We start from the raw sequence: 56768 nt of genomic DNA on the forward strand, positions 1-56768 counted from the left end.
AGGCCGCGAGCTGTTTGGAGCCGTCGCGATCGCCGAACATTTGTCCCAGCATGTCGCGGCCGAATTGACGGGCGTCGCCCGATTGCGCTGCGGCCGGATTGGCGAAGGCAGCCATGCCATGGCCGCTCGTCATCGCGGCGAAGAGTTCGGCCATGCCTTGGGGGTCTTGGGCCTTGGCCTGCAAGCGTTCCGACATGGCTGGCAAAATCGCGCCGACGGCCGCCTGCGCCTGCTCATCGGAAAGACCGTACATGCGCGCCAGCGTCTTGACGCCATCACCACCCTGCGAAGCCTGCACGATTTCGAAGAGATTAAACATGCTCGTTCCTTCCCTTAACGCCACGCCAAACACCACACTATCAACTCTTCTATCCCAATTCGTGCACCCGGGCGAGACGGCGCGTGACATAGAAAGCGACAAAGATCGCGATCAGGCTGAACAGGCCGGCACCCGCCACCATGCCCATCATGGCGCCTTCCGGCCCCCAGAGCTTGGCGCCGAGAGTGACGAAGGGAATCGTCCCCAGGGTCGCGCGGCCCCAATTGAAGGCCATCGACAACATCGGGTAACCAAGATTGTTAAAAGCCGCGTTGGCGACAAACATGCAGCCGAGGAACACCCAGGCGACCGCGCCGAAACGGCAATAGAACATGATCAGTTCTGCTGTCGTGGACGTGGCATCAAACAATTTGACGATCAGCGGTGCTCCCAGTGCCAGGAGGAACCAGACGGCGAGACTGTAGCCGCTCGACAGGGTGAAACAATCAAGCAGGGTGCGTCTGATCCGGTCATACAGGCGCGCGCCATAGTTTTGCCCGATGATCGGCCCGACAGCGCCCGAGAGCGCAAACAGCGGGCCGAAGGCCACGCCGATGATGCGATCGACGATCGTATAAGCGGCAACGACATCCTGGCCAAAGGTGGCGAACACGCTCAGCGCATAGGACGTCGAGACGGGCGCAGCCAACGTCGTCAGGATCGCGGGAACGGCGATCCGCAACAGGATTTTAAGATCGGGCAGCAAGGCCTGGCGCTGCGGCCGACCAACCATGCGATGCACGTGCATGCAGCCCCAAGCGCCAACGGCGAGGAAGCACAAACGCGACAGAACGGTGACGATGGCAGCGCCATTGACCCCAAGTCCCAAGGCGAAAATGAAGATCGGATCGAGAACCGCGGTGGCGATGCCGCCGCCAAGCGTCACATACATGGCGCGACGCGCATCGCCGCGCGCGCGCAGCAAGGCCGAAAAGGCCATGCCAACCGCCATCAGCGGCAGTGACGGCAAGGAGATCAACAAAAAAGTCGACGAGACTTCGAGGACGTGATCCCTGGCGCCGAGAAGATGCAGCAAGTCGCGACGGAACGGCATCAGCGCCAGCGTCAAGATAGTCGAGATCACGGCCACATGGATCATCGACGAAGCGGCGAGACGGGCCGCACGCGGCTTGTCGCGGGAGCCGATCGCTTGCGCCACCAGGGCGCCGACCGCGATCGAAAAGCCGATGCTGATCGAAATCAGGAAGAATGAAACCTGCGTCGCATAGCCGACCGCCGCCGTCAGCGCATGATCACCGAGCCAGGACACGTAGAGAAGCGACAGCAGATCGACGAGAAAGATCGCCATCAGGCCGATCGCGCCCGTCGACGCCATGACGATCACATGGCGCATGATCGAGCCCTGCGTGAAGGCGGCGCGACTGCCGAGAGAGGGAACGGGGGACATCTGGAATCGATCCGAAAAAGGGGCTGAACTCGAACCGAGGGCCGGCATCACGAAATCATGCGCCGGCTGGTCAGTTTCTGGCAGGAAACCAACCACTCATAGCATTTGATCGCGAAATTGCGAGAAGCCCGGCTCTCTTGTCCGCCAATCATGGCATTTGAGCGACGGGTGGGCCGGAAATCCCCCCGAACGCGACGCGCTGCCCCGGATTCAGGTGTCAGCCGAGATGATATCCAAGAAGTTTGCGGCACATCCGCTCGAACATCTGCTGTTCGTCGGGATCGAGCGGCGAGACGAAACGGCTCTGCACCCTCTGCACCGACGGTGCTGCCAGCGCCATCGCCCGCTCTCCGTCGGGCGTAATCGCCAGGATATTCTGCCGGCGATCTTCGCGCGACGGCGTGCGGCTGACCCAGCCCTTGCCCTCAAGCCGATCGATCACGCCACCGATGGTGGCGCGATCGTAGCCGATCTGTGCCGCAAGATCGGCCTGCCCCAATCCAATCTGGCCACGCTCTTGACGCTGCGCGATGGCAACGAGCGCAGCGAACTGCACCGGCGTCAGATCAGAGCCCACCTCCTCGGCAAATAGCCGCACCGCCACCTGCTGCAGGCGGCGGATGTAGTGGCCGGGCATGGAGTCCATGTCCAGCTCGGCGGCCTGTTCGACGTCGGCGCGCGCCGCGCTCATGCGAGGCATTTCTCGACCGACCAGCCATAGAGCCATTCGAGCGCGTCGTAATAATGTTCCTGGCTGCGGCCCTGCCAAAGCTGGTTGCGCACCAGGCGTTCGACACCGCTGGCATGGAACAACCGCCCCATCTCGCGGGCCGAATAGACGACGCGCGCGGTGCGCGGAATGCGCTTTTCTTCGTAGAGCCGGAAGGCTTTCTCGAGATCGCCCTTCTGCACGCGCAACGCCTCACGCAAGGTGACCGCGTCTTCCAGCGCCATGCAGGCGCCCTGCGCCATATATTGCAGCATCGGATGGGCGGCATCGCCGAGCAGCGTGGCGCGGCCCTCGCCCCATTTTGCCACCGGATCGCGATCGGCGATCGACCAGCGCCGCCACGATGTCGGCTTGTCGATGAGCTGACGCGGCCGATCGGCGATGTGCTGGAAGTAGGATTGCACTTCCTCGCGCGAGCCTTCACGCACGCCCCATTCTTCCTTCTCGCGGCTGTGGAAGGTGACGACGATGTTGTACTGCTCGCCGCCGCGCATCGGATAATGCACCAGATGGCAATTGGGGCCGACCCAGATGGTGGCGGCGTTCCAGCGCAGATCAGCGGGAAATTCATCGCGCGGCGTCACGGCGCGATAGACCACATGGCCCGGCACGCGGTGGCCATCGCCAACGAGCTTCTCGCGCACGACCGACTTGACGCCATCGCAGCCGATCAGAGCGATGCCGCGATATTCCTTGCCGTTGGCATCGCGCACGCGCGCGCCTTTGCTGTCGATATCGATGCTTTCGATACGCGAATTGGTGTGGAAGTGGACGTTCGGCTTGGTCTGCACTTCCTCATAGACCGACAGATGAATATCGGCGCGGTGGATCACCGCGTAAGGATTCTTGAAGCGGTTGCGGAATTCTTCGCGCGCCGAAATCTTGCCGACGACGCTCTCGTCGACCGCGTCCATCATGATCAGATCGTCGGTATAGACGGCACGGGCGCGGGCGCGCGGGCCGCAGCCAAGCGCATCCATGGCCGCGAAGGCATTGGGGCCGAGCTGGATGCCGGCGCCGATTTCGCCGATCTCAGGAGCTTGTTCGATCAGTTCGACGTCGAACCCGGCCTGATTGAGCGCCAGGGCGCAGCCCATGCCGCCAATGCCACCACCAATGACCAGCACCGTATTGTCGTGAGAAGCAGCCATCACTCGTCCTCCCGGGAACCTGCGTCCTATAGATTGTATCTATACATATAGTATGTATGCAGTCAATCGACGGGTTCCTTGAATCCGCTATAAGCCCGGCAGGGCAGCCACAGCCCCCCAAACGACGGAGAACGCATGCGTATCGCGATGATTGGGGCCGGATATGTTGGGCTGGTTTCGGGCGCCTGTTTCGCGGATTTCGGCCATACCGTCGTGTGCGTCGACAAGGATGCGGGCCGCATCGCCGCGCTCGAAGGCGGCGAAATGCCGATTTTCGAGCCGGGGCTGGCGGAGCTGGTGGCCAGCAATGTGCAGCAGCATCGCCTGTCGTTCACAACCAGCCTCGGCCCCGCCGTCGCCGCCGCAGACGTGGTTTTCATTGCCGTCGGCACATCGTCACCGCAAGGCGATGGCCAGTCCGACAATGGCTCTGCCGATCTCGCCGACGTCTATGCCGCCGCGGCCGAGATCGCCGATGCGATCAGCGGCTTCACCGTCATCGCCACCTATTCCACCGTGCCGGTCGGCACGGGCGACGAAGTCGCGCGGATCATCCGTGAGCGGCGTCCAGAGGCGGACTTCTCTGTCGCCTCCAATCCGAAATTTCTGCACAAGGGCACGGCCATCGCGGATTTCAACCAGCCGGGCCAGATCATCATCGGCACCGACGATCTCAAGGCACGCGACGCCCTCACCGAAATCTACCGTCCCCTCCATCTCGACCAGCCGCCCCTGATGTTCATGGATCGGCGGACGGCGGAACTGACCAAATATGCGGCGAACGCTTTCCTCGCCACCAAGATCGCCTTCATCAACGAGATCGCCGACCTGTGCGAAAAGACTGGCGCCAATGTGCAGGATGTGGCGCGCGCCATCAGCCTCGACAACCGTGTCGGTTCGGACGTCCTGCACGCGGGCCCCGGCTATGGCGGTTCATCTCTTTCCAAGGATGCGATGGCGCTGATCCGCACGGGCCATGCGTTCGGCACGCCGGTGCGGATCGTCGAAACAGTCGCCGCCGCCAACGCAGCGCGCAAGCAACGCATGGCGGAGAAAATCCTCGATGCCTGCGGCGGATCGGTCCTCGGCAGGACACTGGCTGTACTCGGCCTCGCCTTCAAACCCAATACGGATGACATGCGCGAGGCTCCGGCACTGACGATCCTGCCAGCCTTGCAGCAACGTGGCGCCGCCATTCGCGCTTATGATCCCGCAGCGATGACCCAGGCACGGCCACTGCTGCCGGGTGTCACCTTTTGCGAAGACGCCTATGAATGCGCTAAAGGCGCCGACGCGCTGGTCATTCTCACCGAATGGGATGCCTTCCGCGCTCTTGATCTAACGCGCCTGCGCGGGCTCTTGGCCAAACCCATCATGGTCGACCTACGCAACGTCTATCGTCCCGAGGACATGCGCAAACATGGGTTCGACTACACCAGCATCGGGCGCGCCTAAACAAGCGGCGGATGGATCACGTCAAAACAGCATGCCGTAGCCGCCATCTTCCGGCGGGGGGTTCTCGTGCTTCGCCGGCATCTGCACCTCCGGCGAATCATTGGCGACTTTGTTGACTGCCGATGACACCTCGAACACTTCAAGGACATCGGCACCGGCGGGACGCATCAAGCGCGCCGCATCGTCGATATCGGCCCCGTCATTGTCGAGCCAGGCGTCGAAATCCTCACGCTCGAGAATCACCGGCATGCGATCATGAATCGGCGCCATCACTTCATTGGCGGCTGTGGTGACGATGCAGGCGGTTTCCATTTCCTCGCCGTTCGGCCCGATCCAATTTTCCCACAGGCCAGCCAGCGCCATCGGCGCGCCGTCGCGGCGGCGTATCAGGTAGGGAACAAGCACCTTGCTCCGCCCCTTGGCTTTCGAGCCACGCTGCCATTCGTAGAAAGCATCAGCGACGAAGATGCAGCGCCGGCGGCGGATGGCGTTGCGAAAACTGGGTTTGTCGAAAATCGTCTCCGAGCGGGCGTTGATGACCAGCGGAAAGTCCTTCGGGTCCTTCACGAAGCCCGGCAGGAACCCCCAACGCAGAAGCGTGAATTGGCGCGCTTTGCCGCCCGGACCGTCGGCAACGCGGACGACCGGCACGGGCTGGGTGGGCGCAATATTATAGCGCGGCGGAAAATTCGGCTGTTCGACATAGCGGAAGAAGGCGCGAATGCTGTCCGGCGACTGGGTGACTGCGAAACGACCGCACATCGTCAAAAATCCAGATCGTTAAAAAGCAAAGGTCGAGCTCGATTTCAGATGATTTGGCAATATCTTATTATCATTCGGCATCTATTTTACCTCAACTCTAGTCAGCGCGACCGAATTGGTGCGAACGGGTGAACATGTCTAAAGGGTCGGGTCCAGCCAGTAGCGTATCCTCCACCATGGAGGAGAAGGCCCTGTCGCTCGTCAACCCCGCTTCCGGTCTCGCCAACGATTACCTCAACCTTTTCAACGAGGTTCTGATGTTGATCGAGCAATTGCCGGTGATGCCGGAATTGTTCGAGGACCTTATGAACTGGAAGCCGGTCACCTATCAGGAATATTTCGCCCGCTCGATCCTGCCAGGCAGCCAGTCCGCCCTGGCCGACTACAATCGACTCAGCCCGAACTTCCGCAGCCGGTTCGAAACCGTGGTCGAGGATCTCGATCGGCTCGCCACCGGGACCGTGGCGTCGATTCGACGCCATATCAAGACCAAGGGAACCAACGATCCTCAGAGTCTGGCGGCCATTTGCGAGAAAGCGACGGCAGCCCTACGCGAAAGGCTCGGCCGCGCCGTTGCCCTCGTCAATCACGGTTCGACCGACCGTGTCGAGGATGCGCAGGCGCGGGCTGACCGGCTGCTGGCGGTGCGCATCAAGGCGCTTGCCGATGTTCAGGATTTCTGGGCGAAACCGCGCTTTCCCGCCTCCGAATAGCGCTACCCTTCGTAAGCCGAGCGAGAGGCGAAAAGTCGCCCCGTTTTTCGCTTAAATCCCACTCTTCCTTTTGGAAACGATCATATTTCAGCCCAGGGTCAAGCTGTTGGCGACAGGGCCGTAATATCTGTCGCGCAGTTCCGAGCCGATCAGGCTGGCGCCGGTGACAATCGCCAATGCAATGGCCACCGCGATGATCCCATATTCGATCGCGGTCGTTCCTCGGTTGTCCCGCAAGAACCTCAGTAACAACGGCATAGGCACGTCCTCCGACGGATCCCATATAGCCATATTTGTTAACGGCCTGATTAACGCCGTTGTCTCAATCTGGTTCAAAAAATTTAACTTGTTGGGCTCCGGCCCCTGCCGCTCCCCTTTTCCCTTCCAATCGCCGTGAAATCAGCCGAATGACCGCCTGGCGGGCTGCCGTTGCATCGCCTCGCGCGCCCGCCTATGAAGGCTTCCGGCCCGGGGGGCCGCTTCGCAACCGACCGTTCACAAACGAGCTTCATGGCGCGCGACACGTCCGACACTACAGCGATCGAATCGCGCCACGAACTCGTTGCCTGGTTCGAACAGGGCATCAAGCAAAATGGCGAACTGCTCGTGGGAACCGAGCACGAGAAATTCCCCTTTTATATTACGGACAATTCGCCCGTTCCCTACGATGGTGGCCACGGCATCCGGGCGCTCCTGGAGGGCATGCAAGCCGAAGGCGGCTGGGAGCCGATTTTTGACGGCGAGGCGCTGATCGGCCTGTTCGACGACCATGGCGGCGCCATTTCGCTGGAACCCGGTGGCCAATTCGAACTGTCCGGCGCGCCGCTCGCCAACGCGCATGAGACAGCCGCCGAACTCAACGGCCATCTGGCGCTTGCCAATAAAGTGGCGGAGCAGCTTGGCATCGGCTTTCTTGGCCTCGGCATGAGCCCGCTCTGGTCGCTCGCCGAAACGCCGAAAATGCCGAAGAGCCGCTACAAGATCATGACCGGCTATATGCCGAAAGTCGGCACCCGCGGTCTCGACATGATGTATCGCACCTGCACGGTGCAGACCAATCTCGACTTCACCTCCGAAGCCGACATGGTCAAGAAACTGCGTGTCTCATTGGCCTTGCAGCCGCTGACGACAGCCCTGTTCGCCAATTCGCCGTTCACCGAAGGCAAGATCAACGGTCGCCTCTCCGAACGATCCGAGATCTGGCGCGACACCGACAATCAACGCGCCGGCATGCTGCCTTTCGTCTTCGAGGAAGGCTTCGGTTTCGAACGCTATGTCGATTACGCGCTGCAAGTGCCGATGTATTTCGTCAAGCGCGGCGACAGCTATCATGATGTCGCCGGTGCTGACTTCCGCGATCTGCTGGAAGGTAAGCTTGAGGCCCTGCCGGGCGAGCGCGCGACCGTGTCGGATTGGGCCAACCATCTGTCGACCATCTTTCCGGAAGTGCGGCTGAAACGGTTCTTGGAAATGCGCGGCGCCGACATGGGCTCGGCCGAACATGTGGTGGCGATGTCCGCCTTTTATTTCGGTCTCCTCTACGACACCACCGCTCTCGATGGCGCGTGGGAGATCGTCCGACGTTGGACCGCGGCCGAACGGCAAAGGCTGCGTGACGATGTTCCGCAGATCGGCTTGAATGCCCAGATCGCTGGACGCAGCCTGCGCGATATCGGCCGCGATGTCCTGGCCCTCGCCCGCGCCGGCCTACGGCAGCGTGCCAGGCGCAACGCCCAGGGCCATGACGAAAGCCATTTGCTCGATCTGCTCGACCATCGCGTCGAAACCGGCCGCACCGCAGCGCAAGATCTCATCCACCAGTTCAACGGACCGTGGAAACATTCCGTCCTGCCGATTTTCGCCGAAGCGCGGCTTTAGGCCTGCCTTTCCACGACCCTTTCGAGATACCGACAATTTGAAGCATTTGCCCAAGGCGGTGTTGAGCCTGGCGGGCAAAACCTGCTCATATCGACGCGATTAACGCCGCTTAACCAGACCTGTTAGGCGATCGCCCGCCAGCCTCCCCTAGGCTGACTGCAGAACCGGAACCCCGGACGAGGCAGTCAAATGGCGAATGAAGCACACAATCTGAAATCGGAATGGCCGACACTGGCATGTGTCGATGCGCGAGCGGATGGCGGCCAACGCGAAGTGACCTTGCTGCGGCAAGGCATCGTCATTCGCCGGCGCCGCAATGGCGTGCGGATGAAAATCCGCGTGCCGGCGCGCGCCTATCGCGGCGTCGTCTTCAAGGCGACCGGCGAAGCCACGGACAAGCAGCGCTATGTGGTGAGCCTCAGCCATGTTGACGCCGACCTGCGCATTCTGCTCGCCGACACCAGCGACGAACGCGAGGCCTTCGCGCATCTGCAATATTGGGGCGAGTATTTCGCCTTGCCGCTTTATGTGGAACGGGCCGGCGGCCAGATGGATTGCATCCGTCGGCGGCTCGGCGATGTCGATTGCGCCATGCCGCAAGATCACGCACGCAAGGGCACGACGCTGATGGCCCGGCGCGGCCGCTTCCAACGCCGGCGCAAACCCGGTTCACCGGCGCGAATGAATCTGGTGCATCGCGGCGCGCGTGAGATCATCGCCCGCCATTGAGTTTGTGTTACGCGGAAGCGTTCAAGGCAACAATCGCGGCAGCAGCATGCCGTCAGCAGCAAGGCCTACGAAGAACAAAAGGCCGGCGTCGCGGTTGGAGCGGAACAGCATCAGCGCCACTTGCGTATCGGCGCGTTCGATCCGCGTGACCTGCCAGGCGAGATGTGCGGCAAAGGCTAGCCACCCCAGCCAAGCCAGAATGCCGCCATGAACGCCTGCGATGGAGCCGGCTGCACAGACGAGCGCCAGCAGATAACAGATCGCAACGCCGAGGCGGACGTTCTGGGCAAACAGCCGTGCGGTTGATTTGACCCCCACAATGGCATCGTCGCGCGCATCCTGCAGTGCATAGATCGTATCGTAGCCGACGGTCCAGAAAATAGCGCAGAGGTAGATCAGCACGGCTTGCCAAGAGAGCGTACCGAAGGCCGCCGCCCAGCCCATCAGACCGCCCCAAGCAAAAGCCAGCCCAAGCACCACCTGTGGCCAGGACGTGATGCGCTTCATGAACGGATAGATCGCGACGATGATGAGCGAAGCGAGCCCCGTGACAATCGCGAAGCGGTTGAACGACAACAGGACGGCCGCACCGATGAGACACAGCCCGACAAGAAAAACAGCGGCTGCCGCCGGCGTCGCACGGCCAGACGGCAAAGGCCGCCCACACGTGCGTTCAACGCCGGCATCGATCTTGCGATCGACGATGTCGTTATACGTGCAGCCGGCACCACGCATCGAGATGGCGCCGATCAGGAACAGCAGCACGTGCCACCAGTTCGGCCCATGGCCCTGCTGAATACCGGCGAGCGCAACCGACCACCAACACGGCAGCAAGATCAGCCACCAGCCAATTGGCCGATCGATGCGGGCGAGCTGAATGAAAGGAACCGTCCGCTCCGGCGCCCATCTCAGGACAAGGCTGCCGGAAACAGAATCAGGCAGCCCCCGCGAAGCATTCGCTGAGGGTTCGTTCGGCAAGACCTAGAGCGGCCCGCTCGGCAGTTTCGGTGCTGCCGGAGCCCCCGGAGCCCCGCCACCTTCACGCGCCTGCTGCTGCATCTTGCGTGCCATGGCGGCGGCCTTGCAGGCCTGCGCCGCGAGATTGGCGGACTTGCCCTTGCCGTCCTTGACCTGGCCCATCACGTCGTCAGGGATACTGCACCAGCTCTGGTTCTTGGTCATATATTCGAACATCTGGTTTTCGATCGCGACGAGATTGCGCAGACGCGGGCACGCGGCGATGGGATCGAGCTTGCCCTTGCCCTGCTTGCTCAGATTGTTGAGCGCGCCGATCTGGGCCTGGCGCCGTTCTTGAAATTTGGCGATGTCATCGTTGCACGATTGGGCAAACGCTGGCGCGGCAGCCGTCATCAGCCCTGCGGCGACGAGCGTCGCGAGGACCGGGTTCCAACCGGCACGTGGTGTCGGGATCATGGCCATCATCTGTTACCTTCGTTGCGCATTCAGCCCGGCAGCAACCTGCCCAAACCTCTGCTTGAATTGGCCGCGCCAAATAGCGAGTCAGCCACCCAATTGGTCGGCTTTTTAACAATCCTGCCTTACTCACGGCAAGAGCCATAGAATTCGGCGATTTAGCCTTCAAAATGGGACGGATTCGTGGAAAACGCCCCAATGAGCCCTTATGGGCCGCAATCCGTCCCCGCGCCTGATATCATCAACGGCAGAATCCTGGAATCTTCCCGCCGATGCCCCGCTACGATTTTGCCGCCACACGCCTTTTTGTCTCTCATCCGCTTTCGGCCGGGGCCATCCTCGACCTTGAGCGTGACCAATCGAACTATATTCTCAACGTTCTACGGCTGCGCGAAAGCGACACAATCTTCATCTTCAACGGTCGTGATGGCGAATGGATGGCGCGCATCGCCCCAGGTTCCCGCAAGGTCGCGCGGCTGGAAGCGATCGAGCCGGTGCGGCTGCAGCAGGCCGCGTGCGATCTGCACTATCTCTTCGCGCCGATAAAACATGCCCGTCTCGATTATATGGCGCAGAAAGCCGTCGAAATGGGCGCCAGCAGGCTGCAACCGGTGCTGACGCGACGCACGCAGGTGCAGCGCGTCAATCTTGATCGTCTGCGCGCCAATGCCATCGAGGCGGCGGAACAATGCGGCATCATGACGATCGCCGAGGTTGCCGAACCAGTGGACTTGGAGCGCGTGCTGCGAGATTGGCCAGCTTCTCGCCGGCTCATCTTCTGCGATGAGGATGCTGATGTTGTCGAGCCGGTGCTGGCGCTGCGGCAAGCGGTTGGTGACGCGCGCGCCCCTGCCCTCGCCGTCTTGATCGGCCCGGAAGGCGGCTTCGATCCGGCTGAACGCAAAGCCATCAGCGCGGTGCCCGGAGTGATCGGCATCTCGCTTGGACCTCGCATCTTGCGCGCCGATACGGCTGCAGTCGCCGCGCTCGCCGTGGTGCAGGCCGCCATCGGCGATTGGCGCGGCTGATCAGCACAAGACTTTTTAGCTTGTAAGATTTTTAGGAAGCTTGTGGAACACGGCGATAATCCCAACGCGATCTTGATCTTGCCATGATCTTCGTATCAATCGATGAGCCTACGGTCGATCCAATCGATCCCCTGCCCGCGTATCTGGGCATATTGTCTTCGCTCCCGACGACATTGAGCATTCACGGCGGCACAGTTTGACGGATCTTCGATCTATTCAGCTCCCAGCACTTTCTCGCCTGTCGCAGACGGGCGCACGGCGCCTGTTGGTGACGACGCCAAGATTTGCCGCGTTTGGATTTGCAGCGCTTGGATTTATGACGCCAGGATTTATGACCCCTGGATTTGCCGCTGATACTCACGCCGTCCGGCTGGCCCAGGCCAATCGTTGCGCCATCTACGGCTCCGGCTTTGTCGCCACCACCGATGGCGGCTGTGCTCGAATCGGCGGTCGCGTGCGCGTGCAGCGTCGCGTCGATCAGCGCACGCCGATCGCGGCACCGCCTGCTCCGATGGCCGCCCCTATGGGCATGCCGATGACGAATGGATTTCAGTTTTCGGGCGGCCAACGCGATGGCCCGAGTCGTGCGCACCTGCGGCTGCCCAGCGAAACCAACAATGTTTTCGCGCCCGGCTTCAGGTAGTCAATCTTCCGAATAAACCGGCTGTCGCAGTTTGACGAAATCGTCAAACCTCACAAAGACGCGTCAAGACAAAGATCCAAATTGCGTTTCTATCGAAACGCAATTTGCTCTGGCCTCGACTCAATTGGCAGCAACACTCTGTTGCACGGGGCCCGGCACAACCTGCGGGACCACCGGCACGAGCGGGCCCGGCCTGTTCCACCAGCCACCACCAAGCGCCTGGAACAACGCGATCGTATCGGTGATGCGTTGGCCTTCCGCCTGAACCCGCGCCAGCGCCGTCTGCAGGTAAGCCTGCTGTGCGTTGAGCAGGAGCGGCAGACTGATCTGCCCCGCCTCAACCTGCTTCCGCACCAGATCGTTGTTCTGTGCGGCCGCGCGTTCGGCCGCGGTCGCAGCACTCAGCGCACGCGCATCGCTCTGCAGCGCCCGCAGCGTATCGGCCACGTTCTGGAAAGCGATCAGGACAGTCGAGCGATATAGCGCCGCCGCCTGCAAGGTCGCTTCTTCAGCGCCCTTCTGTTTGGCGGCCAAAGCGCCGGCATCGAAAATCGTCTGCGCCATATTGCCCGCGATATTCCAGATGCCCATGCCCGGCGAGAACAATTGCGACATCGACGCGGCGCTTGAACCAACCCCGGCGCTTAAGGTGATCTGCGGCAACCGGTTGGCCACTGCCGTGCCGATTTGGGCGTTGGCGGCACGCAGGTTTTCCTCGGCGACACGGATGTCGGGGCGGTTGCGCACCAGATCAGCCGGCAGGGTGAGCGGGATTTTGCGCGGCAGCTGGAACGACTTCAGCGTGAAGATTCCCTTCACCCCGTCACCGGGCATTTGCCCGGTCAAGACCGCCAACAGATTGCGTTGTTGCGCCAGGGCGCGCTCCAGTGGCGGCAGCAGCAGCCGCGCTTGCGCCACCGCCGTCTCTTGCGCTGCTACGTCGGTCAGCGCGATCTGGCCGGCATCATGCTGACGGCGCAGAATGCCGAGCAATTGGTCCTGGCCTTTGATCAGGCGCGTGGTGGTGGCGATCTGGCCGCGCAGCGACGCCTCCAGCACGGCGGCGGAGGCGATATTGGCGGTCAGGCTGAGGAAGGCGGCCTCGCGCTGGAAGGCAGCCGCGTCGGCCTGCGCCTGCGCCGATTCGATCTGTCGACGCTGACCGCCCCAGATGTCGGGGGCAAAGGCCACCGTCACCTGGCCGGTGTGCAGAGAATAGATATAGCCGCCGCTGTCGGTCGGCGCCGACAGGGCGTTGGAGGTCCTTTGGCGGGTCGGCATGAAATCGGCGCCGATCACCGGAAACAGCGCAGCGCGCTGCACGGCGACATTGGTCTGAGCCAAGCGAAGCGCCGCCTCGGCGGCCTCGAGATCAGGATTGTTCGCGATGCCAGCTTCAATCAGCCGGTTCAATTCTGGCGAGCCGAAATGACGCCACCATTGCGCCGAGACATCGGCGCCCCAGACGAGGCCGGCGGCAGGGCCAGCACGACCTTCACGGGCCGGGCGTTCATCGGGCAAATAGCGGCCGACCTCGGGGGACGGCGGCGCCATGAAATCAGGCCCAACGGTGCAGGCGCCCGACAGGCCGGCGGCCGTCAGAGCCGTCGCCACCAGGATGCGCTGGCGCAGGCGGTTTCGTTCGTCTCTCGCAAAACGCATGAACATCCTGACGCTTTTCCCCGCCACCCCAGATTCAGCCGCCCCGACCCAGGGCCAACTTGCCCGCCAAGAGAGCGGAGTCAAGCAGCCGGCGCGCCAAGAGAAAATACCCGACGTGCAATTGCCTTGATCGTTACGCGAATGACACACGGCGGCAGTATCCCAGCGACCTGACGCGCATCTGACTAAGTTTAAGAGTTCACTGTGGCTTGCCCGAAGATTAGCGCTTTGTTGAAGGCCTGTTGTATCGCGGGCGCACTTCTCGCCACTGGGCCAGCCCACGGGCAGGACTGGCGCAAAGCTCTCGAAGAACAAGGCGTCACCCTTGAGCTGAACGAACAGGCCGAAATCTGGACCAACTTTGCCGGTGGCGTCCGTCGCGGCGTTACCTTCAACGGCCTGCTGACTGGATCGATAGAGCTCGATCTCGCCAAACTGGCGGGTATACCGAACAGTCGTTTCTACGCCAGCATGTTCCAGATTCACGGGCGCCAGCCATCACTGGATATGGTCGGCACGTTGCAGCCTGTCAGCAATATCGAAGCGACAGGCGCCACGCGCCTCTATGCGGCCTGGTTCGAGACCTTGCTGTTCAACGAACGCCTGTCGCTGCGCATTGGCCAACAGGGCGCCAATGAAGAGTTCATGACGTCGAAGTACAGCGGCTTTTTCCTCAATTCGAGCTTTGGCTATCCAGCGTTGGCGGCGCTTAACCTGCCATCGGGCGGCGCCAACTATCCGCTCGCCACCCCGATGGCGCGCGCCAATTTGAAAGTGACCGAAAATGTTTCGCTGGTCGGCGCCGTCTTCAACGGCGACCCTGCCGGACCCGGCGATGGCGACCCGCAAAGGCGCGATCGCACCGGCACGTCCTTCCGCGTCCGCGACAATCCACTCTACTTTCTCGAATTGTGGATCGATCGGAACCAGGGACTGGCGGACACCGGCCTTCCGGGCACGCTCAAGCTTGGTGTCTGGCATCACACCGGCATTTTCACGGGGCAACGCTTCGACGCTCAAGGCGGCCTTCTGGCCGTGACCGGCGCTGCACCCACCGTTCATCACGGCAACACCGCCTTTTATGCCCTCTTCGACCAGATGGTGTGGCGCCGGCCAGGAACGTCGGATCAAGGCCTCGGCATTTATGCCCTGATCATGCGCGCCCCCAGCGACCGCAATCTGTCGGACCTCTATGCCGAATGGGGCGCCAGCATCAAAGGCCCCTTCGAAAGCCGCCCCGACGACCAATTTGGGCTCGGCTTCAGCCTGTTGAAAACCGGTCGCAGCCTGCGTTCGTTCTACAATGATGGTTTTGCCGGCGGGATGGGACAGGTACCGATCAAGCCGTATGAACTGTCGGTGGAATTGTCCTACCGCTATGTCCATTCGGACATGCTGACCGTGCAGCCATCCCTCCAATATACGCGCAATCCGGCCGCCCGCTTGCCGTTGCCAGCCACCTATGACCAGCAACGCAACCTCCGCGACGCCTGGACGTTCGGTTTACGAACGACTCTGACATTTTGAGTGTCTTTGTCAGCACAGCGTAAGCATTATGTCAGTGAAGAGTAAGCCTATGTAAGCTGCGTGTAAGCTAGGTGTAAGCTGTGAGCCCTAAGACGCTGGCAGCGCCCCCGGAATGAAACGGTCCTTAATCTGTTGATACCCGTTGGCGGACCGCCATACGGCCGCCGCCCATACAGAGTATGGTGTGGCTGGAGGGGAATTCGGCAATGAATGGTTCAGACGCTCCCGGGCACGGTTCGCCGACAGCCCGCCGGCCGATGCCCAAGGGACTCGCGGCAGGGGTGATCGTCGTCGCCTTGATCGGTGCTGCCGGTTGGTATTGGCGCCCGCTCGCCAATTCCGCGCCCCCCGTGGGTAACGCGCGGCCGCTGGCCGCAGCGAAATCCGGCCTGAAGCTCTCCGCCGAACAACTGGCCACGGTGACGATCGAAACCGTCGGCGAGGAACGGTTCGCCGCCGAGACCACCACCGAGGGCAAGATCACCGTCGACGAAGAGCGGGTCACACCCGTGTTCTCGCAATTCGCCGGGCGGGTGACGAAAATCTTCGCGCGCCCTGGACAGCAGGTGAAGCAGGGCGAGCCGCTCTTCACGCTGGAAGCCGTCGACGTCATTCAGAGTGAAAACGACCTGATGGCCGCGGTCAGCACGCTCAACAAAGCCCGGTCCAGCCTGCGGCTGACGCAAATGGCGGAAAAACGGTTGCGCGATCTCGCGGCCGCCAACGCCATCGCCATGCGCGAACTGCAACAGGCGCAGAATGATCTCAACGGCGCACAGAACGACGTGCGCTCCGCCGAAATCGCCCTTGAGGCCGTGCGCAATCGCCTGCGCATCATGGGCAAGAGCGACGCGGAAATCGCCAATTTCGAACAGACCGGCAAGATCAGCACCGAAACCATGGTCACCTCGCCGATCGATGGCATCATCATTCAGCGCAAGGTCGGACCTGGTCAGTTCCTCTCGACATCGGCAACCGATCCCGCCTTTATCCTCGGCGATCTGTCGAAAGTCTGGCTGGTCGCCAGCGTGCGTGAATCCGACGTGGCGCAAGTTTTCCCCGGCCAAAAGCTGGAATTTCGCGTCGTCGCCTATCCTGACCGCGTGTTTCACGGCGAGATCGCGCTGATCGGTTCGTCCATCGATCCGAGCAGCCGCCGCATTCCCGTGCGCGCCAACATCGACAATGCCGAAGGCCTGCTGCGGCCGGAAATGTTCACCAGTGTGCGGCTGATCGGGCGCAGCGAAGGCGCCTCGCCGAGCGTGCCGCGTGAAGCGCTGATTTATGAAGGCGACAAGACGCGTGTCTGGGTGGTCAACAGCAACGACAGGCTCGAACTGCGGCAGATCCAGCCGGGTTTCGTCTCGGGCAATCGCATCCAGATCGTCAAAGGACTCAAGAGTGGTGAGCGTATCGTCACGCGCGGCGCCCTCTTTATCGACAGGGCGGCAACGCTGGCGGGGAGCTGACATGCGCGAACGCGGCTCCGACCGGCTTAAACTGATATGAACAGCGTCGTTTCCTTCGCGCTGCGCCAGCGCACCATCGTCCTGTTGATGTTCATCACGTTGATGATCGGCGGCCTGCTGGCTTTCCGACAACTCAACATCGAAGCCTATCCCGACCCGACACCGCCTTCCGTCGAAGTTGTCACCCAGGTCGCCGGCCTGTCGGCCGAAGAGGTCGAGCGCTACATCACGATCCCCGTCGAGGTGGCGACGTCTGGCCTTCCCAACCTGAAAACCGTGCGCAGTATTTCGCTCTACGGATTGTCGTCGGTGAAATTGCAGTTCACCTTCGACTTCACCTATCGCGAAGCCGAACAGCAGGTGCTCAACCGGCTGGCGCAATTGCAGTCGCTGCCCAATGGCGCCCAGCCCGGCATTTCGCCGGTGAGCCCAATCGGCGAAATCTACCGCTATCGCCTGGTTGGCCCGCCGGGCTACAGCGTGATGGATCTCAAGACCTTGAACGACTGGGTCTTGAAGCGCCGCTTCCGCGCCGTGCCCGGCGTGATCGACGTGACGAGCTGGGGCGGCAAGACCAAAACCTATGAGATCAAGGTCGATCTCGACCGCCTGGTCGCCTATGGCCTCACCCTGCCCCAGGTCGTGCAAAGCCTGAACAATTCCAACCTCAATGTCGGCGGCAACACGGTCAATATCGGCAGCCAATCGGCGGTGGTGCGCGGCGTCGGCCTGATCCGCTCAGCCAACGACATCGAAGCGACCATGCTGACGCAGGTCAACGGTTCACCGGTGCTGGTACGCGATGTCGCGAGCGTCGAAGTCGGCTTCCAGCCCCGGCTCGGGATCGCCGGCCTGCTTGATGACGACGATGTCGTCCAAGGCATTGTGCTGATGCGCCGTGGCGAAAGAAGTATGCCGGTGCTCAATGCCGTTCACGACGAAGTGCAGCGGATCGAGCGGGAGAATGTTCTGCCGCCGGGCGTCAAGATCGAACGTATTTACGATCGCGAAGAACTGATCAATACGACCACCCACACGGTGCTGCACAATATGGTGATCGGCATTTTGCTGATCGTGCTCATCCAGTGGCTGTTCCTGGGCGATCTGCGCAGCGCGCTGATCATTGCCACGACGATTCCGTTCGCTTTGTTCTTTGCCATCGCGCTGATGGTGGCGCGCGGCGAATCCGCCAATCTGCTTTCGGTCGGCGCCATCGATTTCGGATTAATCGTCGATGCCACGGTCATCATGGTGGAGGCGATCTACCGAAGGCTCTCCCATGGCGCCGAGCAAGGCGACGATCCTGCCGATACGATGGCCTATACAGGACTTACGGGCCGCCTGAAGGAAATCGCCGCTGCCGCCGCAGGCGTCAATCGTTCGATCTTCTTTGCCGCCTGTATCATCGTCGCGGCTTTCATTCCGCTGTTCACCATGAGCGGCGTCGAAGGGCATATCTTCGGGCCGATGGCCAAGACCTATGCCTATGCGCTGGCCGGCGGCCTGCTCGCAACCTTCACGGTGACGCCGGCGCTTGCCGCCTTCATTCTGCCGAAACAGGTCAAGGAGACGGAAACACCGCTCGTGCGCTTCCTGACGCGCGTTTACGAGCCAACTCTGGTGGTGATCCTGCGCATGCGCGGCGCCGTCATCGTCGCGGCGCTGGTCATCGTCGCGACGACGTTCATCGTCGTGCGCATGCTCGGCCTCGAATTCCTGCCCAAGCTCGAAGAAGGCAATATGTGGATCCGCGCCACGCTGCCGACAACGATCTCGCTTGAGGAAGGCAATCAATACGTCAACCGCATGCGCCAGACGATTTCCGAACTACCGGAATTCCAGACCGTGCTGTCGCAGCATGGCCGGCCAGACGATGGCACCGATGCCACCGGCTTCTTCAACGCGGAATTCTTCGCGCCGCTGCGGCCGGTCTCGCAATGGCGTCCCGGTGTCACCAAGGATTCCTTGACCGACGAAGTTCTCGCCAAATTGCAGGGAAAATTCCCCGGCGTCGAATTCAACTTCTCGCAATATCTGCAAGACAACGTCGCCGAAGCGGTGTCGGGCGTGAAGGGCGAGAACTCGATCAAGATCTACGGCGGCGATCTCAACACGCTGGCGGATTTGGCGCAGAAGATCAAAACGACGCTCAGCACGGTGCAGGGCATCGAGGATCTCGCGGTGTTCGTCTCGCTCGGCCAGCCCACGGTGCAGATCGAAGTCGATCGCGCCAAGGCGGCACGTTACGGCCTGGCGCCGGGCGACATCAACACGGCAGTGCAGATCGCCATCGGCGGTCAAGCAGCTGGCGATTTGTTCGAAGCGGGCGGCGACCGTCACTTCCCCATCGTCGTGCGGCTGGCGCCGCGCTTCCGCCAAAGCATCGAGGCGATCAACAATCTGCGCATCGGCGTGAACACGCCTGCCGGCACTGTGACCCAGATCCCACTGAGCGAAGTGGCGAAAGTCTCGCTGACATCGGGCGCCGCCTATATCTATCGCGAACAGCAGACACGCTACCTGCCGGTGAAATTCAGCGTGCGCGACCGCGATCTCGGCAGCACAATTCTCGAAGCGCAGCAGCGCATCGCCAAGGAAGTGGTGCTGCCGCCAGGCTACAGGCTCGAATGGGTCGGTGAATTCGGCAATCTGCAGGACGCGATCGCACGGCTTGCCGTGGTGGTACCGCTCAGCCTGTTGTTGATGGCGGCCCTGCTCTATTTCAACTTCGGTTCGTTGACTGACACCGTGCTGGCGCTCACCGTCATTCCGCTGGCGCTGGTCGGCGGCGTCGCCGCCCTGGCGATCACCGGAACGCCATTCAGCGTGTCGGCGGCCATCGGCTTCATCGCCTTGTTCGGCATCGCGGTGATGGACGGCATTCTCGTCATCACCCATTTCAACCATCTCATGGCGCAAGGCTATGAACGGCTGAATGCGATCCGCGAGACCTGCCACACGCAGATGCGCCCGGTGGTGATGACCTGTATCGTCGCCGGCGTCGGCCTGCTGCCCGCCGCCTGGTCGCACGGCGTCGGATCTCAGGTGCAAAAACCGCTGGCGCTCGTCGTCGTCGGCGGCATGACCTTGGCGCCCATCCTGATCCTCTTCATCCTGCCGGTGCTGATCTACTCCTTCTCGCGGCGCGGTCAGGCCCGCCAGACCGGCAATGAGCCGGCGAGCCCGCACAGCCCGCTGGGCGCGCCCACGCCAGGCGAATAGTTCAAAAGAGCGGATTGATCTTTGGCGCGGCGCCTTACGGCCCCGCGCCCTTGAGGAAGATCGCCACGGCCTGCGCGATGCGCTGGCGCAGCTCATCCGACGACAGGGCTTCGTCGCGGCCAAGCAATAGTTTCTTGAAATGAATGGTACCGACCGTCATGCCAAACAGCATGTCGGCGGCCTCGCCTGGGTCAAAGACGGCGAGACGTCCTTCCTTGACCTGACGGGCCACCCAACGCGAGAGGATGCCACGCCCCCGCTTCTCGGCTTCGCTGAAGAGATTTTGCGACCGTTCCGGGTCCCGCATGTGCTCGGCGAAGACCACCCGTTGGATCGCGATCTGCTTGGGCGACATGATGTGTTGCGTGAGCTTGGTGAGATAATCCACCAGCTCCTCGTCGGGCGCATCGGTATCGTCGAGGCTGGTCGGCAGCCCGACACGACTGAGGTCGAGGAGTTCGTCGAACAGGGCCTGTTTATTGCCAAACAGTTCGTAGACGGTCCGTTTCGACATGCCGGCGCGACGGGCGATGTCATCCATATTGGCAGCGGCGAAGCCAACCTCGAGAAAAACGCTCTCAGCGGCTTCGAAGATTTTCTCGCGGCGCTCGTCGGTGGACACGCTCACCGGCCGGCCGCGTCTGCGCCGTTCGGTCTCGCTCGTGTCCGACGCCGGTCGCTGCTCCATGATGCGCTGCCATCCCCACCCTGCTCATAGACCGGCCACCTTGCTCACCGAGCCAGGCGTCCAGCCTCCGCCGAGCACTTTATACAAAGTAGCGGCATTGGTCATGCGCGACAGACGCAGGGTAATGAGATTCTGCTGCGCCGCGTAGAGCGATTGCTGTGATTGCAGGACGGAGAGGTAATTGTCGATACCTTCGCGAAAGCGCGTCAGGGAGAGATCGTAGCTGCGCTGACAGGCGCCGACCAACGCGGTCTGCGAGGCCACACGCGGCCCGATCGTGCCCCTTGTGGCGAGCGCGTCGGCGACCTCCCGGAAGGCCGACTGGACGGCCTTTTCATATTGGGCCACGGAAATGTCGCGATCGGCCTCGGCGCCGCGCAAATTGGCGAGGTTCTGGCCGCCATCGAAGATCGGCAGATTGATGTTGGGCGAGAACACCCAGGCGCCGCTGCCAGCCTTGAACAAACGGCTGAGGGCTTGGCTGGTGCCAGTATTGGCGGTCAGCGTGATGCTGGGGAAGAAGGCCGCGCGCGCGGCGCCGATATTGGCGTTGGCGCCGATGAGCTTGTGTTCGGCCTCCAGGATGTCAGGGCGGCGCAACAGCACATCCGAGGGCAGACCGACCGGGATTTGTCTCGACGCGGCAACAGCCGTCAGCGAGGCCGGCATCAGCTCCGACGGCACCGAGGCGCCCAGATAGAGCGCCAGCGCGTTGACGTCTTGCGCCACCTGGGCGGTGTAGGCGGAGACATCGCCACGCGCGGTCTCGACGCTGGTCTGGGCTTGGGCCACGGCGAGGTCGGTCGACGTGCCCGCAGTCAGACTGCGCCGTGTCAAGTCGAGCGCGGACTGCTGGCTTTTCAAGGTGCTCTCGGCCAGGCGCAGGCGATCCTTGTCGGCGGCGAGCGTCGCATAGGCGCTGGCGACATCCGAAACGAGCGTAAGATAGGTCGAGCGATGCGCCTCGTCGGAAGCGAGATAATTCTCCAACTGCTGCTGGGACAGGCTCTGCAACCGGCCGAAGAAATCGATCTCGAACGAACTCGCACCGACACCGAAGCTGCCGGAGCGCGAGATCACATTCTGGGTGCCGCCGCTGACGCCAGGCTGGCGCTGCGCGGTCGTCGAGCCGGACAGATCGATCTGCGGCAGCAGTTGCGCATTCTGCGCCTGATAGGTCGCCCGCGCCTTGGCGATGTTGAGACCGGCGACCCGCAGATCGCGGTTGTTCTCGATGGCGATGCCGATGAGCTTTCTGAGCTTGGCGTCGGTGAAGAAATCGGCCCAGCCGATGTCGGCGGCCGTCGCTCCCGACGCAACCTTGGTGGCACCAGCGAAGGCCGGCCCCTTCGGCCAGACCGAGGGCGAAGCCATGGCCGGTTGCACATAGTTGGGCGCCAGGGTCTGGCAGCCGGCGAGCGGCACGGCCGCAAGCATCGCGAACGCAGCCGCGCGGATGGATATGGTCAGCATGTCAGTGGGCCTCTGAAGGAGCCGAGCTGGGCGCAGCGGAAGGGGCGTCGGTGCGCGGCTTCGTCTTGAAGACCCGGCGCACGAACAGGAAGAACAGCGGCACGAAGAAGATGCCGAGCACGGTTGCCGAGATCATGCCGCCCATGACGCCGATGCCGATAGCGTTCTGGGCGCCGGAGCCGGCGCCATTGCTGATCGCCAATGGCAGAACGCCGAGGATGAAGGCGAGCGACGTCATCAGGATCGGCCGCAGACGCTGGCGGGCGGCGATCAAGGTCGCCTCCATCAGCTCGATACCCTGTTCCTCAAGCTCCTTGGCGAATTCGACGATCAGGATCGCATTCTTGGCGGCCAAACCGATCGTGGTGAGAAGGCCAACCTGGAAATAGACGTCGTTGGAAAGCCCGGCCCAAGTCGCCGCTGCGATTGCACCGATGATGCCAAGCGGCACCACCAGCATGACCGAGAACGGAATCGACCAGCTCTCGTACAAGGCGGCCAGGCACAGGAAAATCACGAGCATGGAGAGCCCGTAGAGAGCGAGCGTTTGCGAACCGGACTGGCGTTCCTGGTAGGACAGTCCGCTCCACTCGAAGCCGATGCCTGGCGGTAGTTTGGCGGCGATCTCTTCCACCGCCTTCATCGCCTCGCCGGTGGACAGGCCGGGCCGAGGCTGACCAAGGATCTGCATGGACGGCAGGCCGTTATAGCGTTCAAGGCGCGGCGAGCCGTAAGTCCAGTGCGCTTGGGAGAAGGACGAGAACGGCACCATCTCACCGTTGGCATTGCGGACATGCCAGCGATAGAGATCCTCCGGCTGCATACGGGTCTCGGCCTCGGCCTGCATATAGACCTTCTTGACGCGACCGCGATCGATGAAGTCGTCGACATAGGACGAGCCCCAGGCCGTCGACAGCGTGCTGTTGATATCAGCAAGCGTCAGGCCGAGCGCACCAGCGCGACCACGATCGACGTCGATCTGATATTGCGGCGCGTCTTCCTGGCCGTTGGGACGCACGGCGATGAGACGCGGATCCTGCGCGGCCATGCCCAGAAATTGGTTACGCGCGGCCATCAGCTTATCGTGCCCGAGACCGCCGCGATCCTGCAATTGCAGATCGAAGCCGGTGGCGTTGCCAAGTTCGACAACGGCCGGAGGCGCGAAGGCGAAGACCATGGCGTCGCGGATGCGCGCGAAGGCACCCATGGCCCGACCGGCCACCGCTTTGACCTTCAGCGCCTCGCTCTTGCGCGCATTCCAATCCTTCAGCTTTACGAAAGCGAGGCCCATGTTCTGGCCCGAGCCGGCGAAACTGAAGCCCGAGATGGTCAATATGGAATCGACCGCATCCTTCTCGTCCTTGAGATAGTGATCCTCGACCTGCTTCAGAATGTTGAGTGTGCGCTCCTGGGTGGCGCCTGTCGGGGCCACGACCTGGGTGAACAACACGCCTTGATCTTCGTCGGGCAAGAAGCCGCCGGGCAGGCGCAAGAATAGAATCGCCATGCCGCCAACGAACAACAGATAGATGAAGGCGAAACGCAATCCGCGCTTGAGGATTCCTTGAACAGAGGATTCATAGCCATGGCTGGCGCGATCGAAATTGCGGTTGAACCAGCCAAAAAAGCCACGGCGCGACGCATGCGTGCCTGGCTTCAGCAAGGTGGCGCAAAGCGCCGGCGTCAGAACCACTGCCACCAACACCGACAAGACCATGGCCGAGACGATGGTGATCGAGAATTGCCGGTAGATGATGCCGGTCGAGCCGCCGAAGAAGGCCATCGGCACGAACACCGCCGACAGAACCAGCGCGATGCCGATCAATGCGCCGGTGATCTGGTCCATCGACTTGCGCGTCGCTTCGACGGGCCCAAGCTTCTCCTCGCTCATCACGCGTTCGACGTTTTCGACAACAACGATGGCATCGTCCACCAGAAGGCCGATCGCCAGCACCATGGCGAACATCGTCAGGGTGTTGATGGAATAGCCAAAGACCGCGAGCACGCCGAACGTGCCGAGCAGAACCACGGGAACCGCGATGGTCGGGATCAACGTGGCGCGGAAATTCTGCAGGAAGACATACATCACCACGAAGACGAGGACGATGGCCTCGAGCAGCGTCTTGATCACCTCCTCGATGGAGATGCGGACGAAGGGCGTGGTGTCGTAGGGATAGACGGTCTTCAGACCGTGCGGATAAAATTGCTCGAGCTCGCTGATGCGAGCGCGCACGGCGTCGGCGGTGTTCAACGCATTGACGCCGGTCGCCAGTTTGACGGCGAAGGCCGCCGACGGCTGTCCGTTGTAACGCGAAATGGCGGTGTAGCTTTCACCGCCGAGTTCGACACGTGCGACATCGCGCAGATGCACCATCGAGCCATCGCCGTTGGTGCGCAGGATGACGTTCTCGAATTCCGCCGGTGTCTTCAGGCGGCTTTGCGCCAGCACTGTGGCATTGAGCTGCTGGCCTTCGACGGCGGGCGTGCCGCCGAGTTGGCCGGCGGAGATCTGCGCATTCTGCGCCGTGATGGCGGCTGCGACATCGGTTGGCGTCATCGCATAATTGTTGAGTTTGCTCGGATCGAGCCAGATGCGCATGGCGTATTGGGCGCCAAAGAGCTGGGTGTCACCGACACCCACGACACGGCTCAGCGGATCCTGGATGTTGGTGGCCACGTAATCGGCAATGTCATAGCCATCCATGCTGCCGTCCTGCGACACGAAGCCGAGGACCATCAGGAAGTTCGCGGACGATTTCGCGACGCGAATGCCTTGCTGTTGCACGACCTGCGGCAACAGCGGCGTCGCCAGTTGCAGCTTGTTCTGCACCTGCACCTGGGCGATGTCGGGATTGGTGCCGTTGGCGAAAGTCAGCGTGAGCGTCAGACTGCCTGTGGAGTCGCTTGTCGAGGACATGTAGAGCAGGTTGTCGATGCCTTGCATCTTCTGCTCGATGACCTGCGTCACCGTATCCTGCAACGTCTGCGCCGAAGCGCCAGGATAGACCGCGCTGATGGCGACAGCCGGCGGCGCGATATTGGGATATTGCGCGACCGGCAAGGAGCGGATGGCGAGCGCACCACCGACCATGATGATGATCGCGATGACCCACGCAAAGATGGGGCGGTCGATGAAAAAACGAGCCATGATTGATCTCGAAAAGGAGTGTGATTAGCGGGCGACGACGGCGGGGTCGGACGATGTGGCCGCCTGCTTGCCCGCCCCTTCGAGCGCGACCGTCTGGACGGTGGCGCCGGGGCGAATCCTCTGAATGCCGTCCAGGATTAGCCGATCGCCAGCCTCAAGCCCCTTCGAGATCCACCAATTGTTACCGATGGCGCGATGAATACCGACCGCGCGCGCTTCGACTTTGTTGTCGCTGTTGACGATAAGGGCCGTGGCATTGCCCTGCTGATCGCGGGTCACACCTTGCTGCGGCACGAGGATGCCTTGTTCGTCGATGCCTTCCTCGACCACCGCACGCACATACATGCCGGGCAACAGTTGTTCGTTGGGGTTGGGAAACACAGCCCGCAGCGTCACGGCGCCGGTGGTGGTCGAGACCGTCACGTCGGAGAATTCAAGGTGCCCTTCCAGCGGATAGACGCTGCCGTCCGGCAATAGCAGCTTGACCTTGCTACCGGCGGCACCTGAATTCTTCAACGTTCCATCGGCGAACTGGCGCTTCAGCCGCAGCAACTGCGTGCTCGATTGGGTGACATCGACATAGATCGGATCAAGCTGCTGCACGATGGCAAGGCTTGTGGATTGGCTCGCCGTGACCAGCGCGCCAGCGGTGACGGACGATTTGCCGACACGGCCGCTGATCGGCGAGGTCAGCTTGGTATAGGTCAGATTGATTTGGGCGCTGTCCAAGGCGGCCTTGGCCGAGGCCACGTCGGCGACATTCTGCTTCAAGGTCGCGGCAGCGTCGTCGGCATCCTGCTGGCTGACGGCCTTCTGCTTGGCGAGATCGCCGTAACGCTTGGCCTTCAGTTGCGAACTGACGACATTCGCTTCCGCCTTCTCAAGCGCGGCCTTGGCACTGTCATAGGAGGCTTGATAGCTCGCTGGATCGATCTGGTAGAGCAAATCGCCGGCCTTGACCTCGGACCCCTCCTTGAACACGCGGCTCTGAATAAGACCGCCGACCTGCGGGCGCACCTCGGCGATCAGAAAAGCGGTGGTGCGGCCCGGCAATTCGTTGGAGACGGCGATCCGCTCCCGCTTGATCGTGACGACGCCGACTTGCGGCGCGGCGCCCTGCGGTCCGGTCCCAGCAGCGTTTTTATCATTACAGCCTGCAAGCGCCGTCGCCGCAGTCAAGATCAAGCCGACGCCGGCATTTCGGACAAATCGCTGAGAACGCATTCGGGGAAACCTGTGGTTGCGAGAGCGGTGACGACCGCGCAGATGAGGACAATTATAAAACTATTAAGTTTTGTAATTGTCAAGAATTTCTGCTGCGCCGCACAAGAGCGCAGGCTTTTCAGCCAGATGGTCGGGTGAAGACCTCGTTATGGTAGAGGTAAAGCTGCCGACATTTCGGCGGTGCCCCTGAAACAGCCCGGTGGTTGCACCGGACGCTGAGCTTGCCTTAAGGAAACGGGACAGTTGCTGCCGTGCACAAGCGCGGCCGATCAGGAGCCCCGTTGGCCGATTTTTCCCAAGCCCATTCCCTGCTTGCCCATCCCCTGCTTGCCGCCATGAGCGACATCGCGCGCGACGCGGGGGCGATCGCCATGCGCTATTTCACCACCGGGGCCGAGACCTCGGCGCGCGTCGATTACAAAAACGGTGGCTCCCCGGTGAGTGAGGCCGATATCGCCGTCGACACGCTGCTGCGCGAGCGGCTGCGCCCGCTGGCGCCGGAAGCCGCCTGGCTGTCGGAGGAAACGGCTGATAATCCGGATCGGCTCAGCAGCGCCAAACTCTTCATCGTCGACCCGATCGACGGCACACGGGCTTTCATCAAGGGGGACGAACGCTGGTCGATCTCCATCGCGCTGGTGGAAAATCAACGGCCGATCCTGGCGATCTTGCACTTGCCGGCTATTGGCGACACCTTCGCTGCCGCCAAGGGCGGCGGCGCCTTCCTGCATCGCGCCGGCACCATCACTCAGCTGACGACCTCCGGCCGCGAGATTCTAGCCGGCAGCACCGTCGGCGGCCCGCTCGGCTTTCTCGACGCCCTGACTAAGAACCATCTCGACCTGGTGCGTGAGCCGCGCGTGCCCTCGCTCGCCTATCGCATGGCGCGGGTGGCGAGCGGCGATGTCGACGCCAGCATGGCCTCGGCCGACTCGTGGGATTGGGACGTCGCGGCGGCCGATCTCATCGTCAACGAGGCCGGCGGGCTTTTTACCGGGCTCGACGGGCAACAGCCGCTTTACAATCGCGAGCGGCCCCGGCATGGCATTCTGGCCGCCGGGCCGCCGGTGTTGCAGCGCCAACTTCTCGAAGCCATGCGTATCGCCCTACCACAAAAACCAAGCTAACCGGTCATATCGCCGCCGTCCGGGCAGCATAGTTTTTGCACGTCAAACATTCGCCGACAAACAACCGCCGATTTGCTATCCACCTTCCAATCAGAGATGGACCCCATGACCGACAAAGCTTCCAGCGCCCGCGAATCCCAGCAATTGCTGCATCTCGTCTTCGGCGGCGAACTCGAAAGCCTTAACAGCACCAATTTCCGCGACCCGGACGCGCTCGATATCGTCGGTATCTTCCCGAACTATGCCAGCGCCGAGAAGGCTTGGCGCGCCAAGGCGCAACAGACTGTCGATAACGCGCATATGCGCTATTTCATTGTGCATATGCACCGCTTCCTCGATCCGTCTTGATCGCGAAGCGCCCCAGAACGGGCTGATTATGTCGCTGATCAAAAAACTTGGCCGCTCAGGCCCGGTGCAGAGCGCCGCCGCATGGCTGGCGGCGCATTATCTGCGGTTGGTGCACGCGACGACACGCTATCAGATTGATCCACCCGATCTCGCCCAGCGCGCGCTTGCCGATCAGCCGGTGATCGGCACGATCTGGCATGGCCAGCATATGATGGCGCATTTCGCCTGGCCGCCGGGCTTGCGCGTGGCCGCTCTCATCTCGCGCAATGCCGATGCGGAGATCAACGCCAAGCTGCTTGAGAATCTCGGCGTCATTCCCATTCGCGGATCGGGCGGCAAGGGGGCTGAGAAAGTGCGCAAGCGCGGTGGGGCTCTGGCCCTGCGCGAAATGCTGCGCCTGCTCGGCGACAATGTTTCGCTGGTGCTGACCGCCGACGTGCCGAAGGTGTCGCGCATCACCGGCAAGGGCGTCGTGACATTAGCCCGCCTCTCCGGCCGACCGATTTATCCGTTCGCCGTCGTCAATCGACGGAAGATCGATTTCTCCTCCTGGGATCGGGCGAGCCTCGGCCTGCCCTTCACTCGTGGCGCCATCGTCGTCGCGCCGCCGATCCGCGTCGCGCCCAATGCCTCCGAGGCGGAGATGGAGAGCATCCGCCAGCATGTGGAGGCGGAACTCGACCGCGTCCATAAACAGGCCTATGCCATGGTCGGCGGCCGCGATCCCGGCGCCAAGCCCAACAAGCCCGCCCCTCGCGTCACGTCTTCGCCGCAACCGACAGGCAGAGAAGCCTGATGAGTTTTGCGTCCCTCTCCCTACTCGGCCTTTATCGCAGCGCGACAACGGCCCTCCTGCCCCTGGCTCCTGCCCTACTCGCCTGGCGTCAACGCCAAGGCAAGGAGGAGGCCGCGCGTATTGGCGAACGCAGCGGCGTGGCGCGCACGGCACGCCCGCCGGGGCGCCTCGCCTGGCTGCATGGCGCCAGTGTCGGCGAAGCGATTGCCCTGTTGCCGCTGGTCGCCAAACTGCGCCAACAAGGCCTACAGGTGCTGGTGACGACCGGCACGGTCACGTCGGCGCGCATTCTCGACGAGCGACTGCCGGCTGGCGCGATCCATCAATATATTCCACTCGACGTTTGCCGCTTCGTGCGCCGCTTTCTCGATCACTGGCGGCCCGATCTCGTGCTGTTCGCGGAATCAGAACTTTGGCCCAATGCGCTGGGCGAAGCGCATGCGCGGCGCATTCCGGTCATTCTCGTCAATGCGCGCCTGTCGCAACGCTCCTTCGATCGCTGGAAGAAACTGCCTCATACGGCGCGGCAGCTCCTGTCACACATCGATCTCTGCCTGGCGCAATCGGACGCCGACGCCGCGCGGTTTTCCGACCTTGGCGCGCCGCGCGTGCTCGTCGGCGGCAATCTCAAATATGATGTCGCCGCTTTGCCCGCCGATCCGGCGGAAGTGGCGCGCATGCAGGCGATGATCGGCTCGCGGCCTTTGTGGCTGGCCGCCTCGACCCATGAAGGCGAAGAGAAGATCGCGCTTGCCGTCCATCGCCAGCTCGGCCAGCGCATTCCCGATCTCGTTACCATCATCGCGCCACGCCATGCGGAGCGCGGCGCGCAGATCGCCAATCTGGCGGCGCAGGACGGCCTGCAGCCTTATCAGCGCTCGCAAGGCGACGCCATTCCGCCTGGCGCGCAAGTCTATATCGCCGACACCATGGGTGAGCTCGGCCTGCTCTACCGGCTCGCCAGCATCGTCTTCGTCGGTAAGTCACTGGCCGCGACCGGCGGACAAAATCCGATAGAGCCCGCAAAGCTTGGCGCCGCCATCTTGCATGGGCCCCATGTCGGCAATTTCATCGAGGTCTATGACGAACTCGATCGTTCCGGCGGCGCCCTGGAAGTGGGCGACCGCGATACATTGGCGCGCACCCTGCTGGCGCTGATGGCCGACGGCCAGCGCTTGCGCATCATGGTACGCCGGGCCGGGGAAACGGTGGCGCAGCTCGGCGGCGCGTCAGACCGAATCATGGGGGCGCTCGAGCCCTATCTTCTGCAATTGCGGGTCGGTCGGCGCTAAGGCATGATCTGAAGCAAATCGCGTTTCGATAGAAACGCGATTTGCTCAGCGTCATTTTGATTTTGACGCGTCTTCAAATTATGAAACGCTATGGCCATGGCGACTCGGCGGACTGTTCTCGCGCGACGTTTGATGACCGACCTCACCCAGAGTCGGATCGCTGCCTGATGCGTGCCCCGGAATTCTGGTGGCAGGAGCGCCCCAGTGCGCTGGCCCGCGTGCTTTCCCCCCTCGGCCAAGCCTTCGGCGCCATCACCCGTCGCCGCATGCAGCGATCGGGGACGCGCCTCAGCATACCCGTGATCTGTATTGGTAATTTCGTCGCCGGCGGCGCCGGCAAAACGCCCACCGCCATTGCCATCGCCCGACGGCTCGATGCGCGTGGCGAAGCACCCTATTTCCTCTCGCGCGGCTATGGCGCGACGGCCCGGCCGCAGGGCGGCCCGATCCTCGTCGACCCCGCCAAGCACAGCGCCAGCGAAGTTGGCGACGAACCGCTGCTGCTCGTCCGCCATGCGCCCACCATCGTCGCCGCCGACCGCGTGGCGGCGGCGCGCATGGCGATCAAGGCGGGCGCCAGCGTGCTGGTTATGGATGATGGCCTGCAAAACCCGGCCTTGCACAAGGATCTGTCGATTGCCGTGGTCGATAGCGCGACGGGCATCGGCAACGGCCTGTGCATCCCGGCCGGGCCGCTGCGGGCGCCGCTTGCCGACCAGTTGATCGGCGTCGACGCTCTGGTGACGATCGGCGGCGGCCCGCGTGCCAAGGGGCCGACCCTGATGGCGCGCGAACGCGCCTTGCCTGTCATCGAGGCTGTGCTCGAACCCGACGCCTCGGGCCGCGCACGGCTGGCGCGGCAGAAGGTCGTGGCCTTCGCTGGCATCGGGCGCCCTGAGAAGTTCTTCAAGACCTTGCGGGAGCTGGGCGCTAACGTGGCGCAAGCTCTGCCGTTTCCCGACCATCATCCCTATTCCAGCGCCGATATCTCGATGCTGAAATCGGCGGCGCGGCAGGCAGGCGCCATGCTGGTGACGACGGAAAAGGATTATGTGCGGCTACAGCATCTCAAGGATCTGCCGCCGATCGATACGCTGGCCGTGACGCTCGAACCTCGGCAGACCGAGGCGTTCGACCAGCTCCTCGACGACCTGCTTAGAGCTTAACCTTGAGGCCAAGCCGATCAAGCTTAGCCTGCGGCGTGGCATAGGCCTCTTGGAGATCGACGTCCCAGTAGCGCAATTCCTCGATCGGAATCGGCTCTTCGGTCACCTTGCAGCGCACGAACGTGCCGGGGCGCAGCACGCGGAAATCGCCGTCCAGGTAACGGACTTCGGCTTCGACGCCGGGCTGCGGGAAACGTTCCATTCGGTTCATCGGCATGCTTCGCTGCTAGATTGCACCCGACATACATAGTCTCTTGGCCAGGAAACACCAAGCGTGCGCCAAGACCACTTGAGGATCACATCGAGATTACTTCTTGCGCCAGACGATGCTGGAGCTGAGGGCATAGTTCCAGATGGCGCCGACGGCGGCGCCGGCAATGCCCGCCAGCCACCACGTCGGCTCGCGCATGAACAGCCAATTGGCCATGCCAACATTGGCGACGGCACCGATGCCGCACACCAGATAGAAGAGCAGCAGGCCATAGACAAAGGCGCCACCGTGCAAGCGGCTGTCGCGATAGGTGATCTGGTTGTTGATATAGAAATTCCAGGTCATGGCGACCAAGGTCGCCAGCGATTGCGCCACCGCAAACGACAGGCCGGCGGTGATCAAGGCCAATCGCAGCACGATCAGATGCACCACGACACCACTGGCGCCGACGATGGCGAAGAAGACGAAACGCACCGGCAGCAGGCCGCGCGTCAATTTGTTGAGCAACAGGCCAGCGAAATCGAGCACGACTCTTGAATCCAGTTTTGACTCGCCCGCATGACGCGGCCGGAAGTCGAAGCCGATCTCTTCCGTCCGCAAACTATCGCCTGCAGTGATGAGAATATCGGCAAGAATTTTGAAGCCCGATTGTTCGAGCTGTGGCGCCAGACGATCGAACGCCTCGCGGCGCATCATGAAGAAGCCGCTCAGCACATCATTGACGCCGCGCGGAAAGAAACGCCCGACGATGGTGGCGACAATACGGCTCGAGGCCTCGCGCTTCGCCGACAAGCCGCCAGTGGCGCTACCGTCGCCAGCCAGACGCGAGCCAACGACGAGATCGAGCTGGCCCGCTTCCAGCCGTTGCAGCATGCGCGGCAGAATGGCTTCGTCATGCTGCAGATCCGCGTCCATCACCGCCACATAGGGCGCGGCCGAGGAGAGCATGCCTTCGATACAGGCCCCTGACAGGCCCCGGCGATGGACCCGGCGCAGGCAGCGCACGCGAGGGTCAGCATCGGCCAACTGTTTGGCCAGTTCCGCCGTGCCATCGGGGCTGTTGTCGTCGACGAAGACCATTTCCCAGCCGCCGGCCGGGCCAAAGGCTGCGTCGACCCGTCGCACGAGTTCGGCGATGTTGCCGCGCTCATTGAACGTCGGCACGACGATGGTCAGGCGGGGGGAGGACATGGGGGATCGATTAGCCGTTGCATCCGCACGGGGCAACCGGCAAATCGCCCGAATCGGCCCCCGTTGACTTCGCCACGCGCAGCGTGTGGGGATCGCCCCGCCAGACTAACGAGGACATGCCGTGCCGAATCCAGCCCAAACCAGGAGCCAGACGACCGATTTCGCTCGGGCCGCCCTGATCGTCCTCGCCGTCGCGGCGCTGTTCCGGGTGATCCTGGCGGCCAATCTGGGGCTCGGCATCGATGAGACCTATACGGTCGTCACCGCCCGCCATCTGGAATGGAGCTATTTCGACCATCCGCCGCTCGCCTGGTGGATCACGGGCCTGACGGAGCGGCTGGCGGGCACGGAATGGGCGCCCGTCGTGCGGCTGCCCTTCATTCTGCTCGGCTGCCTGACCGGCTGGATGCTGTTTCTGCTGACCCGGCGGCTCTACGACGCACGCGCGGGCTTTTTCGCCGTTCTGGCCTATGTCTGCGCGCCCGTCACCGGCGTCACCGCCGGCACCTTCGTCGTGCCCGACGGTCCGCTGATGCTGGCCATGATCGCTGGCGCCTATTGCCTGGCCCGTGCCCTGCTCGACGACCCCGCGGCCGCCGGACGCTGGTGGATCGCAGCCGGCGTCTGCGGCGGACTGGCGCTCCTATCGAAATATCATGGCATCTTCCTGTTCGCGGGCACCGGCCTGTTTCTGGTGACGAGCCGCACCCAACGGCGCTGGTTCCTGTCGCCCTGGCCCTATTTGGGCTTCCTGATCGCGGTCGCGCTGTTCCTGCCCGTCCTCATTTGGAATGCCGAAAACGGCTGGGTGTCCTTCCTGTTCCAGGGCGGGCGCGGCGGCGCGGCGCAACTGCGGCTGCTGGCGCCGCTGACCGTCCTCGGCGGCCAGGCCTTGTTCCTCTTGCCCTGGATCTGGTTCGGCCTGGTGGCGACCGGCATCGGCGCGGTACGACGCGGCCCCGCCGACAGCCGGTCCTGGCTGCTCTTGTGTCTGGCGATCGGCCCGATCCTCGTTTTCACTCTTGTCGCCGCCTGGTCCTCGACCCGCGTGTTCCCGCATTGGGCGGCGCCCGGCTATCTGATGCTGTTCCCGCTGCTCGGCGCGGCGGTCTCGGCGCGCTGGGACAAGGCGGCCTCGCGTATGCGGGGATGGGCCAAGGCCACGGCCATCGTCACCGCCACGGCCATCGTCATCGCTTCGACGTTTGCCCGTATCGGCTGGCCACCGGTGCCGCTCGCCGCTTTGGAGAAGATGCGCGATCCGCTGATCGAGACGACCGACTGGCATGATCTCTCAACGGCCCTGGCCGCCCGCGGTCTGCTCGGCAAGCCCAACACCTTCGTCACCGGCCTGCGCTGGCTACATACGGCGAAGATCGATTACGGGTTACGCGGCCAGATGCCCGTTTTGTGCATTTGCGACGATCCGCGCGGCTATGGCGTGCTGGCGCCGGCAGAGCCTTTTGTCGGCCAGGATGCGGTGATCGTGCGGCCGCTGCCGGATTTCCAGAGTGTCGAGTCGCTTGTCGGCAAGAACTTCGACTCGATCGAACCGCTCGGCACCATCGATATCACCCGCGCCGGCAAACCCTCGCTGCAAGCCGAGCTCTATCTCGGCCGCCGGTTGAAGCCAGGCTGGCAACCACCATGGCGCGCGACGCCTTGAAGAGGTTGATGCTTTAGCTGCTCGTTGGCTCAGGCGCGCGCACCACGGTCACCGTGCAATGGGCGCGGGCCACCACTTCCGACGACACGCTGCCGAGATAGCGGCGCAGAGTGGAGTGTCCGCGCGCGCAGATCAGAATCTGATCAGCGTGGCTGGTGCGGGCGAATTCCAGCAGCGACTCAGCGATATCCAACGCTTCCAGCACATGAAACGACAGCTTGCCCTGATCGAGCCCCAGCGGTCGTGCCCAATCTTTCAGTTCGACCAGACGCTGCACATGCTTGTTGCGACCGTCGGAATCGAAGGCTTCGTGCATGAAGACAGCGGACAGCTTCATCACATTGATGCAAGCAATCCGCACATCGGCAACAGAGGCCACCACGCGTTGGGTTTCGACGAACAAGGCCTCGGCGAGATATTCGAAGCCTTCGGAAAGATCGACGCAGACGATGACGATCGGATCGGATGTCGCCGAATAGGGCTGCGGTTCAGCCGGCGGCAGAGCACGCGCCTTGAGCCAGGCGCGCAGTTGCAGGAACAGACTTGAGCGCTTCAACCGTTCGGCGCGCTCGGTCAGCTTCACCGCATCGGGATGTTGCAGGTTAAAGGCGAGGCGCGCTGCCGTCTGGTAGCGCTTGGCCGGATTGGGCTCGACGCAGCGCAGGATGATCTCCTGCAACCAGGGCGGCACATCGGGTCTGATCTTGCGCGGCGGCACGGGATCGCGCCACAGCCGCGTGCGCAAAGCCTGGCGCGATTGCGGCAGGCCGAAAGGTCGCTCGCCTGTCGCCAAATGATAGAGCAGCACGCCCAGCGAGAAGATATCGGAGCGCGGATCGCTACGGTCCTGGCGCACCTGCTCCGGCGAAATATAGGGCGCGGTGCCCATCGGCAGGCGGAACTCGGCTTCGAGCAGATCCGGCATCTCGAGATGGCGCGATAGGCCGAAATCGATGAAGACCGCTTCGCCGGTCTTCCGCATCACGATGTTGGACGGCTTGATGTCGTGATGGATGACCTTCTGCCGATGCAGGTCGACGAGGGCGGTCGCCACTTTCTGGCCGATGGCTGCGACTTCTTGCGGCGGCAGCGGCGACTTTTCGAACAAGGGATAAAGCGTTTCGCCGTCGATATATTCCATCGCGATGTAGGGACGGCGGGCATAGTCGCCTACGCTATAGACCTTCGGCACATGGATGCCCGACAGGCGCGGCAGAATCATCATCTCCATTTCGAAGCCGACGATCACCGTCGCATCATCGGCGTCGATGATCTTGGGCACTTTGAAGAGGACACGACCCGGAATATCGGGATGGCTGGCGCGGTAGATGATCGCCATGCCACCGACGTGCACCTGCTCCTCGACGGTGAAGCCGTCGATGACCTCCCCGATCCGCACGTCCATTTTGCTCATGACGTGCTCATAGCTCTATCGGCCAATGAACAGGCGCGCGCCCAGAATTTTCGGTAGATCGGCGGCATGGATCTTTCGGGCTGCCTCCTCGATGTCATAGGGCACGCGCCAATATGTCAGTTCATTCTTGGTCGTGTCGAGAATGCTGTAGGCCGCCGACGGATTTTTATCACGCGGCTGGCCGACGGCGCCCTGGACCGCCAACCATTGGCGATGACCGACCAGGGGGATCGGCGCGCCGGGTTTGGGCGTAAAGAGCTTCGCCGGTTTGGCCGGCGTCATATGGTACAATTGCGGAATGTGGATGTGTCCGCAAAAGGTCAGCCGCTGGCGCGTGGCGCGCAGGCTGCGTTCGGCGCTGCTCTCGTCGCCGACATAGAGCCACTGCGTCGGCGCCGACGCATCCGAATGAACATAGAGGCGATCTTCATCCTCCACCCGCATCAGCAGGCTTTCGAGAAAGTCGCGCCGCGGCTGATCGAGCTGGTTATGGGTCCATTCGATGGCCGCTTTGGCATAGTCATTCATGCCGGTGGTGATGCCCTTGGCGGCGGCGTAATCGTGATTGCCCATCAAAGCGACGGCGCCATCGGCGCACAGATCGGCCACCCGCTCAACGATATAGGCGGGATCGGCGCCATAGCCAACGAGATCCCCGAGAAAGACGAATTGATCGATGTTCTGGCGGACCGCATGGGCGAAGCAGGCGTCAAAGGCCTCGCGATTGCCGTGAATGTCCGAAAAGAAGCAGATACGCATAAGCGGGCTTGCCCTCGATACCCTTCACTCCCGCCGGCGGCGGTATTGGTCAAGCGCCGACCTCTTTAACTTAGCGCACACCTACCTTGACCGCAGCTAATTGCAAAGAAAAAACCCCGGAGATTCCCCGGGGTTTGATCAGAAGCTTGTGTTTGGCGCTGAGTGCTTAGTGGACCAGCCGGCTTTTCAGCTCGCCGATGCCCTTGGTGATCAGGTTGGCGGCGGCCTCGCCCTTGGTCTCGACCTTCAGGACCGTTTCGGCGGCCTTGACGGCAATGTCGGCGACGATGGCGCGCACGTCATTGGTGGCCTGGGCCTCAGCCATGGCGATCTTCGCCTCGGCCTGTTTGGTGCGCCGGGCAACGAAATCCTGCATGCGCTCGGCGGTTTCCTTGGCCATGGCTTCCGCTTCGGTCTTGGCTTGCGCCACGATCGCATCGGCCTCGGCCTGCGCCTCAATCGCCTTCTTCTTGAACGAGGCGAGCACGGCTTCCGCCTCCTCGCGCAGGCGACGGGCCTGGTCGAGTTCGTCGGCGATCATTTTGCTACGGCCATCAAGCCCGCTCAGAATCGTCCGATGCACGCCGAGATAGCCCAGCAACAGCACGAAGAGGACGAAACCGACGGCGACGTAAAATTCGGCATCGAAATGCATGGGGCGAACTCCTAGCCGATCTTCTCGGCGGCGACCGCACGGGCGAGCGCGCCCGCATCGGCACCCTTGCCGGTGATGTGCTTGATGATCTCACCAGCGGTGTCGGTGGCGAGAGATGCGACCGAGCCCATGGCCTGCGCCTTGGTCGAAGCGATCTGCGCTTCCGCGGCGGCGAGCTTGTCGTTGAGGCCAGCCTCAAGCGTTTTGCGATCGCTCTCGATCTGAACGTTCAGCTTGTCGCGCATCTGCTGCACGGTGGTCTGCGCATTGCCCTTGGCATCGCTCAACGCCTTTTCATAGGCGACGGCGGCGTCATCGGCCTGCTTCTGCATGTCGGCGGCGCTCTTGAGATCGCCGGTGATGCGGCCCTCACGCGTCTGGAGGATTTCAGCGACGCGCGGCAGCGCCACCCGCGACATCAGCCAGTAGAGCAGACCGAAAGTGATCGCGAGCCAGACGAGCTGCGAGGCGAACCACGTCGGATCGAACGGCGGAAACACGGCTTCAGCGGCGGCACCGGCGGCCGGTGTTGCTGCATAGGCGCTGGAGATGAGCATGCTGCTATCCCGAAAACGGTGTGGAGTGAAACGAGCAAGAATGCCGCGCGCACCGATGTGCGCGCGGCTTCAGTTCTTACTTCACGAACAGCAGGATGATCGCGACGAGAAACGCGAAAATGCCGAGACCTTCCGCGAGCGCGGCGCCGATGAAGGCGCGGCCGAACTGACCGTCGGCGGCCGACGGGTTGCGCAGAGCGCCGGAGAGGAAGTTACCGAAAATCGTACCGACGCCGACGGCGGCGATGCCCATGCCGATCGCCGCGAGACCTGCGCCAATCCATTTTGCTGCTACGGGATCCATATTGAACTCCTGTTCGTGTGTTGTGGGCGACTATTTGTTGTTCAATGAATTATCAGTGGCCCGGGTGAATTGCGTCGTTCAGATAGACGCAAGTTAGAATGGCGAAAACATACGCCTGAAGAACAGCGACCAGCAGCTCGAAAGCCGTCAGGCCGACGATGGCGAGAAGCGGCAGCGGCGCCAGAATGGACGCTGCACCAGCGCCAGTCAGCATGACCACAAAGCCAGCGAACACTTTCAAGGTGATGTGGCCGGCGAGCATGTTGGCGAAAAGACGAACCGAGAGTGAGATCGGCCGCGACACGAAGGAGATCACTTCGATCATCATGAGGAACGGCAGCAGGAACGGCGAAACGCCGGACGGCACGAACAGCTTCAAGAAATGCATGCCGTGCTTGTAGAAGCCGTAGATGATGACGGTGAGGATGACGAGCGCCGCCAGAGCGAAGGTGACGATGATCTGGCTGGTCACCGTGTAGGTGTAGGGGATCAGGCCGAGCACGTTCGAGAAGACAACGAACATGAACAGAGAGAACACCAGCGGGAAGAACTTCATGCCGTGATCGCCGGCGGTTGAGCGCACGGTCGAGGCGACGAATTCATAAGCCATTTCGGCGGCGGCCTGCAGGCGGCCCGGCACCAGAGCCTTGCTGCTCGTGCCCCACAGCATCAACAGCGAGATGCCGGCCAGAATGATGACCATGAACAAGGAAGAATTGGTGAAGGAGACGTCAACATTGCCGAGACCGATCTTCACGATCGGATGAATCTCAAACTGGTGGATCGGATCGATCGCGTTTGCTTCAGCCGCCACTTCGTCACCCTTCTCATCAGCGCAAGATGCGCATCAGGCCTTGTCTTCGTCTTTCGGCTTTGCCGGTCCGGTCGGACGCGAGGCAATGCGATAGACATTATAGAAACCCGCCGCCGTCCCCAGCCCCAGAAAGAGGATGAGAAACAACGGCGTCGTTGAAAACCACGCATCGAGCTGCCAGCCGATTAGAAAACCGACCACAACCCCCGCCACGAACTCCGACAGGACGCGGATGCCTAAACTCAGCGCCCGCCCCGTCTCGGCTCCCGAGAAGTCCGTATTCGCCCCTGCCTTGCGCTCACGCGCTTCAAGGTTCTGGTCCTTCAGCGCGCCCGACAAACGGTCGAGACGCGCGCGAAGTTCAAGATCCTCGCGGCTCCGGCGAGCTTCGTCACTTTCGTCCCCGGACATCAGCGGTCTCATGCGGCGCGGCCTGCGCTCGCGCAAGTGCGACGCCTGAAAAAATGAGAGATTCCCTTGCGAGCCGGGCGCAACATATTGACGCGGGTATGGCCTGTCAATGCATCTGCGCGCCGATCGCAAAACAGGAAGTATCAGTCTTTTCATTATCTTGTAAGATACCAAAGGGGCTTTTCCCCGGACCAGGTTTCTGCTCGGATGAAAAGCCGCGCCCAATGGCCTAAGCAGCGGATGAAGCACGCAAGCCAGTTCTGGCGCGAAGGGACGAAACAGCCTTGGAATCACAGACCATGCGCCCGCTCTACGATCTGCCTGGACATCTGGTGCGGCGGCTGCAGCAAGTCACCCAGAATATCTATGAAAGCGAGGCGAAATCCTTTGGCGTGACCCACGCCCAGTTCGCCATCCTGCAAACGGTCCAGCTCATGCCTGGGCTCGAACAACGGGAGATCGCGGCGGCGGCCGGCTACGATTCGGTGACGGCCAGCCACATCATCCGCAAACTCGAGACCATGAAGATGCTTCGCCGAGACAAGGGCAGCCGCTCCCGCCGTGGCCACTCGCTCCACCTGACGGCGGCGGGCGCCGAAAAGCTCGAACAGATGCTGCCGGCCCTGACCCGGGTGCAGGAACGCGTCATCGAGCGCCTGCCCGCAGACAAGCGGGACCTGTTCCTTGAGCTGCTTTCGGAGATCGCCGGGGTGGAAAATTCCTATTGGAATTCCGCGGCTCAAAAATAAGTGCACTAATTATTGACAGATCGAAGCTGACCCGGCACATTCCCTCGGCATAATCGCCAAGTCCGGGGAGGACGCCATGGATATTGAGGCTGGGCGCGTCACCGCGCGTTCGACTGCGCCCGCGTCCTCTTTCCGCCTCTGGTACATGGCGGCGATCCTCTGCCTGACCAATGCGGTCTCCTTCGTCGACCGGCAGTCGTTGCCGCTACTGATCAACCAGATCAAAGGCGACTTCGAGATCAACGATACGCAAGTGAGCCTGCTGGTCGGCTTCGCCTTCATCCTGACCTATGCGGGCCTGTCGATTCCCGCCGGCATTCTGGTGGACCGCTTCAGCCGCCGGGCCGTGCTGTCGGCCGGCATTGGCTTCTGGTCGGCCTCGACCATGTTCTGCTCTTTCGCCACGAGCTATTGGATGATGTTCGTCGGACGACTGGGCATTGGCGCGGGCGAATCGGTTGTCGGGCCTGGCGCTGCGTCCATCATTCGCGACGCCTTCGCGCCCGATCAGCGCGGCCGCGCCGTCGCCATCTGGGCGATGGGGGCCAATATCGGCGCCGCCGCCGCTTTATTGCTTGGCGGCCTCATCCTGCGCGCCGTCGGCGATGCGCCTTCCATCACCCTGCCACTGTTTGGCACCGTGCGCTCCTGGCAGGTGGTGCTGTTTGGCTGCGCGCTGATCACCATGCCCGTCGCGCTGCTTGTCCTGACTTTCCGTGAGCCACCCCGCACCGGTACGATGACGCCCGAGCGTAGCGGCATGGGCGCTGCCATCGCTTTCATGGCCCAGCGTTGGAAAGTCTTTGCGTTGGTCTTCCTGGTCAACGGTCTCACCATCATCATGACTGTGCCGCATGGGATCTGGGCGCCGGCTATGTTCGAGCGCGTGTGGAAACTGTCGCGCCCCGAGATCGCTTTCACGCTCGGCATCATGACCCTGGTCTTCGGCGCATCGAGCCAGTTCATCGCCGGCACCGTGCTTGACCGGCTTGAGCGCGCCGGCGTCGCCAATCCCGTGCCGCTCTTTGGCATCATCGTCTGCGTGCTGGCCTTTCTGCCGGGCGTCTACATGCCGCTCGCGCCGAACGTGACAACGGCCTGGGTGCTACAGGCGATCTACATGCTGATCGCCACGTCGCTCTTCACGATCGGCACGGCCTTCATCACGCGCCTCGCCCCGCCTGAAATGGCCGGCAAGATCACCTCGCTGCATTTTCTTTGGATGGGTCTGATCGGCACACTCGTCGGCACGACGCTTTATGCGGTGGTGGCCGACACGGTCTACGGCCATGCGGGACCACTCGCCATTGCCTATTCCCTCTCGACCGTCGTCGCCATTCTCACCGTTTTGTCGATTGTCGTTTACCTCCTCCTCATGCTTCTGACACGCAAGGAAAGCGCGAAAAGCCCATGAAAGCTGCCCTCTTCTCCACCTGCAAATATAGCGGGCCGTCACTCGATAAAGGCTGGCCGGTCTCAGGCTCTGTCTACTCCCGCGAGGCGGCGCAAGAGTCGATGCAACAAAGCCTCGATCAGTTTCGCCTTGCCGACGAGATCGGCTTCGATTGGGTGACGGTGGCCGAGCATCACTATGCACCGTTCTCGCTGACGCCCAATCCGATGGTGATGGCCGGCGCGCTGACGCAGGTCATCAAGCGCGCCAAGATCGCGCTGCTCGGCGCCGACATCCCCATTCTCAATCCGGTGCGCGTGGCGGAAGAATTCGCCATGCTCGACACGATGACGGGCGGGCGCGTTGTCGCTGGCATGCTGCGCGGCACGCCCAACGAGTATGTCACCTACAATATCAATCCGGCTGAATCGCGCGCCCGCTTCGAGGAAGCCTTGCAGTTGATCAAAATGGCCTGGACGCAGACCGAGCCCTTCGGCTGGCAGGGCCGCTATTACGAATACCGCACCATTTCGATCTGGCCGCGCTGCGTGCAAGCGCCGCATCCGAAAATCTATATGTCCGGCTCAAGCCCCGAAGCCGGCGAGTTCGCGGCCAAGAACAGGGTCGGTCTCGGCTTCGCCGTCACCACCGTGCCATTGGCCGCGAAAGCCGTCACGCATTATCGGACGCAAGCGGCACGCTATGGCTGGGAGCCGGAACCCGAGGACGTGATTTATCGCGTCGCCGTGCATGTCGGCGAAAACGACGATCAGGCATTGGAAGATTTTGTCGAGGCGACGAAGACCGGCGCGCGCACTGGCCTCACCATGGCCAATCGCGGGCTCGAAAGCGCCATCGCCGAGACCGGCTATTATGGCCGCGACGCCGACATGCAGCGCCAGCGGTTGATGCCGCGCAGCTTGCAGGAGCGCATCGATCAGGGCCAGATCCTGCTCGGCGGGCCGGAGACGGTGTTGAAGCAGATCGAGAGCATCAAGCGCGAACTGGGCGCTGGGGTGATCGATCTGACCGTGGCGCATCAGATGGGCGCCAAAACCATCCGCAGCATCGAACTGCTCGGCGAAAAAGTGCTGCCGCGCATCCGGCATTGGTGAGGAAACGACGATGGACACGACCGTAAACGCGACTTCATCCGCCAGCACGCCCCTGCTCTGCTTCGGCTTCGCCGATGCTGCCGCCTCGCCGGCGCTGAAACTGATCGCCGCCGGACGAACGGTGGTATCGGGGGCGGGCAGCGATCAGGCAGCGACCTCCGCGATCATCGCCAAGGGTGCCGCTTGTGGCGAAGCTCTGTCCTTCGCCGCGCAATATGCCGGCATCGTCGAGTCGGTCATTTTGATCGCCCCTGATGATGCGGCAGCCCAGCGTGCCGCGGCGCTTGCCGACGACTGCAAGGCGCAGGTTCTGGCTCTCGCAGGCACGCGCGATGCCGAAAGCGATGCCGCCGCCACCGCAATCAAGAAGGCGCTGCCCACCTGCCATCTCGTCTATGTCTTCGATACCGGCAAGGACATGGACGAGGAGCGACCGGAGGCGCTGGCGAAAGTGGCGCGGGATTTTCTGACCCGTCGCGACAAATTCCTCGTCAGCAATGCGGACGGACGGATTACGCCCTAGCGAACCGCTGAAAACGAAAAAGCCGTCGCCCGAACAGGCGACGGCTTTTTTTGTAGCGCAGAAGCAGCGGAGATTATTCCGCCGCCACCATCACTTCGGCTTCCGCCAGATCGACGCTGACGAGCTGCGACACGCCGCGTTCCGCCATCGTCACGCCGAACAGCCGGTCCATGCGGGCCATGGTGATCGGGTTGTGGGTGATGGTGATGAAGCGCGTGTCGGTCTTCTTGCGCATTTCAGCGAGCAGATCGCAGAACCGCTCGACGTTGGAATCGTCCAGCGGCGCGTCCACTTCGTCGAGCACGCAGATCGGCGACGGATTGGTGAGGAACACCGCGAAGATCAGCGACATCGCCGTCAGCGCCTGCTCACCACCCGACAGCAAGGTCATGGTCGTCGGCTTCTTGCCCGGCGGACGCGCCATGATTTCGAGGCCGGCCTCGAGCGGATCGTCGGATTCGATCAGCTGCAATTCCGCCGCGCCACCGCCGAACAGGCTCGTGAACAAATCCTTGAAGTGGTTGTTGACGATATCGAAGGCGGCGACCAGACGCTCGCGGCCTTCCTTGTTCAAGCTTTGGATAGCGGTGCGGAGCTTGCGGATCGCTTCGGTCAGATCATCGCGTTCGCTGGTCAGCGAGTCGCGGCGGCCTTCGATATCGCCCAGTTCGTCGTCCGCACGCAGGTTGACGGCGCCGAGACGTTCGCGATCCTGCTTCAGCTCTTCGAGCTTGCGCTCGACATCGGCGCTCTCTGGCAGTGCGTCGTCGGGCCCGACGCCGGCGAGAGCCGCCACCGCATGGGGCTCGCATTCCAGGTCGGTGGCGATGCTGTGGACGATGTCCTGGTGGCGCTGGCGCAAAGCTTCGACGCGCGCCTCCGAACGGGCGCGCTCTTCGCGCACCGCCGACATCGCATCGAGCGCCATGCGCGCCAGGCGATCGCTGTCGGTCAAGCGCGTTTCGGCTTCCGTCCGCTTGTCGGAGGCAAGCTTGCGCGCCCCTTCCGCCTTGTCGACTTCGCCGATGAGAGCGCGGCGACGTTCAAGGAAGAGTTCCGGCGCTTCCGCCAGAGTTTCCAATTCCTCGCGCGCTTCGGCGATGCGTTCTTCGTAATCGGTGATCTGGCCGGTGGCGCGGTTGCGCCGCTCGTCCCAGGACTGACGCTCGTTGTTGATCGCCATCAGGCGCTGCTGGCGCACCTGCGCCTCGCGCGCCAGAGACTGCACGGCAGCGCGCGCTTCCGCCGTTTCGGCGCGCGCGTGGGCGGCCGATGCACGGGCCCGATCGAGCTTGCCGGTCAGCTGCAGGGTCGGCGTCAAGGTTTCGAGCGCGGTCTGCGCTTCGGTATTCTTGGCCAGGGCTTCGTCGCGGCTCTGGGTCAGGCGATTGGAGGCTTCCTCCAGCGCCGAAACGCGCGCGCCCGATTGAGCCCGCTTACGCTCGGCCGCATTGAGGGCTTCACGCGCTTCGCCGACAACCCGCTGAGCATTGCGGGCATCGTTGCGGGTCTGGGTCTCCGCCATGGCGGCGACGCGAACGCGCTCGACCATCTGGTCGGCCTGGGCCTTCAAACCGTCGGCGACGCGGCGGGCCTCTTCGGCTTCGCGGGTCAGATCGCCAAGGCGGTTGCGTTCCACCAGGCGGCGGGCGGCCGGGGTCGGCGCTTCGGCGGCGGCGACAAAGCCGTCCCAACGCCACAGGTCGCCTTCTTTCGATACCAGGCGCTGGCCCGGCTTCAGCAGTTTCTGCAGCTGCGCGCCTTCGGTGCGCACGACAACGCCGATCTGGTTCAAGCGGCGGGCCAGTTGCGTCGGTGCGGTGACCAGTTTGGCCAGCGACTCGACACCCGGCGGCAGCGGCGCGTCTTGGGTGTGATCGCCGAGCAGCGACCAATGGGCCGGCGCGGAGGCGTTGACCGAGGCATCGAGATCATCGCCGAGCGCGGCGCCAAGTGCTGCTTCATAGCCCTTGGCGACGTTGATTTCGTCGACGACCGGCGGCCACAGATCGCTCTCGGCGGTGGCCAGCAGTTTCGACAGGGTACGCACTTCGGTTTCGAGCCGGTGCGCCTTGCGATCGGCATCGGCCAGCGGCGTGCGCGCCTCGGATTCGGCGGCGCGCGTCTCGCTATGGACACCTTCGGCTTCCAACGCCGCTTCTTCGGCGGCCGACAGAGCTTCCTGAGCCCCCTCGAGCGCTTCGGCGAGTGCCGCGAATTCATCTTCGGCGACGCCGGCCGCCCGCAGGGTTTCGAGTTCGGCCGCGACCTGCGCCAGTTCTCTTTCGAACCGCTGCAGGCGTTGGGCGTCGTCGTTGAGCGCCTGTTGCAGGGCGTTGCGGCGGGCATTGATGTCGGACAGCGCGGCCTGCGCCTCGCCCAGGGTCGTTTCCGTCTCGGCCAGGCGGCCTTCGGCGTCGGCGAGTTTTTCCTTCGCCTCGTATTCCATGTCGCCGGCTGTCTCGGTCGCCTGATCGAGATCGCTGACCTCAGCATCGAGACGGCCCAAAACGCCAGCGGCGTCGTCGATCAGCGCCTTCTCGCGCGCCATGTCTTTTTCGAGCTGCGCCTGGCGCCGTTCGAGTTCGACAACACGCTGCTTGGCGCGCTCTTCCTCGCCCTCGAGCTGTTCGCGCGCCAGGATGAGGCGCTGCAAAGCCGCGCCGGCCTTGGCTTCCTCGTCGCGTAGCGGCGGCAATTCATAGGCGGCGATGGCCTGGAGACGCGCCGCTTCCGCCTGGTGGCGGGTGCGCTCCTCGACCTCACGGGTGTCGGCTTCGAGCTTGCTCTCGGCTTCGCCCATGTTCCGGGTCACGTCGCGGTGGGCGATATGCAGCAGCAGCGCTTCAGAGCGCCTGATTTCGGCGGCGAGGCCCTTATAGCGGGTCGCCTGACGCGCCTGACGCTTGAGGCTGTCGACTTGCGAGTCGAGCTGCTTCATCACGTCTTCAAGGCGGTTGAGATTGTCTTCGGCGCCCTTCAGGCGCAGTTCCGCCTCGTGGCGGCGGGAATGCAGACCGGCGACACCGGCGGCATCTTCAAGGATGCGGCGGCGCTGCTGCGGCTTGGCGGAAATGATCTCGCCGATCATGCCCTGGCGCACCATGGCCGGTGAGCGGGCGCCGGTGGCGGCGTCGGCGAACAGCAACTGCACGTCGCGGGCGCGCACTTCCTTGCCGTTGAAGCGATAGGTCGAGCCGGACTCACGCTCAATGCGGCGCGAGATTTCGAGCAGATCGGCGTCGTTGAAGGCGGCCGGCGCGGAGCGGTCGGCGTTGTCGAGGACCAGCATCACCTCGGCGGTGTTGCGCGACGGCCGGTTGCCGGAGCCCGAGAAAATGACGTCGTCCATGCCGGAGGCGCGCATGGATTTGTAGGAATTTTCACCCATCACCCAGCGCAACGCTTCGACAAGATTGGACTTGCCGCAACCGTTCGGGCCGACCACGCCGGTCAGGCCGGGTTCGATGACGAAATCCGTCGGCTCACAAAAGCTCTTAAACCCTGTGAGCCGCAGCCGATTGAACTTCATACGCCTCGTTCCTTACGCAAATCCGGGTCTTCCTCCCGATCTGGCTGCCTTCCAAAGGAGGCGGCACGACCAGGGCAGGATCGCCCCCTGCCTGTCCGTCGAACGATTCGGCCCCAGGGAGCATCCCTGTCCCTAAGCCGTCATAAAGGCTCGTAACAGGCAAGTCGCAGCCTCTGATTCGGGCCAATTTCCTGTGAGAAAAGCCGTTTGAAGCCTGCGGCGCAGGAACCTAGGGCAAATCGCGTTTCTCTCGAAGCGCGATTTGACCCAGGATTTTGGCTTTTTCGCCTCTCAGGGCTTCTCAGCTTTTCAGAGAGGGAAGAATGAGCTTTTCCATCTCTTCCAGGGAAACCGCGCCGACGAGACGGGTGCCGTTGACGAAGAAGGTCGGCGTCGAATTGACGGTGAATTTCTCCGCCCCCATGTCGCGCACCTTGCCGACATTGTCATAAAGCGCCTGGTCTTTCAGGCAGCTTTCGAAGGTTTCCTGGGACATGCCGGTCTGGCGCATCAGGGTCATCAGGCCCTGCAGGGGCTTATCCGACATCGCCCAATTCTTCTGCTGCGACAGCAGCAGACCGACCACCGCGTCGCGCTTGTCGTCGCCAGAGCAGCGCGCCAGCATGAAACCAGCCTGTGCCAGCGGGTCGAACGGGAATTCGCGCAGGGTGAAGCGCACCTTGCCGGTGTCGATGTACTTGGTTTTCAACTCTTTATAGGTCGTCTCATGGAAATGCGCGCAATGCGAGCAAGTCGCCGACGCATATTCGATGATGGTGACCGGGGCCTTTTCATCGCCCTGCCAGATGTCCGGCAGCGCGCCGGGCTTCATCAGCTCAGCCACGGGCACATTTTGCGCGAAGGCCGCCGAAGGAAGCAGGCTCGCGGCGAGAAGCGCGGCCGAACCAGCTGCGGCGCCCCCAAGGACCTGACGGCGGGTTTTGCGAAGTGTGACAGACATGAACTGGACCATTCCTGTGAAACGGGAGAGCCGAACCGGCCATAGCGTTTTGCAAAGAGCAAAGGCGCGTCAGACCTGACGATTAGGGCAAAATGCGGTTCTAAGGAAACGCGTTTGCTCTAAGCGTCGAATGTGGCAAGCCGGCGACCTGCCAGCAAGGCAAACTTATAGACTTTTTCTCACGTTTTCGCGCGTTGCGGTTGAAAAACCCGGGACCCCAGTCGGTTCAGCGCCCCGCGCAGGTCCTCATCATCAATCCCCTGGGTCACGACCGCGGCACGCTGCTGCTCCACCGCGCTGGGGGGCACCACCTTCTTGCGGGCCGTGGTTTGCCGATGAATCGGCCCCTGTTTCAAGACCACCCGGCCGATGCAGCGCCAGCCCAGGCGCGCATTGACCCGCTCCACCAGAAGGGGGGCGACGTGCTGGAATTCGAGCGCGAAAGCGCCTTCGACCCGCAAGACCAGACTGGCCGGCTCTGGCTGCGCATCCGGAGCGCGGCCAGGCGGGCGCACCGGCCATTGCAGGCGCAGCGGCTCGCTCACCGCCGCCAGCCGAGGGCCGGCGATCTGCGGCCAGTGCAGCAGGATATCGGCCTCGCCAAAGCCCTGTTTCGCCACGACCGGATTGATCGCCTTGGCGATGAATTCGCCGAGCGGACGGGGGAAATTGCGTTTGCGAGGTGGGGAGGCCATGGCGAAAGATAGCAGGTTGGAGACGTAAAGTCGTGGGCGCCCCTCTAAGGCTCCCAACGCCTGCGCGCAAATGCGCCGGAAAAAATTTGGCGCGGAACGGGAATAAACCGACCTCACACTGAGTCTTCTCCTTGTCGCCCCGTGCGGCACTCTCTTGGAGAAGACCCATGACGAAGGACAACAACCCCATCGACACGCCCATCGATCGCCGCGGCGCGCTCGAATGCATGGTGTGGGCTGGCACCGGCCTGCTTTGGACGATTGCCGGTGGCGTTCCACAGACGTCGTCCCTGCTCGGCGTCGGTACCGCACACGCACAAGCGGCGACGGGCTTCAGCTTCCTGCAAATTTCCGACAGCCATATTGGCTTCAAGCAAGCGGCCAATCCCAATCCGCTCGCGACCCTGCAAGAGGCGATCGGCAAAATCGACGGCATCGCGGCCAAGCCGGCGTTCATGATCCACACCGGCGATATCTCACATCTGTCGAAACCCGAAGAATTCGACGACGCCGAAAAGGTGATCACCAACGCCAGGCTCGACGTGCATTACGTGCCGGGCGAACACGACATCATCGATGAGGGACGCGGCGCACTCTATCTGGAACGCTTTGGCAAGAAGCAACAGGCCCAGGGAAGCGGCTGGTATGCGTTCGATCATGAGGGTGTGCACTTCATCGGGCTCGTCAATGTCGCCGATCTCAAGGCCGGAGGCATGGGTGCGCTCGGCGCCGCGCAAATCGCCTGGCTTGCCGACGATCTAAAGACCAAGGCCAGTTCGACACCACTCGTGATCTTCGCGCACATCCCGCTTTGGACCGTCTATACCGATTGGGGCTGGGGCACCGACGATGCGGCGCAGGCGCTGGCGCTCGTCAAGCGATTTGGATCGGTGACGGTGCTGAACGGCCACATTCACCAGATCATGCAGAAGGTCGAAGGCGCGGTGACGTTTCATACCGCCCGCTCAACCGCTTTTCCGCAGCCAGCACCGGGAACCGCGCCATCGCCCGGCCCGATGAAAGTGGCCGATGATCGGCTCCGCAGTGTGCTGGGAATCGCATCGATCGCTGTCAAACGCGGCACCCAACCGCTTGCCATCATCGACAGTGAATTGGTGAAGGCCTGATCGGCTCTGGCACGCGGAGACATGACATGACGATAGATATCGATCGCCGCCGCTTGTGCGCGGCAGGCGCGGCCCTTGTTCTGGCATTGCTGCCACAGCAGGTGCGGGCCGAGGGCGCAACCGTGAAGATCGAAAATTTCTCCTTCACCCCTGAAACCCTCAACATCAAGCCCGGCACCGTCGTGACCTGGAGCAATGACGACGACATTCCCCATTCGATCGTCACGACGAATGGAAAGCTCCACTCGCGCGCCCTCGACACAGCCGACACGTTCAGTTTCACATTCGCCGAACCCGGCACCTACGATTACTTTTGCGGCTTGCATCCCCATATGAAGGGGAGGATCATCGTGGCACCGTGAGAGGAACGCATGCCTCCTGTGCACACGTGACCCATGAGAGTCGCAGCCGCTTGTTCAACGAGGTGGTGATGCCCCACCTCGACGACGCTTTTGTTTTTGCGCGCTGGCTGACCGGCAATCCAACGGATGCGGAGGACGTGGTGCAGGAGGCGTGTCTGCGGGCTTTCAACGGCGTCGAGCACTTTAGCGGAGGCAATGCACGCGCCTGGCTGTTTTCGATCGTCCGCAACACGACATTTACCTGGCTCGCGCGCAACCGGCCAAAAACGCTTGTCCTGAGCGATGATCTGGAAGCCCTCGAGCGCACCACAGCGGCCGCGCCCGAAACCGCAACCCCGGAAGCAGAGATGATCGCACGCGCCGATGAAGCCCTTCTACAGGCGGCGATCGCCGACCTGCCCACCCCCTTTCGCGAGGCGCTGGTCCTGCGCGAATTCAACGGTCTGAGCTATCGCGAGATCGCCGACATCATCGATATTCCGGTCGGCACCGTGATGTCGCGCCTGGCGCGCGCCCGCACCTGGCTGATCGCGCGGATCGGAAAGGACCTGTCATGAGCGACGCGCCTCTTGATCCGCGCTTGATCCTGCAAGCGGCCATCGACGGAGAGCTGGATGCCGCCGGCCAAGCCACCTTAGAACAACGGCTTGCCGACGACCCTGATCTCGCCGCCGAATACGCCCGCCACATGGCACTCCGGCGCGTGCTGCGGGCGCAGATCACGCGCGATCACGCCCCGGCAGGGCTGCGGGCTCGGTTGAACACGATGTCCAAGCCGGAGAGCACGCAATCTGCGCGCCCGCCACGCCGCGATTTCATGAAGATGGCTGCGGCCTTGGTCGTCGGCGCGGGCCTTGGCGGCAGCGCCACCTTTCTGGCGCTCGGGCGCCGCACGCCCGGCATTGTCGATGCGTTGATCGCCAGCCATCGGCGCGCACTCCTCGCCGTAACGCCGGTCGACGTTGCCTCGAACGATCGCCATAACGTCCGGCCGTGGTTCGACGCGCGGATCGCGATTTCGCCGCCCGTTCCCGATCTGGCCGCCCAAGGCTTTCCCTTGCTCGGCGGCCGGGTCGATGTGGTGAATGGCGCGCCGGCACCCGTCCTGGTCTACCGCCTCGGCGCCCATGTCGTCAGCGTGGCCGCCATACCTGGCGTCGCGACCGCGGTCCAAGCAACGGCCGATGCCGGCTTTCACGTTCTGCCCTGGCACCATTCCGGCTTCACATTCTGGATGGTGACCGATGCCGACCAGCAGGAATTCGGCCACTTCGCCGAGGCCTTCCAAGCGGCGGTCGCCAACACCCCCAGCGCGTCACCCTCTCGCTAGAGCCTTTTCGATTTTTAGCCGTCGGATTTTCCGACGCGACGATACATGTCCTCGAGAGAAAGATTCTCGATCCGAGACGCGACAATCCAGCGATGGCCGAAGGGATCCTGCAGCCGGGCAACCCGGTCGCCATAGAACTCATTGGAGATCGGTCGCAACAGCTTCATGCCAGCGGCCACCGCGCGTTCCGCCACCTGATCGACATCAGGCACGTAGACGTGCAGCGACACAGGCGAACCACCAAGGGTCTTCGGGCTGACCACGCCATATTCAGGAAATTCGTCGGAGACCGAGAAGCGCGCTTTGCCGATCAGGAACTCGGCATGGCCGAGACGGCCGTCCTGCTCGTCGAAGCGCATGGTAACGACCGCACCGAACGCCTGCTTATAGACTTCGACGGCCTGCGCGCCCTTATCGACGCACAGGCCGGGAATACCGCCACTGTAATCCTCAGGCACCGGATCGATCGCCATCACCGCCCTCCAACGGTTGCAGCACCACGCGCGAGGTTATTCGGCCGCGGTGCGGATGTTGCTGCGTTGTTTCAACAGATCGACCAGCATGGTCGTGTCCATCACGTCGCCGAAGGTCAGATAGATCGACCGCAAGGTGGCGTTGTGCTCGTCGTCATTGTCGGCGGCATTGCCGTCGGACACCATGACAACTTTGTAGTTCATCATCATCGCGTCGCGCGCGCTCGACTCGCAGCAGACATTCGTCACCGTGCCGGTGATCAAAACCGTGTCGACCCCCTGCTCGCGCAGAATCGCATCGAGATCGGACGAACCTTGAATGAAGGCGCTGAAGCGATGTTTCTCGACATAGAGATCCTCAGGCTTGGCATCCATCTCCGGCCACAGCGCATAGCCTTCCGAGCCGCGTTCCAGCGCCGAAAAGCGCATCAGCGCGCGGTCATGGGTCACCATTTTGTGCGCATTGGACCAGGTGATCTTGTCGCCTGACGTGCAGGCCGTCTGAATCCACACGACCACGCCGCCGGTCTCGCGCACGGCCTGCGCCAATTTGTTGATGGCGGGAACGATTTTCGGCGCCATCTGGCACGGCGCATGGGCGACCGGCACCGGCATGAAGGCATTCTGCATATCGATGACGATCAAGGCTGTCTTGGAGGGCGTCAGATCGTCGTGAATATGTTCCTTACCCCGCCGCTTGACCACGCGGTCGACCACCGATTGCGGGATATCGATCTTGTGCATGAATTTTCTCCGCTGGAGCGCCGACTAGCCACTGTATGTGGAAATGCTCTAAAGAATGGCATGGTTCTTCTGGCAAACCCATCGAAAAAAACCCGCCACAATATCGCGGCTGATCTGCTCGCCTGGTATGACGCGCATCGCCGCAAATTGCCGTGGCGCGCGCTGCCGGGCCAACTGCCCGATCCTTATGCGGTGTGGCTGTCGGAAATCATGCTGCAACAAACCACGGTGACGGCAGTTAAGCCCTATTATGAGCACTTTCTGAGCCTTTGGCCTACGGTACGCGCACTCGCTGCCGCGCCGATCGACGACGTGATGAAAGCCTGGGCAGGGCTCGGCTATTACAGCCGCGCGCGCAATCTGCACGCCTGCGCGATCGCCGTCGTCGAACGCCATGACAGCATCTTTCCCGACAGCGAAGAAGCCCTGCGCGCCCTGCCCGGCATTGGCCCTTATACGGCGGCGGCGATCGCTGCTATCGCCTTTGACAAACGCGCCGTCGTCGTCGATGGCAATGTCGAGCGCGTGGTGACGCGCCTCTTTGCCATCGATGCGCCGATGCCCTCGGCCAAACCGCTCATTCGCGCCAAAACCGATACGATCACGCCAGACGCGCGCGCCGGCGATTTCGCGCAAGCGATGATGGATCTCGGCGCGACGATCTGTTCGCCGAAAACGCCAGCCTGCGTGCTGTGCCCGCTGGCCGATGGCTGCATCGCCCGCGCCGAGGGTACGCAGCCGCGTTTCCCGGTGAAAGCCCCCAAGGTGGAGCGGCCGCACCGCACCGGCGCGATTTTCTATACGCGGCGCGCTGACGGCAAAGTGCTGGTGCGTCGCCGCCCCCCGAAGGGGCTGCTCGGCGGCATGCTAGAATTTCCCGGCAGCGAATGGCGCGCCGACTTTCCCCAGGACGAGGCGCTGAACCACGCACCGCTCACGACGAAATGGCGCCGCAAGGTCGGCAGCGCCAACCATGTGTTCACCCATTTCTCCCTAGCCCTGACCGTCTATTACGGCGAAGTGCCGCGCCAGACAGCGGCGCCAGAGGGGGCGCAGTGGATCGAGGAAAGCGAGCTTGCCAGCGAAGCCTTGCCGAGCGTCATGCATAAAGTGATGCAGCACGCGCTCGATTTGTGAGCTAATAGTATTTATCGGCGATGACGTGCTTCACCTCTTGCCGACGTTCAGGTGATAGGCCGTCAAGACTGCGCCGCATCAATTCGGCGATCTCCCCCGGTTCGCCGAAGAGCGCCGGTTGCTGCTGCTTTTCGAAATCTTTAAGCGCCTCAGGATCGGTCAGAATTTCCTTGGTCACCTTGCGCAAGAAGGCGAGTTTTTCCTGATCCATGCCCGGCGGCACGACCAGGATGCGGCCGATCTTGCGAATGTCCTCGCGAAAATCGAGCCACCATTGCGCTTCCGGGTCGAGCTTCGTGGCTTCGTAGATCGTCGGCACGTCGGGCATCAGCCGCGAGCGCTCACGCGCGGTCACCAGGACGCCGCGCAATTGTCCGCCTTGCGAATAACGGGCGGCAGAGTCCTCGACCAGTACCGTGCCGTCGACCTCGCCGCGCACGGCGGCGAGCGCGAAGTCGGCCGACGACTTATAGCCAATCGTGATTTTGCAGTTCAGCTTCAGAGCATGGCACATCACCGCCGACGTGTCGGAGGCCGCGTCCGTTTTGCCGTTGGCGCCGATCTCCAAGGGTTTCGACTGTTTCAAGAGATCGTCGACCTTGTAATAGCTGGACTTGGGATAGACGATCAGTACGCGCGGCGCCGTATTCACGCGCGCCAGCAGACCGTATTTCATCAGATCGAAGCGCAACGCCCCGTCGTCGATAAGCTTGCCAAGAACGGCGCCTTCGCCAGGCGCCAACATGATCGTCAGCCCATCGGGCGGCTGTATCCACACGTGATTCATCGCAATCATCATGCCAGCACCAGGTCGCGAGTCGACGATGACTTTCGCTCCAAGCTTCTTCTCAAGATAGGGCGCCAGCATCCGCGAATAGAGATCGTAGCCGGAGCCCGCCGCACCACCGTTGACCAAGCGAACCGTTTTTCCCTGGTAGAATTCCAGCATCGCGTCTGCCTTGGCCGGGATCGACGCCCAGACACACAGCGCGCACGCAATTAAAATCTTGTGCGATATCCTGCGAACGAGTTCCATCTCCCCCTCCCTGGGTTTCAAGAATTCAATTGACCTCAACGCGCGGCTGAACACCGCGCGCTGCCTGATGGTAAACGAGGTTTGCCCGTTACTCGGGAAGAGGTGCGCACCGAAATCTCACTGCTGAGCCATTCGGTGCGCCACTCGTCCCTAGATAGGTCGGATCAATCCTTGCGCCCTCCCGTATGGCCGCGATTGCCCTCGCCTGGTGCGCCAACGTCAACGCGCGCATCAATGACGTAGACGCCGCCCGCCTTCACCACGGCTTCGCCACGCTTGAGCGCTTCTCGGAAGGCTGCGGCCGATTCCACTGGTCCCTCGCCGTCGAGCCCTTGCGCCTTGGCGAGACCGACAAGATCAATGGTTGGATGCACCATCTCCTGGCCGACGAATTTGTTTTCGACCGGACGGTCGCGGACCACGGCCATACGTTCCTGATGCGCAACGTCATTGTAGTAGACGCGGTTGTTGGCGATCACCACAAGCAGCGGAATGCCCATATGCGCCGCCGTCCAAAAGGCGTTGCAGCCCATGGCGAAGTCACCATCGCCCATGACGGTCATGGGAAACCGTCCGGAATTCTTGATGGCCAACGCCGTGCCGATCGCGTTGGAGGGACCGGCGCCGACACCGCCGCCGCCGTCGATGCCCATGTAGTCAAGCGGATGACGGAAGTTGACCGTGTCCGCTGGCCATCCCAGCGCATAGCCGGCCATCGTCACCTCGCGGGGATCGCAGAATTCGCGCACCACCAGCGCCAGGTCGCGCAGGCTCATCATGCCCTCGGCGCGCGGCGCCGACAGCGGCTTTGCTTGCCGCACCGGCCATTTCGGTTCGGTCTTGGCGCTGTTCCCTCGCAGTCTGCGCACCGCCTCGGTCAGCGGCCGGATCATCTGATCAGGTGTCGACAGGATCTTCAGGTCCACCGGCGGCAGGCCGAAATGATCCATGCTCCAACCGTTATGGAGATAGTCGTCGACGCTGCAGTGAATGACCTTCGCCTCCACCGGCGCATCCTTGCCAAGCGTGAGAATGAAAGTGCCACGCAGGTCGATCCAGTCGAGCGACAGGATGACATCGGCCTCCTTGATGTAGCGTGTGCTCTCGGGCGATGGACGGTGGCGCGGCTCCATGACGTGCAGCGGATGTTCGGTCGGAAAGGACGATGATGTCTTCATGTCCGTGAGCACGGCGCCGCCGATGGCTTCGGCGAGATCGATGCGCGCCTGCCAGTCGCCGAGGCCGCGCGACACGCGTCCCATCAAGATCAGTGGCCGCTTAGCTTCTGCCAGCAATTTGGCGGCGCGCTCGATCGCCTCAGTCGAAGGTGCCGGCGGCTCGCCGGGTGCGAAGCGCTCGAGATCGGGAAATTGAATCTCCTTCTCGAGCTTCGATTCCTGCAGGCCAACGTCGAGGCAGACATAGGTCGGGCCATAAGGTGGCGTCGCGGCGATCTGCCAGGCGCGGGTCAGCGATTCCACGCTGGCGACGGCCGAGCGCGGTTCGTCGTCCCATTTTGTATAGTGTCGGATGAGGGCGCCCTGATCCTTGGCGGTGTGAATCCAGTCGATCCACGGCCGGCGCTCGTCGGCATCGCCCGGTCCCGTCGCGCCCAGTATGACGATCGGATTGCGCGCGCACCACGCGTTGAAGATCGCCATGGTCGCGTGCATCAAGCCGACATTGGAGTGGAGCGCGACCGCCATCGGCTTCTCGGTGACCTTGGCATAGCCCTGAGCGATACCGACCGCGTGTTCTTCGTGCAGGCACACGAGCATTTGCGGATCGCGGTTGCCGAGATAGTTGACGAGGCTGTCGTGCAGGCCACGGTAGGAAGCACCCGGCGTCAATGCAATATAACGCAGGTCGAGCCGCCGGAGCATCTCCGCCATGGCATCCGATGCCCAGCCCATCTGCGCGTTGGACGGGCGCACCAATGTGTCTTTGTCATCGAAACGCGCCGTCGCCAGGGCAACGCCGCTCTTTTGCGATCCCGCTTTGGCGACGTCCTTCAGTGCCGAACCCTTCTGGGCCATGCGTTGTCCTCCCGTCTTTTGTTGTTTTGCCGTCTTTTGTTGTTTTGCGACTGCTTGCCGCAGAATTAGCTACAACAGCCTATCCCAGCGGCGCAAGCCGGGCTTGGATAGCTACTCTCGCATTCATAGCTAAAGACCGCATGCTGTCACGGCATCGAACGCGACATCTGATGCCCATCCG

At 62.6% G+C, this 56768-nt stretch carries 53 protein-coding genes (1 of these 53 only partly in view); 24 read left to right on the forward strand and 29 right to left on the reverse strand.

All coding sequences use genetic code 11. The features are described from left to right. The 4 genes from BLW50_RS31255 to BLW50_RS14640 form a co-directional block, all read right to left on the reverse strand. Positions 1-319 carry the 5' portion of a DUF937 domain-containing protein gene (locus BLW50_RS31255; protein ID WP_170850162.1) on the reverse strand. 602 nt of this gene lie to the left of the window's left edge, so the window shows 319 of its 921 coding nt (coding positions 1-319); it begins with the start codon at positions 317-319; the stop codon falls past the left edge of the window. A gap of 49 nt (positions 320-368) precedes the next feature. Further along, positions 369-1727 carry an MATE family efflux transporter gene (locus BLW50_RS14630; protein WP_090709136.1) on the reverse strand — a complete coding sequence of 453 codons (1359 nt, stop codon included), beginning with the start codon at positions 1725-1727 and terminating at the stop codon, positions 369-371. Positions 1728-1944: 217 nt separating this feature from the next. After that, the gene (locus BLW50_RS14635) at positions 1945-2418 is read right to left on the reverse strand and encodes a MarR family winged helix-turn-helix transcriptional regulator (protein ID WP_210186083.1); all 474 of its coding nucleotides are present in this window, start codon (positions 2416-2418) and stop codon (positions 1945-1947) included. Then, positions 2415-3608, reverse strand: a complete 1194-nt coding sequence (locus tag BLW50_RS14640) for a 3-hydroxybenzoate 6-monooxygenase (RefSeq protein WP_090703804.1) — start codon at positions 3606-3608, stop codon at positions 2415-2417. The genes BLW50_RS14635 and BLW50_RS14640 overlap by 4 nt, the downstream gene beginning before the upstream one ends. A 135-nt stretch (positions 3609-3743) precedes the next feature. Here BLW50_RS14640 and BLW50_RS14645 point away from each other — a divergent pair, with 135 nt between their 5' ends. After that, the gene (locus BLW50_RS14645; protein ID WP_090703808.1) at positions 3744-5063 is read left to right on the forward strand and encodes a UDP-glucose dehydrogenase family protein; all 1320 of its coding nucleotides are present in this window, start codon (positions 3744-3746) and stop codon (positions 5061-5063) included. 21 nt (positions 5064-5084) lie between these two features. On the opposite strand, the gene BLW50_RS14650 is transcribed toward BLW50_RS14645, so the two are convergent. After that, the gene (locus tag BLW50_RS14650) at positions 5085-5825 is read right to left on the reverse strand and encodes an SOS response-associated peptidase (protein WP_090703812.1); all 741 of its coding nucleotides are present in this window, start codon (positions 5823-5825) and stop codon (positions 5085-5087) included. 134 nt (positions 5826-5959) lie between these two features. Here BLW50_RS14650 and BLW50_RS14655 point away from each other — a divergent pair, with 134 nt between their 5' ends. Next, entirely contained in the window at positions 5960-6538 is a 579-nt protein-coding gene (locus BLW50_RS14655; RefSeq protein ID WP_210186084.1) for a hypothetical protein, read from the forward strand. An 87-nt stretch (positions 6539-6625) separates the two neighbouring features. Here the strand turns inward: BLW50_RS14655 and BLW50_RS14660 are convergent, their stop codons facing one another. Next, a complete protein-coding gene (locus tag BLW50_RS14660) occupies positions 6626-6796 on the reverse strand; it encodes a Flp family type IVb pilin (RefSeq protein ID WP_090709140.1) in 171 nt (56 codons plus the stop codon). Between the two features lie 252 nt (positions 6797-7048). On the opposite strand from BLW50_RS14660, the gene BLW50_RS14665 reads away from it, so the two are divergent. Beyond that, the gene (locus BLW50_RS14665) at positions 7049-8416 is read left to right on the forward strand and encodes a glutamate--cysteine ligase (protein WP_090709143.1); all 1368 of its coding nucleotides are present in this window, start codon (positions 7049-7051) and stop codon (positions 8414-8416) included. 189 nt (positions 8417-8605) lie between these two features. After that, complete coding sequence (locus tag BLW50_RS14670; RefSeq protein ID WP_090703815.1) at positions 8606-9145, forward strand: DUF6101 family protein; 540 nt, start codon at positions 8606-8608, stop codon at positions 9143-9145. 21 nt (positions 9146-9166) lie between these two features. On the opposite strand, the gene ubiA is transcribed toward BLW50_RS14670, so the two are convergent. Both ubiA and BLW50_RS14680 read right to left on the reverse strand, forming a co-directional pair. Then, positions 9167-10123 carry a 4-hydroxybenzoate octaprenyltransferase gene (gene ubiA / locus BLW50_RS14675; RefSeq protein WP_090703818.1) on the reverse strand — a complete coding sequence of 319 codons (957 nt, stop codon included), beginning with the start codon at positions 10121-10123 and terminating at the stop codon, positions 9167-9169. 3 nt (positions 10124-10126) lie between these two features. Further along, a complete protein-coding gene (locus BLW50_RS14680) occupies positions 10127-10588 on the reverse strand; it encodes a hypothetical protein (protein WP_244544247.1) in 462 nt (153 codons plus the stop codon). 263 nt (positions 10589-10851) lie between these two features. Here BLW50_RS14680 and BLW50_RS14685 point away from each other — a divergent pair, with 263 nt between their 5' ends. Together BLW50_RS14685 and BLW50_RS14690 are read left to right on the forward strand one after the other, a co-directional pair. Further along, entirely contained in the window at positions 10852-11607 is a 756-nt protein-coding gene (locus BLW50_RS14685; protein WP_090703821.1) for a 16S rRNA (uracil(1498)-N(3))-methyltransferase, read from the forward strand. 331 nt (positions 11608-11938) lie between these two features. Beyond that, on the forward strand, positions 11939-12250 hold the full coding sequence (locus tag BLW50_RS14690) for a hypothetical protein (protein WP_090703824.1): 312 nt from the start codon (positions 11939-11941) through the stop codon (positions 12248-12250). A 120-nt stretch (positions 12251-12370) separates the two neighbouring features. Here the strand turns inward: BLW50_RS14690 and BLW50_RS14695 are convergent, their stop codons facing one another. After that, the gene (locus BLW50_RS14695; RefSeq protein ID WP_090709147.1) at positions 12371-13912 is read right to left on the reverse strand and encodes an efflux transporter outer membrane subunit; all 1542 of its coding nucleotides are present in this window, start codon (positions 13910-13912) and stop codon (positions 12371-12373) included. Between the two features lie 228 nt (positions 13913-14140). Here BLW50_RS14695 and BLW50_RS14700 point away from each other — a divergent pair, with 228 nt between their 5' ends. The 3 genes from BLW50_RS14700 to BLW50_RS14710 all read left to right on the forward strand — a co-directional run bounded on the left by BLW50_RS14700 (position 14141) and on the right by BLW50_RS14710 (position 20130). After that, entirely contained in the window at positions 14141-15439 is a 1299-nt protein-coding gene (locus tag BLW50_RS14700) for a carbohydrate porin (RefSeq protein ID WP_170850163.1), read from the forward strand. 206 nt (positions 15440-15645) lie between these two features. Continuing rightward, entirely contained in the window at positions 15646-16908 is a 1263-nt protein-coding gene (locus BLW50_RS14705) for an efflux RND transporter periplasmic adaptor subunit (protein ID WP_244544248.1), read from the forward strand. Between the two features lie 36 nt (positions 16909-16944). Beyond that, positions 16945-20130, forward strand: a complete 3186-nt coding sequence (locus BLW50_RS14710; RefSeq protein ID WP_090703831.1) for an efflux RND transporter permease subunit — start codon at positions 16945-16947, stop codon at positions 20128-20130. A gap of 34 nt (positions 20131-20164) precedes the next feature. Here BLW50_RS14710 and BLW50_RS14715 read toward each other — a convergent pair whose 3' ends face one another. From BLW50_RS14715 to BLW50_RS14730, 4 genes are read right to left on the reverse strand one after another with little or no spacing between them, the layout of a single operon-like run. Then, positions 20165-20818: a TetR/AcrR family transcriptional regulator gene (locus BLW50_RS14715; RefSeq protein ID WP_090703835.1), complete on the reverse strand. Its 654-nt coding sequence runs from the start codon at positions 20816-20818 to the stop codon at positions 20165-20167. Positions 20819-20842: 24 nt separating this feature from the next. Next, entirely contained in the window at positions 20843-22291 is a 1449-nt protein-coding gene (locus tag BLW50_RS14720) for an efflux transporter outer membrane subunit (protein ID WP_244544249.1), read from the reverse strand. 1 nt (position 22292) lies between these two features. Then, a complete protein-coding gene (locus BLW50_RS14725; RefSeq protein ID WP_090703840.1) occupies positions 22293-25439 on the reverse strand; it encodes an efflux RND transporter permease subunit in 3147 nt (1048 codons plus the stop codon). Positions 25440-25463: 24 nt separating this feature from the next. Continuing rightward, a complete protein-coding gene (locus tag BLW50_RS14730) occupies positions 25464-26663 on the reverse strand; it encodes an efflux RND transporter periplasmic adaptor subunit (RefSeq protein WP_090703843.1) in 1200 nt (399 codons plus the stop codon). Positions 26664-26944: 281 nt separating this feature from the next. On the opposite strand from BLW50_RS14730, the gene BLW50_RS14735 reads away from it, so the two are divergent. The 5 genes from BLW50_RS14735 (at position 26945) to lpxK (ending at position 31392) form a co-directional block, all read left to right on the forward strand. Further along, entirely contained in the window at positions 26945-27790 is an 846-nt protein-coding gene (locus BLW50_RS14735) for a 3'(2'),5'-bisphosphate nucleotidase CysQ (protein WP_244544250.1), read from the forward strand. Positions 27791-27895: 105 nt separating this feature from the next. Next, positions 27896-28138 carry a DUF4170 domain-containing protein gene (locus tag BLW50_RS14740; protein WP_090703850.1) on the forward strand — a complete coding sequence of 81 codons (243 nt, stop codon included), beginning with the start codon at positions 27896-27898 and terminating at the stop codon, positions 28136-28138. Positions 28139-28166: 28 nt separating this feature from the next. Further along, positions 28167-28934, forward strand: coding sequence for a lysophospholipid acyltransferase family protein (locus BLW50_RS14745; RefSeq protein ID WP_244544251.1), 768 nt, complete (start codon positions 28167-28169; stop codon positions 28932-28934). Next, the gene (locus tag BLW50_RS14750) at positions 28934-30226 is read left to right on the forward strand and encodes a 3-deoxy-D-manno-octulosonic acid transferase (RefSeq protein ID WP_090703853.1); all 1293 of its coding nucleotides are present in this window, start codon (positions 28934-28936) and stop codon (positions 30224-30226) included. Before BLW50_RS14745 ends, BLW50_RS14750 begins: the two co-directional genes overlap by 1 nt. Positions 30227-30393: 167 nt before the next feature. Beyond that, on the forward strand, positions 30394-31392 hold the full coding sequence (lpxK, locus tag BLW50_RS14755; RefSeq protein WP_090703858.1) for a tetraacyldisaccharide 4'-kinase: 999 nt from the start codon (positions 30394-30396) through the stop codon (positions 31390-31392). Here the strand turns inward: lpxK and BLW50_RS14760 are convergent. Together BLW50_RS14760 and BLW50_RS14765 are read right to left on the reverse strand one after the other, a co-directional pair. Further along, positions 31382-31603: a DUF2093 domain-containing protein gene (locus tag BLW50_RS14760; RefSeq protein ID WP_090709155.1), complete on the reverse strand. Its 222-nt coding sequence runs from the start codon at positions 31601-31603 to the stop codon at positions 31382-31384. The two genes, lpxK and BLW50_RS14760, sit on opposite strands and share 11 nt — an antisense overlap. Positions 31604-31699: 96 nt before the next feature. Then, on the reverse strand, positions 31700-32794 hold the full coding sequence (locus tag BLW50_RS14765) for a glycosyltransferase family 2 protein (RefSeq protein WP_090703861.1): 1095 nt from the start codon (positions 32792-32794) through the stop codon (positions 31700-31702). 121 nt (positions 32795-32915) lie between these two features. On the opposite strand from BLW50_RS14765, the gene BLW50_RS14770 reads away from it, so the two are divergent. Continuing rightward, the gene (locus BLW50_RS14770) at positions 32916-34460 is read left to right on the forward strand and encodes a glycosyltransferase family 39 protein (RefSeq protein WP_090703864.1); all 1545 of its coding nucleotides are present in this window, start codon (positions 32916-32918) and stop codon (positions 34458-34460) included. A 13-nt stretch (positions 34461-34473) separates the two neighbouring features. Here BLW50_RS14770 and BLW50_RS14775 read toward each other — a convergent pair whose 3' ends face one another. The 7 genes from BLW50_RS14775 to BLW50_RS14805 form a co-directional block, all read right to left on the reverse strand. Beyond that, positions 34474-35874, reverse strand: coding sequence for a bifunctional serine/threonine-protein kinase/universal stress protein (locus BLW50_RS14775; RefSeq protein WP_090703868.1), 1401 nt, complete (start codon positions 35872-35874; stop codon positions 34474-34476). Positions 35875-35889: 15 nt separating this feature from the next. Beyond that, complete coding sequence (locus BLW50_RS14780; RefSeq protein WP_090703871.1) at positions 35890-36633, reverse strand: metallophosphoesterase family protein; 744 nt, start codon at positions 36631-36633, stop codon at positions 35890-35892. A 166-nt stretch (positions 36634-36799) separates the two neighbouring features. After that, complete coding sequence (locus tag BLW50_RS14785) at positions 36800-37288, reverse strand: F0F1 ATP synthase subunit B family protein (RefSeq protein WP_090703874.1); 489 nt, start codon at positions 37286-37288, stop codon at positions 36800-36802. Positions 37289-37299: 11 nt separating this feature from the next. Then, positions 37300-37845: a F0F1 ATP synthase subunit B family protein gene (locus tag BLW50_RS14790; protein WP_090703878.1), complete on the reverse strand. Its 546-nt coding sequence runs from the start codon at positions 37843-37845 to the stop codon at positions 37300-37302. Positions 37846-37921: 76 nt separating this feature from the next. After that, positions 37922-38149: a F0F1 ATP synthase subunit C gene (locus tag BLW50_RS14795; protein ID WP_090703882.1), complete on the reverse strand. Its 228-nt coding sequence runs from the start codon at positions 38147-38149 to the stop codon at positions 37922-37924. Between the two features lie 52 nt (positions 38150-38201). Next, entirely contained in the window at positions 38202-38963 is a 762-nt protein-coding gene (locus BLW50_RS14800; protein ID WP_244544252.1) for a F0F1 ATP synthase subunit A, read from the reverse strand. A 33-nt stretch (positions 38964-38996) separates the two neighbouring features. Beyond that, positions 38997-39374 (reverse strand): AtpZ/AtpI family protein, encoded by a 378-nt coding sequence (locus BLW50_RS14805; protein WP_090709159.1) that lies wholly within the window; start codon positions 39372-39374, stop codon positions 38997-38999. A 299-nt stretch (positions 39375-39673) separates the two neighbouring features. Between BLW50_RS14805 and BLW50_RS14810 the strand changes: the two genes are divergently transcribed. The 4 genes from BLW50_RS14810 to BLW50_RS14825 all read left to right on the forward strand — a co-directional run bounded on the left by BLW50_RS14810 (position 39674) and on the right by BLW50_RS14825 (position 43154). Further along, on the forward strand, positions 39674-40123 hold the full coding sequence (locus BLW50_RS14810; protein WP_139267628.1) for a MarR family winged helix-turn-helix transcriptional regulator: 450 nt from the start codon (positions 39674-39676) through the stop codon (positions 40121-40123). Positions 40124-40199: 76 nt separating this feature from the next. Further along, complete coding sequence (locus BLW50_RS14815) at positions 40200-41537, forward strand: MFS transporter (protein ID WP_090703888.1); 1338 nt, start codon at positions 40200-40202, stop codon at positions 41535-41537. After that, entirely contained in the window at positions 41534-42631 is a 1098-nt protein-coding gene (locus BLW50_RS14820; protein ID WP_090703893.1) for an LLM class flavin-dependent oxidoreductase, read from the forward strand. Before BLW50_RS14815 ends, BLW50_RS14820 begins: the two co-directional genes overlap by 4 nt. A gap of 10 nt (positions 42632-42641) precedes the next feature. Continuing rightward, positions 42642-43154, forward strand: a complete 513-nt coding sequence (locus tag BLW50_RS14825) for an alpha/beta fold hydrolase (protein ID WP_090703897.1) — start codon at positions 42642-42644, stop codon at positions 43152-43154. 73 nt (positions 43155-43227) lie between these two features. Here the strand turns inward: BLW50_RS14825 and smc are convergent, their stop codons facing one another. The 3 genes from smc to BLW50_RS14840 form a co-directional block, all read right to left on the reverse strand. Beyond that, positions 43228-46686 (reverse strand): chromosome segregation protein SMC, encoded by a 3459-nt coding sequence (gene smc / locus BLW50_RS14830; RefSeq protein WP_090703901.1) that lies wholly within the window; start codon positions 46684-46686, stop codon positions 43228-43230. 301 nt (positions 46687-46987) lie between these two features. Further along, a complete protein-coding gene (locus tag BLW50_RS14835; RefSeq protein WP_090709161.1) occupies positions 46988-47647 on the reverse strand; it encodes a DsbA family protein in 660 nt (219 codons plus the stop codon). Positions 47648-47826: 179 nt separating this feature from the next. Beyond that, positions 47827-48342: a DUF721 domain-containing protein gene (locus BLW50_RS14840; protein WP_090703903.1), complete on the reverse strand. Its 516-nt coding sequence runs from the start codon at positions 48340-48342 to the stop codon at positions 47827-47829. Positions 48343-48509: 167 nt separating this feature from the next. Here BLW50_RS14840 and BLW50_RS14845 point away from each other — a divergent pair, with 167 nt between their 5' ends. From BLW50_RS14845 to BLW50_RS14860, 4 genes are read left to right on the forward strand one after another with little or no spacing between them, the layout of a single operon-like run. Then, positions 48510-49469 carry a metallophosphoesterase family protein gene (locus BLW50_RS14845; RefSeq protein ID WP_090703906.1) on the forward strand — a complete coding sequence of 320 codons (960 nt, stop codon included), beginning with the start codon at positions 48510-48512 and terminating at the stop codon, positions 49467-49469. 26 nt (positions 49470-49495) lie between these two features. After that, on the forward strand, positions 49496-49831 hold the full coding sequence (locus BLW50_RS14850) for a cupredoxin domain-containing protein (RefSeq protein ID WP_090703909.1): 336 nt from the start codon (positions 49496-49498) through the stop codon (positions 49829-49831). A gap of 50 nt (positions 49832-49881) precedes the next feature. Beyond that, positions 49882-50388 carry a sigma-70 family RNA polymerase sigma factor gene (locus tag BLW50_RS14855; protein WP_280141497.1) on the forward strand — a complete coding sequence of 169 codons (507 nt, stop codon included), beginning with the start codon at positions 49882-49884 and terminating at the stop codon, positions 50386-50388. Then, complete coding sequence (locus BLW50_RS14860) at positions 50385-51161, forward strand: anti-sigma factor family protein (RefSeq protein ID WP_090703916.1); 777 nt, start codon at positions 50385-50387, stop codon at positions 51159-51161. The genes BLW50_RS14855 and BLW50_RS14860 overlap by 4 nt, the downstream gene beginning before the upstream one ends. A 14-nt stretch (positions 51162-51175) precedes the next feature. On the opposite strand, the gene BLW50_RS14865 is transcribed toward BLW50_RS14860, so the two are convergent. Together BLW50_RS14865 and BLW50_RS14870 are read right to left on the reverse strand one after the other, a co-directional pair. Beyond that, a complete protein-coding gene (locus BLW50_RS14865) occupies positions 51176-51634 on the reverse strand; it encodes a VOC family protein (protein ID WP_090703919.1) in 459 nt (152 codons plus the stop codon). A 36-nt stretch (positions 51635-51670) separates the two neighbouring features. Further along, complete coding sequence (locus tag BLW50_RS14870) at positions 51671-52378, reverse strand: isochorismatase family protein (RefSeq protein ID WP_090703924.1); 708 nt, start codon at positions 52376-52378, stop codon at positions 51671-51673. 60 nt (positions 52379-52438) lie between these two features. Between BLW50_RS14870 and mutY the strand changes: the two genes are divergently transcribed. Further along, positions 52439-53515, forward strand: coding sequence for an A/G-specific adenine glycosylase (gene mutY, locus BLW50_RS14875; RefSeq protein WP_090703926.1), 1077 nt, complete (start codon positions 52439-52441; stop codon positions 53513-53515). A 1-nt stretch (position 53516) separates the two neighbouring features. On the opposite strand, the gene BLW50_RS14880 is transcribed toward mutY, so the two are convergent. Both BLW50_RS14880 and BLW50_RS14885 read right to left on the reverse strand, forming a co-directional pair. Next, a complete protein-coding gene (locus BLW50_RS14880; RefSeq protein WP_090703930.1) occupies positions 53517-54551 on the reverse strand; it encodes a Bug family tripartite tricarboxylate transporter substrate binding protein in 1035 nt (344 codons plus the stop codon). Between the two features lie 164 nt (positions 54552-54715). Then, positions 54716-56587, reverse strand: coding sequence for a thiamine pyrophosphate-binding protein (locus tag BLW50_RS14885; protein WP_244544253.1), 1872 nt, complete (start codon positions 56585-56587; stop codon positions 54716-54718). Positions 56588-56768: the final 181 nt, after the last annotated feature.

The sequence above is a fragment of the Beijerinckia sp. 28-YEA-48 genome, from assembly GCF_900104955.1.
Classification (GTDB): Bacteria; Pseudomonadota; Alphaproteobacteria; order Rhizobiales; family Beijerinckiaceae; genus Terripilifer.

Coding starts and splice junctions, on each gene's coding strand:
- BLW50_RS14820 (WP_090703893.1), top strand. CDS start 41,534: ATGAAAGCTGCCCTCTTCTCCACCTGCAAATATAGCGGGCCGTCACTC.
- BLW50_RS14660 (WP_090709140.1), bottom strand. CDS start 6,796: ATGCCGTTGTTACTGAGGTTCTTGCGGGACAACCGAGGAACGACCGCG.
- BLW50_RS14835 (WP_090709161.1), bottom strand. CDS start 47,647: ATGTCTGTCACACTTCGCAAAACCCGCCGTCAGGTCCTTGGGGGCGCC.
- BLW50_RS14785 (WP_090703874.1), bottom strand. CDS start 37,288: ATGCATTTCGATGCCGAATTTTACGTCGCCGTCGGTTTCGTCCTCTTC.
- mutY (WP_090703926.1), top strand. CDS start 52,439: ATGGTTCTTCTGGCAAACCCATCGAAAAAAACCCGCCACAATATCGCG.
- BLW50_RS14780 (WP_090703871.1), bottom strand. CDS start 36,633: ATGCGTATCTGCTTCTTTTCGGACATTCACGGCAATCGCGAGGCCTTT.
- BLW50_RS14750 (WP_090703853.1), top strand. CDS start 28,934: ATGAGTTTTGCGTCCCTCTCCCTACTCGGCCTTTATCGCAGCGCGACA.
- BLW50_RS14645 (WP_090703808.1), top strand. CDS start 3,744: ATGCGTATCGCGATGATTGGGGCCGGATATGTTGGGCTGGTTTCGGGC.
- BLW50_RS14870 (WP_090703924.1), bottom strand. CDS start 52,378: ATGCACAAGATCGATATCCCGCAATCGGTGGTCGACCGCGTGGTCAAG.
- BLW50_RS14705 (WP_244544248.1), top strand. CDS start 15,646: ATGAATGGTTCAGACGCTCCCGGGCACGGTTCGCCGACAGCCCGCCGG.
- BLW50_RS14860 (WP_090703916.1), top strand. CDS start 50,385: ATGAGCGACGCGCCTCTTGATCCGCGCTTGATCCTGCAAGCGGCCATC.
- BLW50_RS14745 (WP_244544251.1), top strand. CDS start 28,167: ATGTCGCTGATCAAAAAACTTGGCCGCTCAGGCCCGGTGCAGAGCGCC.
- BLW50_RS14740 (WP_090703850.1), top strand. CDS start 27,896: ATGACCGACAAAGCTTCCAGCGCCCGCGAATCCCAGCAATTGCTGCAT.
- BLW50_RS14880 (WP_090703930.1), bottom strand. CDS start 54,551: ATGGAACTCGTTCGCAGGATATCGCACAAGATTTTAATTGCGTGCGCG.
- BLW50_RS14720 (WP_244544249.1), bottom strand. CDS start 22,291: ATGCTGACCATATCCATCCGCGCGGCTGCGTTCGCGATGCTTGCGGCC.
- BLW50_RS14795 (WP_090703882.1), bottom strand. CDS start 38,149: ATGGATCCCGTAGCAGCAAAATGGATTGGCGCAGGTCTCGCGGCGATC.
- BLW50_RS14815 (WP_090703888.1), top strand. CDS start 40,200: ATGGATATTGAGGCTGGGCGCGTCACCGCGCGTTCGACTGCGCCCGCG.
- BLW50_RS14850 (WP_090703909.1), top strand. CDS start 49,496: ATGACGATAGATATCGATCGCCGCCGCTTGTGCGCGGCAGGCGCGGCC.
- BLW50_RS14630 (WP_090709136.1), bottom strand. CDS start 1,727: ATGTCCCCCGTTCCCTCTCTCGGCAGTCGCGCCGCCTTCACGCAGGGC.
- BLW50_RS14670 (WP_090703815.1), top strand. CDS start 8,606: ATGGCGAATGAAGCACACAATCTGAAATCGGAATGGCCGACACTGGCA.
- BLW50_RS14640 (WP_090703804.1), bottom strand. CDS start 3,608: ATGGCTGCTTCTCACGACAATACGGTGCTGGTCATTGGTGGTGGCATT.
- BLW50_RS14790 (WP_090703878.1), bottom strand. CDS start 37,845: ATGCTCATCTCCAGCGCCTATGCAGCAACACCGGCCGCCGGTGCCGCC.
- BLW50_RS14775 (WP_090703868.1), bottom strand. CDS start 35,874: ATGAGCAAAATGGACGTGCGGATCGGGGAGGTCATCGACGGCTTCACC.
- BLW50_RS14690 (WP_090703824.1), top strand. CDS start 11,939: ATGACCCCTGGATTTGCCGCTGATACTCACGCCGTCCGGCTGGCCCAG.
- BLW50_RS14710 (WP_090703831.1), top strand. CDS start 16,945: ATGAACAGCGTCGTTTCCTTCGCGCTGCGCCAGCGCACCATCGTCCTG.
- BLW50_RS14650 (WP_090703812.1), bottom strand. CDS start 5,825: ATGTGCGGTCGTTTCGCAGTCACCCAGTCGCCGGACAGCATTCGCGCC.
- BLW50_RS14825 (WP_090703897.1), top strand. CDS start 42,642: ATGGACACGACCGTAAACGCGACTTCATCCGCCAGCACGCCCCTGCTC.
- BLW50_RS14715 (WP_090703835.1), bottom strand. CDS start 20,818: ATGGAGCAGCGACCGGCGTCGGACACGAGCGAGACCGAACGGCGCAGA.
- BLW50_RS14865 (WP_090703919.1), bottom strand. CDS start 51,634: ATGGCGATCGATCCGGTGCCTGAGGATTACAGTGGCGGTATTCCCGGC.
- BLW50_RS14655 (WP_210186084.1), top strand. CDS start 5,960: ATGTCTAAAGGGTCGGGTCCAGCCAGTAGCGTATCCTCCACCATGGAG.
- BLW50_RS14840 (WP_090703903.1), bottom strand. CDS start 48,342: ATGGCCTCCCCACCTCGCAAACGCAATTTCCCCCGTCCGCTCGGCGAA.
- BLW50_RS14695 (WP_090709147.1), bottom strand. CDS start 13,912: ATGCGTTTTGCGAGAGACGAACGAAACCGCCTGCGCCAGCGCATCCTG.
- BLW50_RS14845 (WP_090703906.1), top strand. CDS start 48,510: ATGACGAAGGACAACAACCCCATCGACACGCCCATCGATCGCCGCGGC.
- BLW50_RS14760 (WP_090709155.1), bottom strand. CDS start 31,603: ATGAACCGAATGGAACGTTTCCCGCAGCCCGGCGTCGAAGCCGAAGTC.
- BLW50_RS14725 (WP_090703840.1), bottom strand. CDS start 25,439: ATGGCTCGTTTTTTCATCGACCGCCCCATCTTTGCGTGGGTCATCGCG.
- BLW50_RS14885 (WP_244544253.1), bottom strand. CDS start 56,587: ATGGCCCAGAAGGGTTCGGCACTGAAGGACGTCGCCAAAGCGGGATCG.
- BLW50_RS14685 (WP_090703821.1), top strand. CDS start 10,852: ATGCCCCGCTACGATTTTGCCGCCACACGCCTTTTTGTCTCTCATCCG.
- BLW50_RS14635 (WP_210186083.1), bottom strand. CDS start 2,418: ATGAGCGCGGCGCGCGCCGACGTCGAACAGGCCGCCGAGCTGGACATG.
- BLW50_RS14730 (WP_090703843.1), bottom strand. CDS start 26,663: ATGCGTTCTCAGCGATTTGTCCGAAATGCCGGCGTCGGCTTGATCTTG.
- BLW50_RS14810 (WP_139267628.1), top strand. CDS start 39,674: ATGCGCCCGCTCTACGATCTGCCTGGACATCTGGTGCGGCGGCTGCAG.
- BLW50_RS14680 (WP_244544247.1), bottom strand. CDS start 10,588: ATGATGGCCATGATCCCGACACCACGTGCCGGTTGGAACCCGGTCCTC.
- BLW50_RS14805 (WP_090709159.1), bottom strand. CDS start 39,374: ATGTCCGGGGACGAAAGTGACGAAGCTCGCCGGAGCCGCGAGGATCTT.
- BLW50_RS14665 (WP_090709143.1), top strand. CDS start 7,049: ATGGCGCGCGACACGTCCGACACTACAGCGATCGAATCGCGCCACGAA.
- BLW50_RS14765 (WP_090703861.1), bottom strand. CDS start 32,794: ATGTCCTCCCCCCGCCTGACCATCGTCGTGCCGACGTTCAATGAGCGC.
- smc (WP_090703901.1), bottom strand. CDS start 46,686: ATGAAGTTCAATCGGCTGCGGCTCACAGGGTTTAAGAGCTTTTGTGAG.
- lpxK (WP_090703858.1), top strand. CDS start 30,394: ATGCGTGCCCCGGAATTCTGGTGGCAGGAGCGCCCCAGTGCGCTGGCC.